Below are 57,671 nucleotides of genomic sequence, written 5' to 3' on the forward strand. Positions count from 1 at the left end.
TCGTGTTGCGGCCCACGTTCAAGGTGACCTGGGTAGGTTGATAGTTAAGCGTGGTCCCCAGGAACAGATAGTCAGGTTGTACGGTATCGAACTGACCCTGAACCCCAAGCTGTGCGCTTAAAATGGTGTATTGGTGACCCAGCAGACTGTGGACCTCATTTTGGCTAAGCAGGTTGCCACTGTGTTCGAGTGAGACCAGCACATCCGCACCGTTTAGTATGGCCATGCCTTGGCTTTGGATTTGGTCACTGCGGCCATCAGTGGCAATTTCTACCGCATAGCGAGCCCCCGGCTGGAAGGTGACATTATTGGCTACCTGCAAAGTGCCAATGGAATTACCGGGGGCGATAATGGCACCGGATTGTGCGGTTAATGTGCCAACCGTACCCGAACCACCCAGCAAAGTTCCATTATCAACCGTGACCGCAGAGTTCCCATAATAGCCATTGATGATCAGCGCACCACCTGCCACCGTCGTTGGGCCGGAGAAACTATTGTTACCGGTGAATTCAAGTACCCCTGAACCGTTTTTGACAAAGTTACCGTTACCGGCAATATCATTGGCCCAAACATCATAGGCGCTGAACCCGCCTTGGTTGGCATCCATATTCACCGTGATATTACCGTTAAAGGCACCGTAACCATCGGCGGCATCGTAGAGATTAATCCTGGCCCAACCGGAGCCATCATCAAGAGCATGACCGGATTCTATCTCGGTGGTGGCCAGCACATCGCGCCGCTGTTCAGCGGTGAGGTAAGGGAAACGGCTGGCAATTAGCACCTCAGCTCCCTCTGGTACCACTGGGGCAAGGTCGGTTGGGCCTATCACTGCCAAGCCGTAAGTCATACGGTAACGATAATCGGCTTTGTTTTGCGCAGCTACAGCCTGGCGTTGTGCTTGGTCTGCGGCGGAGCATTCGGCAAGGGTGCTCTGACAACCCTGTTCCAACAGGCTGCGTAAATCAGTTTGAGCTGCTTGCATCAACCCTTGGAAGTCATTGGTGGTGACCATCGGGGCCCCGAGAATGCTGGCAATATTTTGCCCCAAATAATCAGGGTTATTGTTCAGTATTTGTGCTAATGCGTAGGTGGTCATGATCCGTGCGCCAATCACATCTAATGCATAGTGGGCACCCAGTACCATACGGCTATTGCCATATTCCGAACCCCGTAACAGGAATTCCTGGAAGCGTTCTGGCACCATTTCAGCAAACAGCAACGTACTGGCAAAACCAAAGGCGGCGTGCCCACTCGGAAACGCCGCATTGCTTTTAAGCGTGGGGATGATGGCTACTGCCGAGTCGGTTTCAACGCCGAAGAAATCAGGCGCACTGAACGTGTCGATGCTATCGGGGGCGACCTGGACAGGGCGAGAGTTGCCAATGGTGTTACGGTCTGCCTCAGTAGGGTGGTAAGCCAAGTCATAAACATTATAGACCCCACCGGCGGGCAGACTAATGCCCGTGGCGAGCTGAGCGGGGTTACCATTGGCACTGCCATTGGCATAGTAGTTTTTGGCAAAGCTGGAATCGACCTGAATGAGCGCATTAACTTGTGAGAATAGCGCTTCGAAATTCTTCGAGAAGGTGGTAGCGGTATAATTAGTGGCATTGATGCTGTTAGCGGAAGCGAAAGTGCCATACATCTTTGGGCCAAGGGCATTTGCCACCAGTAAACCGTTGCTGATTGAGCCAATCAGTGCCGCAATAGTGTTATCGGCAATGGCTCTGGCTCGCACAGCATCAGAGGCGTTGTTATTGGTGGCGATTGACGTATTGAGGTTGTCATTTAATACCGTCTGCCCTGCCGTGCTGTTATTCAGCAGGCTGAACCCCGAGATCAACTCTGTTGCTTGTATAGTCCTGGCTTCAATGGCCCAAGCCGTGTTGAGCGAAAGCAGTATGGCGATAGACAGTGCAGATAGTGCTGTTTTTTTTGACATTATGGGTCATCCCTAATAGCCCGATAGATTATACTCTTCATCCTTCAAGCTGCTTGGGTGTTAGCTGCACTCTGTCACCCCAGTCACATAGTCAGCTATGCTCCTGGGGATTCCATCGCTGGCCGCCTACAAGCAACTCGAATTATTTTGGGTATGGCGGGCTCATTAATTAACAGCTTTTGATGACGTTTTTATGACGTGAGCAAGTCGGTGAAAGTGGCGTGATGGCGACAATTGCCCCTTAACACCGTTGAATCAAGAGGGGGAAATGGGCGGGTTCAGTGTTGTACCGCCATGGTTTTTGAGTAACAACCCTTAACAAAGGCGATGTGGGGAGAAACAATTCTCGGTAGCAGACGCTATTGGGCGCCAAAAAAGAGGGCAATTTACGCGAGTAATATTTCCCTCTTGCTACCAAGTGCACATATAATGCGCGTCCGGTCACATTTGATCGGAGACGACATATACTCGTTGTCTTTCAAGCTGCAGGGAAGCTGGCTTTCCTCTGTTATTTGGCTTATCCATCCCTCAATCGGGGGTACCGTTACCACGGTGACAAGGGTAGTATTCTGGCCTCAACTTGAAAGAACCCGTGTATAGACTTTTAATAGCTAACATGGCCACTACTCTAATTACGAAGATGAAAATGAGCATTCGCGCGTTATTAACCCTGTTTACTGCCCTGACTGTGTTCAGCCAGGCAGCATCCGCTGTTGTATACCCGTTACCCGCCAAGGGAAGCCGCCTGATCGGCGAGAATATTGAAATTACGATTCCTGCAGATAGCAAACTGCCGCTGGAGAGCTTCGCGGCTGAGTATCAGATGGGGTTTAGTAATATGCTGGAAGCGAACCCAGGGGTTGATCCCTTTTTGCCAAGGCCTGGTAGTCAGCTGGTGATTCCACAGCAATTGCTGCTACCGGATACCCCTAGAGAAGGCATTATTATCAACAGCGCGGAAATGCGCCTGTATTACTTTCCTAAAGGCAGCAATACCGTCGTAGTATTACCGATAGGTATTGGTCAGTTGGGTACAGATACCCCGAAGGATTGGGTGACCACGGTACAGCGCAAGAAAGCAGGGCCAACCTGGACGCCAACCGCGAAAATGCGCGCAGAGTATGCGGCTGAAGGTGAGATCCTGCCTGCTGTCGTCCCGGCGGGTCCAGACAACCCGATGGGCTTGCATGCACTGTATATTGGCCGTTTGTATGCCATCCACGGCACTAACGCCAACTTTGGTATTGGCTTACGCGTAAGCCACGGTTGTGTACGTTTGAGATCTGACGATATCAAATACTTATTTAACAAGGTGCCGGTAGGTACCCGCGTGCAGTTTATCAATGAACCGATAAAAGTGTCTGTGGAGCCAGATGGCTCACGCTACGTGGAGGTACATAACCCGTTATCTGCTAACGAAGAACAGATTAAGTCGAAAGATCCTGTCCCGCTGACGATTACAGCCCCAGTGGAGAAAGTATTGATGGATCCGGCTGTCAACCAAAGCGAAGTCGACACTGCGATGAAAGCGCGTTTGGGTATGCCAGTTAAAGTGAACTGATATTAAAGGGTGACCCTTTGGGCTGAGGGGATTAGACCTTGGTTCATCCGTGTTGCTGTTTGGTAGGGCAGACCTTTGTGTCTGCCCTGATTACACCAGCCAAAGGGCAGCTGTTTAATAAAATGGGAGATGGCAAATCATTAGAACAGCCATCCTGCTTTGGCTTATAGAGTAATGGTACGTATATTCAATTTTGGCACACCCAGCAATAAGAGAAGCCACGCTGTTAGCGCCCACGTTTTGCCACTAACGTAAATTTGTAATCATCACTCTTAAAGAAGTTGCGGCTGAATTCGAACACGGTGCCATCGTCAAGAAAGCCAGTAGATACTTTCTCCAGGATCGGTTTTTGTGGGTCAATGCCGAGGGCGTTAACCACATCTTCACTGGGCATCACGGGAATAATCTCCTGCTCACTACGCTCAATCACCCGCTTTTTCACCTGCTCAATGTAATGGTATTTTGATTTTTCCATCACTTCGTAACTGAGGTCGGGGAAGAGTGCCAGCGGCATCCAGGTTTCTTCCAGTGTGACTGGTTTTTGTTTGATATAGCGCACTCGCTTGACGTAATACACTTTGTCTTCGGTGGTTAAACGTAGCGCTTCGGCGATGGTTGGGCTGGCTTTTGCCACTTCAAAGGCGAGTACTTCGCTGTGAGTTTCCACATTACGGTCAGCCAACTTTTCATAAAAACTGGTGAGCTGGTAGATGTCGTAATTGACCTTTTCTTCTTTTACATACCAGCCACTACCCTGAATACTTTCAATTACTTGCTCTTCAGTGAGTAATTTCAACGCCTGGCGCACCGTGACTCGGCTAACCCCATATTGTTCACGCATCTGGGCTTCCGTCGGCAGTGCTGCACCGGGTTGCAGTTCACCATCAGCAACTTGTTTACGCAGGGTATCGGCAATCTGGCGATAGATGGGTTTTTTACTCACAGCGCGGGTATCCCTGGGGTTGTGTGACGATCTGCCTGCATTCTAGCTTTCGTGAGCGGATAAAAAAACAGATAACACCATAATTTGTGCAGTTGTTATCATTTCACTCCAAGTTATATGATACAAATATAATACAAAAATTGCGTTGATTTGAAATGGATCACAAAATGGTATTATAACAATGATTATCATAGAGCCATATTTTGCCGAGGGAACGGCCTCGGCACCTGAGTGAAGATAACCAATCTGAGGATAACGATGAACCTGAGCAGCCTGACCCATCCCAGTCTGATAAACCTGCAAACGGTATTTGCGGGACGTGATCAGGCTATCCAGCAACTTGCTGATCAATTGGCAGCACAAGGCAAGTTGTATGATAAAGACGCTTTCCTACAAGCGGTATTGGCGCGTGAAGCACAAGGCCCCACTGCACTGGGTGAAGGCTTGGCGGTACCGCACGGCAAAAGCAAGGCGGTAAAAGAAGCCGCATTTGCTGTTGCCACACTGAAAGAACCACTGCAATGGGAAGGGATTGATGGCCCGGAAAGCGTCAACCTGATCTTTCTGTTGGCGATCCCTGAAGATCAAGCCGGTTCCACTCATATGCAGTTATTGACCAGCCTGACGACCGCGCTGGTGGATGATGATGTGCGTGAAGCGGTGCTGCAAGCGACAACCCCAGAGCAGTTGCTGGCTTTGTTGGCGGGCGGTGCCCCGGAAGCAGAAGAGCAACCGCAAGATCAGTCTCGGCCAACCGTGGTGTGCGTCACTGCCTGCCCAGCGGGTATCGCCCACACCTATATGGCAGCGGAATATCTTGAGAAAGCCGGGCGTAAACTGGGCATCAATGTCTATGTTGAGAAACAAGGTGCCAATGGTATCGAAGGGCGGTTGACCGCTGAACAACTCAATCAGGCCACAGCCTGCGTATTTGCCGCCGAAGTGGCGATTAAAGAAGTAGAACGTTTTAACGGTATTCCGCGTATTGAAACGCCAGTGGCGGAACCGATTAAACATGCTGAACGTATTTTACAGCAGGCGTTGGCTGCTGGTGAACAGGCTAAAGATTCACCTCGGGTTCAGCAAAGCGCAGCACCAGTAAAGAAACCCAGCGTTAAGACTGAACTGAAACAGGCTTTGTTGAGCGGCATCTCCTTTGCGGTGCCGCTGATCGTTGCCGGGGGTACCGTGTTGGCGGTGTCAGTATTACTGGCACAAATGCTCGGCCTGCAACATCTGTTCGATCAAGAGAACTCCTGGCTGTGGATGTACCGCAAATTGGGCGGTGGCATGCTGGGGATCTTGATGGTGCCGGTGCTGTCAGCGTATACCGCCTATTCATTGGCGGATAAACCGGCATTAGGACCGGGTTTTGCCGCCGGGTTAGCCGCCAACATGATCGGTTCCGGTTTCCTCGGTGGTGTGGTGGGTGGCCTGATTGCCGGTTACTTGATGCGTTGGGTGAAGAACAATGTGCGCCTTAGCCCTAACTTTAATGGCTTCCTGACATTTTACCTGTATCCGGTAATCGGCACCTTAGTGGCAGGTAGCCTGATGCTGTTTGTGATTGGCCAACCGGTAGCTTGGCTGAACAACAGCCTGACCGCTTGGCTCAATAGCTTGTCGGGTGCCAATGCGTTGGTGCTTGGGGCTATTCTTGGCTTTATGTGTTCGTTTGATCTGGGTGGCCCAGTAAATAAAGCCGCCTATGCGTTCTGCCTGGGGGCAATGGCTAATGGTGTGTTCGGCCCCTATGCGATTTTTGGCGCAGTCAAGATGGTTTCCGCTTTCACTGTGACTGCTTCTACTCTGCTGGCCCCACGTCTGTTCCAACAGTTTGAAATTGAGACCGGGAAATCCACCTGGTTACTCGGCCTGGCCGGGATCACCGAGGGGGCGATCCCAATGGCGATTGAAGATCCACTGCGGGTGATTGGTTCCTTCCTGGTGGGTTCAATGGTGACGGGGGCGATTGTTGGTGGAATGGGCATTGGCTTATCAACGCCGGGCGCCGGGATCTTCTCGTTATTCTTATTGCATGACAATGGCCTGGGGGGCTTGCTGTCAGCAGCCATTTGGTTTGGGGCGGCACTGATTGGCACGGTGATCTCCACGCTGGTGCTGATCTTCTGGCGGCGCCATGCGCTGCAGCAAGGCAAATACACCATTGTTAAAGCTGAGTAATTTTTTTTAGCGCCGTAAAAGCGGCGCTTGCTTATTTAGGAATTGAACATGAAACCTGTATCACGCGTACATATTACACCGCATATGCATTGGGATCGTGAGTGGTATTTCACCACCGAGGAGTCACGTATCCTGCTGATTAACAACATGGAAGAGATCTTGGCCCGGCTGGAAAGTGACCCAGAGTATCGTTTCTATGTGCTGGATGGTCAAACGGCAGTGCTGGAGGATTATTTCGCCATCAAGCCAGAAAACCGTGAGCGGGTGAAAGCACTGGTGCAGGCAGGTAAACTGATTATCGGCCCGTGGTATAGCCAAACCGATACCATGGTGGTGTCGGGGGAATCCATTGTCCGTAACCTGATGTATGGCATGCGTGATTGCCTGGCGTTTGGTGAGCCGATGAAGATTGGCTATCTGCCAGATTCTTTCAGTATGTCTTCACAATTACCGCATATTTTCAATGGCTTTGGTATTACCCGCGCCATGTTCTGGCGGGGCTGTTCCGAACGCCATGGCACCGATAAGACTGAGTTTTTTTGGCAGAGCAACGATGGCAGTGAAGTGGCGGCACAAGTATTGCCATTAGGTTATGCCATTGGTAAATACCTGCCAGAAGATGAAGCCGGGTTGCGTAAACGGTTGGATAGCTATTTCAACGTATTGGAAAACGCCTCAGTCACCAAAGATATTCTGCTGCCTAACGGCCACGATCAGATGCCACTGCAGCAGAACATTTTCCAGGTAATGGCTAAATTGCGCGAGATTTACCCGCGGCGCGAGTTTGTGATGAGCCGTTTTGAGCAGGTATTCGAGCAGATTGAAGCTAGCCGTGAACGTTTGGCGACATTAAAAGGCGAGTTCAACGACGGCAAGTATATGCGTGTACACCGCACTATTTCGTCGACCCGTATGGATATCAAGATTGCTCATGCCGAGATTGAGAACAAAATCGTCAATATCCTCGAGCCATTGGCTGCTATCGCCTGGTCGTTGGGTTTTGAATACCATCACGGTCTGCTGGAAAAAATGTGGAAAGAGATCCTGAAAAACCATGCCCACGACAGTATTGGTTGTTGCTGTAGTGACAAGGTGCACCAGGAGATTATGACGCGGTTTATCTTGGCGGATGATATGGCCGAGAATCTGGTCCGCTTCTATATGCGCAAGATTGTCGACAATATGCCGGTACAGCATGGTGATGCACCCGGGTCGGTGGCAGATAAACTGACCTTCTTTAACTTGTTGCCTTATGCGCGTAGTGAGGTGATCAACACCACGATCCGCATTCGCGCCCAGCAATTCTCGCTGCTTGATGAGCAAGGGCAACCGGTGGAGTATTTTATCCGTGCAGCGCGGGAGATTGACCCGGGGTTGGTGGATCGCCAGATTGTGCACTACGGCAACTACGACCCGTTTATGGAGTACGACATCCAGTTGTATCAGCCACTGCCTGCGATGGGCTATTGCACCTTGCATATTCACGCTAACCAAGCGGGTAAACAGCGCCAGCCATCGGTAGCGGCAGCAGAATGCCTGGAAAACGCCTATTACCGTATTGGGCTCAATGCCAATGGCACCCTGGATATTGAAGATAAACAGACCGGTTGCCGTTATCAGCAGGTGCTACAACTGGAAGAAGGTTCTGACGATGGTGATGAGTATGACTATTCACCTTCCCGTCAGGAGTGGTTGATCTATTCAACTGAAAGCGCCGTCACCACCGCTATCAAGCATGAAGCCTGGCAGAGTAGCATTACACTGGCGCTACGTATGGCCTTACCGGTTAATTTGCAACAGCGGGCAGAACGCCGTTGTGACGGTTACCTTGATGTGCGCTGTGAAGTGACGTTGGCGCATAACAGCCGCCGGATCGACATCGAAATGTGGTTAGATAACCAAGCCGATGATCACCGTGTCCGTGTGCTGATCCCAACGCCATTTGCCAGCCAGACGGTACTGGCAGATAACCAATTTGGTACCATTACCCGCCCGGTGGACGATCCTGCGATGGCCCATTGGCAGCAAGAGGGCTGGAAGGAAGCGCCGATCCCGGTATGGCAATTGATGAACTTTGCGGCACTGCATGATAAGCAACACGGGCTAGCGCTGTTTACTGAAGGGCTGCGTGAGTTTGAAATTATCGGTGAACGCCGCGATACCTTTGCCTTAACCCTGTTCCGTTCGGTGGGAGTGTTGGGTAAGGAAGAGTTGTTGCTACGCCCTGGGCGTCCTTCCGGCATTAAACTGCCAACGCCAGACTCACAAATGCGTGGCAAATTGCATTGTCGCTTTAGCTTGTTTAGTTTTGCTGGCGACCCTCATCAGGCGGGCGTGATGCAACAGGCCCGGGCCTATGTGACGCCGGTTCGTTGTTACAACAAACTGCCGTTTGATGCGATGAAACTGAATCTGGCTAATGTCCGCACACCACTGCATTTTAGCCTGCTGTCGATGGCAGAATCTGGCCCGGTGTTGAGTGTGTTGAAGAAAGCTGAAGATGCTGAAGCTCTGATTATCCGCGTGTACAACCCGGCGGAACAAGGCACGCTCAGCGGGCAGTTAACCACCACACGGCCATTAACAGAGTGGGTGGAAACAGCGATGGACGAACAACCGCTATCGCAGCAGCATGCGGCTAAAGGGGAATTCACTCAACTAGCTCCGTGCCAGTCGAAGACCTTCCGTTTTAGTTGTCAGTGATCTGAGTCATCAAGAGATATCAGCAATGGGCACACCCGTGGTGTGCCCATGTTGGGTCAACTTATTTCAACCCTGGTTAGCTGCTAAATCTGCCACCAACTGATTAACCGGGTCGCTCATATTGGTAAACTTGCTCAATTCTGAACGGGTCACCACCACGAATACGCCGATATTTTTCTGCGGTATCATCGCCATATAGGTGATAAACCCACCGCCACCACCTGTTTTCTGAATGATCCCCGGCAGGCCTGCTTGAGGTGCCATATAAACCCAACCCAAACCCAGGGCCGATGCTTCACCGGGAACGTCCATACCCTTCACGGTAACCAAATTCTGGCGTTGGAAGTACATGGTTTGTTCACTGGCAGCGGTGGGCTTGCGTGGCCCGGTGACGTTAGAAGAAAGAAATTGCTGCATCCAGCGCTGCATATCACGCGGGGTGGAGTAAACGCCACCACTGCCAGCTGCGGCTCTGGTATCCCGGCAGGTGCTGGGATTGACCGCGGCCACCATCAAGCGTGAGCACTGTTCAGCGGTCGGGGTTAATGTGGTATCCACCATCCCCAAGGGGGTAGTGATTTTTTCACGCAGCAGGGCGTTGTAGGGCTTGCCTGCAGCACGAGAGAGCGCATCCGCCAGTAGGTCGTAAGCCAAGTTAGAATAGGCCGCGTGAGTCCCGGGTGGTGTGGTGATCTTGGCATGTGCCAGCCACTGCCAGCGCTGCGCTTTGGTCGGCCAGGTAAAGACCGGTGTCTTTGGCGGCTTTTTCCCCGGTTGTTCACGGGGCAATCCACTGGTATGGCTAGCTAAATTCAGCAGTGTTATCGGCTGAGAGGGGCTGTAAGCGGGAACATAAGCCCCTTTAGGCGCATATTTACGCAGTGGGTCGGTCAGTTTGACTTTACCTTCCGCCGCCATTTTAACCATCACTTCGCTGGTCATCAGCTTGGTGATGGAGGCAATGCGGATCAACGAGTCGGGCTGCGGGCGTTGATTGTTACCCGGTTTGGTGCTGCCAAAACTGCGGTTCACCACTTGATTATTGTCGATCACTACCAGCGACATACCGATTGCGCCGCTGTTGAAGAACATATGTTCAGCATATTTGTCGACAATCTGCGAGGTCAGTTGTGAGTTGCTGGCTTGGCTAACCCATGGGGTACATAACCCCAGCAACAGCGATAAGGTGGAGAGTGAAGTCTTCAACGATCATTGTCCATATAAAATAGTATTGGTAATTTTTGCGCTCGATGCGTCGCTTGTATACGGTCAACTCATCAAGTTAATGAGCTAAGTGTAATGCGCTATCGCCTTGATGGCATGTGCAAAACGCGACGAATAGTAAAAGTTTTTTATAGTTGAGGAAAAAATAGCCAAGCGCAGTTAAAAGTGGCAAATGCCATCAGAGCCAGTCAGCTTTTTTAATCGATTAAACCGGGAGGAACAACAAGAAGAGAACCCATCAAGTGGTGCGAAGAGAGGGACTTGAACCCTCACGTCCGTAAGAACACTAACACCTGAAGCTAGCGCGTCTACCAATTCCGCCACCTTCGCACAAAAGATGTGTTGCATTGATTGATTTATATCACCAGCTTGGTGCGAAGAGAGGGACTTGAACCCTCACGTCCGTAAGAACACTAACACCTGAAGCTAGCGCGTCTACCAATTCCGCCACCTTCGCATGAGTGCTGTGCAATATAAATCTGTGATATACCCGTCGCCATTCAACCCACAGGGGTGTTGGCTGCTCTCGTTCACCCGAATCACTTACTTGTGTAAGCTCACCGGGATTCTCTCTGTTGCCGCCTACCTGTAACTTGAATGAACTTGGGTCTAGTTTTTGGTGCGAAGAGAGGGACTTGAACCCTCACGTCCGTAAGGACACTAACACCTGAAGCTAGCGCGTCTACCAATTCCGCCACCTTCGCAGTACCAAAACGTTACCGGAGTAACACAACCACGGTGGCGAATTCTAGAGATTTTGCAGGTTTCGTCAACCGTTATTTCCCGGTTTAGCAGCGTTTGCTGTAAAAAACGCCATCTTCTTGTTGGTGCAGGGCTGGGCGATGGGACGCCAGTAATGCGCTGCTTTTGGTTCACGCAGTGTTATCGACATATCGCGGTTATTGATAAAGCAAAGGGGTGATCACGAACAAGGTAGAGCAGTGTAACTCCTTGCCGCTAGCGTTACAGCGTGCGTGTATGCTTGGCGAGAAATATAAGGTCATGAGCCTATTTTATGCATGATGAGGTATAGATAAAGTGCTTATACCCCCATGTTCATTCAAGTTGTAGCGTAAAAACGCGATGCGTTATTGAATCACGTTTGCATTCTTCCTAGTGGGGGAAAAACGCAAACGTCTGCTACAGCTTGAATGACACGGGTACCCTACGAGAGCAATACAGGCCGATTTTTTTGCTCTTTCGGTCATAAAGCAGAACCGATTAATTATCTTTTTTTTGCTTCCCGCGCTGGGCGGCCCACCGTCGCTTTATAGACTTTAAAACGGCCATTTTGCGCTAATACTTCATGGCTGCCGAACGTGGCATCCAGAATCTTCGGGTAAGGTAAAAAGGCATTGGCGACAATGCGTAATTCGCCACCAATCGGCAGGTGTTTTACCGCACCACGGATGAGCATTTCTGCGGCGGTTAGGTCGGTGGCTAAACCATCGTGGAACGGCGGGTTGGAAATAATCAGGTCAAAACGACCAGTGATATCCGAATAGACATTACTCACCAAAACTTCACCGGCTATGTCGTTAGCCGCCAGCGTGGCGCGGCTGGACTCAACCGCCGCTGCGTTCACATCGCTCAGGGTCAGTTTCAATTTCGGTGACAGCCGGGCCATTACGGCGGCGACCACGCCAGCACCGCAACCGACTTCCAGCACTTTGCCTTTCTGGTGTTTTTCCAGCGTTGACAGGAGCAGCGCGCTGCCAACATCCAGCCCATCGCGGCTAAATACACCCGGCAATGTTTTCACTTGCAGATCATGTATCGGGTAGCTTTGCCACCACTCCGCTAGCTCAAATTGAGTCTGCACATCTAGGCTGCCGTGGTATAACCCACAGCGGCGGGCACTGTCGATTTTGGTTAACTGAACATGGCCTGCCAACAGTTGTTCCGCGCTACGCACCCCACTGCGGTTTTCACCCACCACAAAGACTTCTATCCCCACCGGCAGTAGAGCCAGAATATTGCACAGTTGGAATTGCGCTTCCGGTTTGTTCTTCGGCCAGTAATAGATAAGCGTGTCGCATTCGGCGATAAACTCGGGTTCCACCGTCAAGCCGAACTGTGCATTGTCACCCATGCTGCGGTTGAGTAACTGCCAATGATGATATTGCTGAGTATGAACCCGCACATCTGCAGCGTCGAATTGGGCGGGCAGGCTATCCTGCAGGTCACCAGCGAACAGTACGCGGCGTTTAATAAACTCATCACTGTGGCGCAGTATCACTTCACTGGCGGGGGTCATGGCAGACATCAGTTTTAGCTCCTCAAAATTGAACCGGGATTATATACCTAAAAGGGGGGCAGTTGCAGAGTAGAACTAAAGCAAGCATGGCGCAGAGCTTGAGGGTTTGTTAGCATGACGCGGCAGAAAATAGCTAACGCACTTAACTCACGGGGAGCAGCATGGCAGCAAAACGCGACTGGCTGTTACAACAATTAGGCATTACGCAATGGGTATTGCGTCGTCCTGGTGTGTTACAGGGGGAAGTGGCGGTCAGCGTGCCACCGGAGGTGCGTTTGCTGGTGGTGGCGCAGGTTTTGCCGCAACCGCATGATGAGCTGTTTTGTGATGTGCTGCGCAGCCTGGGGTTAACAGCGGCACAAACCTATGGTTTGACACCGGACCAGGTGGCCATGTTACCGGAAGATATTAAGTGCAACAGTTGGCGGCTGGGCATTGAGGAGCCGCTTGCGGTACCCGGTGCTCAGTTATTTAGCCCGGCATTGGCCGAGCTTTCTCAAGATGCCGGTGCCAAACGGGCACTGTGGCAGCAGATTTGTCATCATGAACACGATTTCTACCCTGACCACGGCCGACCTGGCCACCGCGTTTAAAATTGAACAAGCCAGCCATGCATTTCCCTGGACAGCAGCGACCTTCGCCAGTAATCAAGGTGAGCGTTACCTTAACCTGAAACTGGAAGCGGATGGGCAGATGGCCGGTTTCGCTATAACCCAGATAGTGCTTGATGAAGCGACGTTGTTTAATATCGCCATTCACCCCACCTGGCAACGCCAAGGGCGAGGGCGCACCCTGTTGACAGCGGTGATCGAACAGTTAACTGCACGCGGCATTGCCACTCTGTGGTTGGAAGTGCGCGCCTCTAATCTGGCTGCCATTGCGCTTTACGAAGAGTTTGGTTTTAACCAGGTGACGGTGCGCCATAACTATTACCCGGCAGTGAAGGGGCGTGAAGACGCAATAGTGATGGCGCTGCCTTTGGGTTAACAAGCAGTGGGGTTTGACCTGGCAACCATTGATTGTCAGCGGTGGGTAAATCGGCGAAAATAGCCGCCAATACTCTTTTTATAGTCAGCGCTAAGAGCGGTTTTACTTGCTGACCACTTTCTTAATAAACGCTTCACGCACCGGATCGGTGATATCGCTGTTCCAAAGTAGCCCAATTTCCCACTCGGAGTGTTTGCCTGTTAGCGGAATAAAGCGAATATGCGGCTGGCTGATCCGCGCTACGCTTGCAGGAATGATGGTGTAACCCAAACGGGCTGAAACCAGTGCTAACGCCGTAACAATGTCGTTGGCTTCTTCAAACACCGCTGGGCGCTGCTTTGCTTCCCACAAATAATTGGTGATGTGCTTATTAAGGGTCGGGTTTTTATCACGACTCAAGCCTAGATAGTTGTAGTGACTAAGCGAGCCCCACAGATTATCAAAGTTTAACATCTCTTCATTATGAATCGCGATGGCCAGGCGGTCCGAGTATAGCGGGATAGCTTTAAGTGGCGGATCGACTGATAAACGGTCAAAACCCAGTTGCAGGTTACCTAATTGCAGCTCTTCAACCAGTTGGTGAGAAGGGTAGTCATTAAGCGTGACGTGAACATCGGGGCAATCTTGCTTGAACTTAGCAATATAGTTTGGCGCTTCGTGGAAAGAAGAGATACCAAAGCCGATATTAAGATGACCGGAGGTACCTTCAGCAACGAAGGTTGCTAAGCGTTGAAATGATTCAAAGCCTTTAAGAACCCGCTTTGCCTCTGGCAGGAGAACCTTACCCATTGGGGTTAATTCTGCGCCATGTCGACCGCGTTCAAATAATGAAACTTTTAGCTGTTCTTCGAGGCGCTGAATCTTCTTAGTTAGCGCGGATTGAGTGATATAGAGGTGTTGCGAGGCAACACGGAAGTTCTTGTCATCGGCAAGTTGGCAAAAAGTGCGAAGTAAATCTGTATCCATTCTGGTTTGGAATCGAAAGCTGAATTTTATTCATTATAACTAATCGAATATGTAATTTATAGTCAATCCGCGTAAGAAAAACGACAAACCCTTGCAATCATAAGCTCTTGAACTTTATATAGATTTTTTTGCCAAGAATTGTATTGAGCGAAATTGAAAACAAAAGTTGAGCGTAGAAAATTAGATGAATGAGACACTGGTTCAAGCATTGGGATTTGTGGCATTAGGTTTAAACCTATTTGCATCATTTACAACTAATGACAATCGCATGCGAGCTGTTATCTGCCTCTCTTGTTTGACGTTCTCAATTCACTATACCTTGCTTGGCGCTGTCGTGGCTGGGTTGAATTTATTAATAAACTCGTTCCGTGCGCTAGTTTCAGTGAAATATAAAGGACTTAAAGTCTTTTACCTGTTCCTTGCGGTGCAGATAGCGATGAGTGTTTATTTCTACTCAGAGCCACGTGATGTGTTACCGGCGATTGCATCAATCATTAGTTGCTACGCACTGTTTATTTCCGAAGGCATGCGAATGCGAATTGCATTCCTGATTTGCACCTTAACTTGGATGGTCAATGCGGTCTTGGTTGGATCTTATGGTGGCTTACTAAACGATATGTTTAACGCGACTATGCTCTCAATCACCATTTTTAGGTTAAAAAAACAACAAAAAATACAAATACAGACAAATTAATTCTCAATTAGTCCCACGGCTCTTTGCCCTAATAAATGAGCCGCACCAATAATGAGTAAGGAAACAACATGAAGAAAACACTACTGGGCCTTGCCACTGCATCTCTTCTTGCGGCTGGTGCTGCAAACGCAGCGGATTACAAACTAACTATTCCACACGTAACGACAGCAGATAGCTACAACCACCAATCGCTACTTGTATTGAAGAATTATGTAGAGTCTCGTTCTAACGGTAAAATTCAAGTTGATATCTACCCCGCAGGTCAGCTGTGTGCCAACGCAAAAGAGTGTATCGCTGGGGTACAAGCGGGTATGTTCGATTACTTCCAAACAACGATTCCTGAGCTAGGCGGTTTCTGGCAACCAGTTGGTGCATTCGACCTGCCATACCTACTACCAAATGACCGCGTAGCAGAGTGTGTGTACGACAACGAACAACTCATTGCGGACGTGCGTAAAGAGCTCATGCAACGTGCACCAAACGTGCGTCTAATGGCAGTATCGAACTCTGGTGGTTGGCGTAACATCGCAACAACCAAGAAAGAAGTAAAAGTACCGGGTGACGTAAAAGGTCTAAAACTTCGTACGGTACCGGCAAAAACTCAGCAAGACCTTGTTAAAGCACTTGGCGGTGCACCAACACCAATCGCATGGCCAGAAGTGTACACAGCACTTTCAACGGGTATGGTTGACGGTACTAAAAACGGTATCGTAGATATCATCATGAACAAGTTCCATGAAAGTATCCATTACATGATCCTTGATGGTCACGGTTACATGGGCGGCGCTTGGGTATTCAACGACATGAAATTTAAGTCGCTCCCGGATGAGCTAAAACAAGTGGTAATCGATGGTATCGCGGCACAAAACCAATACCTACGTTCATACCCTAAACACCGCGAATACACAGCGTATGAAGAATTCAAGAAAGCTGGCGGTAAAGTTTACAGCCCAACAGAAGCTGAAAAACAAGCATTTGTTACGGCTGCGGCACCTGTTAGAGAAGAATTTTTGAAAGAGACAGGCCCGGAAGGTAAGAAATGGCTAGAACGTTTTGAGAATGAAATCAAAATGTGTGAAGCGAAGATCAAAGCAGAATACGACATCCAATTTAAGTAATCAGTACCTAATCTAACTCGATTGACGCTGTAGCGGTGTTCACTAGCAATCTTATTGCAGCGTCAATTCGTTAAGAGCAACAAATTTCATCTATACGCTAGCTAGGCGCAGCACACCGAAGGCTTTTTCCTTGGGTGAACACCCAGGTTGCGCCAAAATTTTATCTCTATTGCAGAAGACTTTCGAATGAAACTTACCCAAACGCCATCAGGTTTTACTATTAGCCACAAAAACAGAACTGTATTTGAACACTCACAAGTTAGCCCCTCTTTGTACCTAGGTATTGGGCAAGGCACTTTTGATATGTACCGCGGTAACTTTGATATTTCTGATTATGTGTCAGAGCGTTTACCGCTGAAGAAATTCGCAATCACAGAAAACTCAGATGACGTCGTCGTTACCTTTAGTCTTGATGGTGAGGCTGTATTGCAAGCTAGGATATTTGAAACGGCAGAGGCACGCCTTAAAGTTGAATTCACCGCATTTGATGAAAAGTACAACCGTTTTTGGGTTCGTATTGCAGCAAGTGAATCAGAATCGGTGTACGGCTGTGGCGAACAACTAAGCTACCTCAATCTTCGTGGCAAAAGCTTCCCACTATGGAGTTCTGAACCAGGGGTTGGTCGTAACAAAAATACTTACACAACTTGGCAAGCAGATGTTAAAGATAAGGCGGGCGGTGATTATTACACCACAAACTACCCACAACCAACGTTTGTTTCTGATAAAAAATACTTCTGCCATCTAGAAACGTGCGCTTACGCTGATTTCGATTTTACTCACGCTGACTATCATGAGTTGCAATGTTGGAATATTCCGGAGTATCTACTGTTTGATGCCGAAGAGTCATTCCCTGCACTGATGACCAATATTACTGGCGTATTTGGACGTCAACCAGCACTGCCTGAGTGGGTTTACAATGGTGTGATCCTTGGTATTCAGGGGGGGACCGACATCACAATTGCAAAAGTTGAAGCAGCCAAAGCGGCTGGGATTGAAGTTGCCGGTGTTTGGTGTCAAGACTGGCAAGGCATCAAAATGACTTCATTTGGTAAGCGTCTGCAGTGGGATTGGCAGTGGAACAAGGTTCTTTATCCTGGTCTAGATACTAAGATTCACCAGTTAAAAGAGCAGGGTATTCGCTTCCTAGGCTACATCAACCCTTACGTATTGGAAGATTTCCCGCTGTACAAGGAAGGGTTTGAGAAAGGCTACCTAGCAACAAAAGAAGACGGTTCAAAATACGTTGTAGACTTTGGTGAGTTTGAGTGTGGCGTGGTTGACTTTACGAACCCTGAAGCGTGTGAATGGTACAAGGGTGTTATCAAGCAGAACATGATCGATTTCGGTCTTGACGGTTGGATGGGGGACTTTGGTGAATATCTACCAACAGACTGCTCGCTCTATAACGGTGTTAGTGCTGAAATTGAGCACAACAAATGGCCGTACCGTTGGGCAAAAATACAGCATGAAGCGATTGAAGAAGCCGGCAAAACTGACGACATTCTGTTCTTCATGCGTGCTGGAGGTACTGGTATCCAAGGTTACTGTCACACTCTCTGGGCAGGTGATCAATCAGTAATTTGGGAAAAAGATGACGGTTTAGCATCGGTCATTCCAGCTGCGCTCTCTGCTGGTCTAATGGGTAATGGTATTAGCCACAGTGATATCGGTGGCTACACAACGTTGCATGGTAACACGCGTTCTAAAGAGTTGTTTCAACGTTGGGCGGAAATGGCAGCATTTACGCCAATAATGCGCACTCATGAAGGCAATCGACCAGATGATAATCACCAATTTGATACGGATACAGATACGCTAGCCCACTTTGCGCGTATGACTAAGATTTACAAGCACCTTATGCCGTACATCAAAGCAGCGGTAGAAGAGAATGCAACTAAAGGTATGCCAGTTCAACGCCCACTGTTTATGCACTACGAGCAAGACTCTGAAGCGTATCAAATTCAATACCAATATCTGTTTGGTCGCGATTTGATGGTGGCTCCGGTTTACAACCAAGGCGAAACAGTGAAAGAGCTTTACCTACCCAAAGATGAATGGGTACATATATGGACTGGTGAAACGTTCACTGGTGGCTGGATTAAGGTTGATGCACCTATTGGACAACCACCAGTATTCTTCCGCAAACAAGCCCAAGATGCTGAGCTGCTAGCCGCTATCAAGCAATTCTAATTAATTGGGGAGTGTTAGAAATCCTGTGTCATTCCAGTAATATACCCGTCGCCAATGAAGCTGCAGAGTTGTTGACTACGCTCATTCGCCCTAGTCACATAGTTATCTATGCTCCTAGGGTCTCGCTCACTTGTCGCCTACCTGCAACTTCATGGAACTTGGGTATATATCCAAAAAAGGAATGACACATTTCCCAACCCTTCGATTTCGATAAAGCCCTGAAAGCACTGCAGGATGGCCAAGCCTTAACGGGAAAAGATAGCATTTTAACGCCGTTAATCAAACAGTTGACGGAAGCTGCTTTGGCTGCTGAACTTGATTCACATCTGGCTCAAGACATTGAAGCCAACCGGAAAAATGGCTCAACCAAAAAACAGTCAAAACACCCACTGGCGCTTTTGAATGAGCCGCATCGAGTGCCACCTTGGCTTTAAATTCAGGAGAGTTGTTTCTACGTTTTCTAGTCATACTCTGTCCCTGTATTGTTGGGTACTATCAAAACAGATCAATCACTTAAAGTTATGTCCGAAAATTGGGGGCCACTTCGGTGACATGCCCATACCACAATTTTAAGCATCACCAAACAACACTAAAAGCGAGATTCCCGCATGCGCAAGAATGACAATATTCGAGCTTAGTGATGATTACCGCATAGTTGAAGGTTAGTGTTCAACACCTGAGAACTTGAATCTAGCGATGAAACCTATTGAGCTAGCAACCACATAACAAAAAAAACGACACTCAACAGGAGTGCCGTTTTACCAAGAACTGATCAAATCACCAAAATGTCTAAAAACTTACATTTTTGAACACCAGCATCAAGCCCATCATTAACAAGAAACTGTGCACGATTTTGTGGTAATTGATTTTGTACTTCTGTAGGAAGTGGTAGCCAATCATACCGCCAGTTAAACCAAGCACGAACGCTGGTATTGCCGACAGAACGTGTGAGATAACTTGCTCAGTAAATAACCCTTCATTCCAGAAACTAACGTTGGCACCGATCATTTGCAGCATAAAGAAGAACGCTAGTGTCGACTTAGTTTGGTCTGCTGTCCAAGGCTGCATTGATGTGTATGCAATTACTGGTGGACCTGACTCACCCACGCTCGCCCCAAGCACGCCTGAAGTAAAGCCCACACCAACAGTTAATGGCACAGAAGCCTTTTTAAACAAAGGCTTAGTCGCACGTAGCGAGTGGATACTAGAAATAATTAATACTGCCCCCATCGTCAATAGAATGTACTGAGATGGCATGCTTGCCAGCAGTTTTGCGCCGACAAAAGAAGCCGGTACTGAGCCTGCAAACAAGATCAAACCTGTTTGGCGTTGAATAGAATGTCGCATTTTCCACACGATTGGTAGCGTCACCAACCAGCCGAAAATACCCGCAATAGGAACTGCCGTTTGAGCACCAACAATGAGTGACAGCAAAGGTACGGAAACGAGTGCTGAGCCAAAGCCAGTCAAGCCTTGAGTAAAGCCTGCTAGTGCTATGATCAGCGAAATAAGAATTATCGTGGTGTCCATAAATCCATGTTTAGAGCTTAGTGAATGTAGGATTACTATAGATTTATTATAATTAATTACCATTATTTGTGTCACATTTTGTTGTTTTTTGTCTGCATCGTTTCGCTTTGTGACCATCCTCCCATACAACGTCTACCTCTTTCGTATAATAAACCTCAGTAGTTTCGGGTATTGCGTGCAGTCAAAATGCCAATGTTTAAATAGTGACTTTGAACCGCCTAGTTGGTTCAAAGAGTTGAGCATTGGCATTTTGATTCTTTATTTTATGAGGTTATCTATGGAAAACTTCCAAGCAGACAAAGAGACGTTATTTGAACTAAAAACAACCGCTCGCACTGATGCAATAGGTACAGAGGCATTTGATAAGGTTTATGGTTTGGGTTACGAAGTGGGGCATGCGGATTGGTCTCCGTTCCCACGCGTAAATCGTCTGCGCCAAACTTTTTTAGATCGCCCATACGACATTGATGTTGAAAGATTGCGTTTAGTAACAGAAGCGTATCGTGACAATGAAACCATGCCGCGTATCGTTCAATGTGCATTGGCGTTTCAAAATATCCTGCTTAACAGTACGTTGCACATCTACGAAGAAGATTTGATTCTTGGTGAGATTGCAGCGCCTGCCAAAGCATCACCAATTTACCCTGAGTTCTCGGTAGACTGGATCATTGATGAAATTCTTAACTCGCCATTTGAAGAGCGCCCAAACGATCAGTTCTATATTCGTAATGAGCAAGAGCGTGCTGAGATTCTTGAGTTGTGCGCTTACTGGAAAGGGAAGAGTGCCAATGAGTTCATCACGGCGAACTTAGATGATGATCAGAAAAAAGGTTCTCACATGGGTGAGAAAGTGTTCCAAACCAACAACTATCACTTCGCTGGTATTGGTCACTTCGCAATGGATTTCAACAAGCTGATGACGCTTGGCTACAGCGGCGTATTGCAGCAGGCAAAACAAGCTTTTGCAGAGTTGTCAAAACAAGATCCAGATTATGGTGATAAACGTGATTACTACACCGCAACGATCATTGCGCTAGAAGCAGCAATTAAATACATCACACGTTACGCACTGCTAGCTGAAGATATGGCGTTTGCCGCGACTGATGAAGCTCGTAAGCAAGAGTTGCAAGGGATGTCGGCGAACTGTTACCAAATTGCTGGTGGCGTACCGCAAACATTTTGGCAAGCGGCTCAGTTGTTTAACTTTGCCGTGACGATGACGCAAATCGAAGGTAATGGCCACTCAATTTCTTACGGTCGTATGGACCAGTGGATGCTGCCGTTCTATGCCAAAGATCGCGCTGAAAATGGCGTGGCAAAAGAGTTTGTTTTAGAAGTGCTGGAAGTGCTTTACGTTAAGATGAACAACCCAACCAAGCTGAAAGACAAAGGCACGGTGAAAGTGCGCAATGGTCGCGGCTTTGGTGGTGAAAGTCTGACCATTGGCGGCGTTGATCTGCAAGGCAATGATGCAACCAACGATCTGACAATGCTGATGCTTGAAGCGTCAGTGCATACTCGCATGATGAACCCATGGGTGTGTGTGCGTTTGCACGACAAAACGCCCTATGAGCTTAAAGTCAAAACCATTGAATGTATTCGCGCAGGCTACGGTCATCCGAAGTTGTTCAATGATGGTCCAGCAATTAAAGCGATGTTAGGTAAAGGTGTTACGCTTGAAGAAGCGCGTGATTATGCGGTTGTTGGCTGTGTTGAACCGACGATTCCTGGTAAAGAGCACGGTTGGCTTGATGCGGGCTACGTTAACACCGTAAAAATGATGGAAATGGTGATCAACGGCGGTCGTATTTTGTCTGGTCCTAATGCTGGGATGCAGCTTGGCCCTGATACTGGCAGCCTTGAAACTTATCAATCGTTTGAGGAAGTGTTAGAGAGTGTGGACAAGCAGTTTGCTTATTGGTGTGACCAACTGTGTAGTTGCCTCAATATTACCGACAAGATGCATCGCATGATAAAACCAACGCCTTACATTTCAGCGTTTTTTGAAGGGTGTATCGAGTCAGGTAAAGACATGACTTATGGCGGCGTTAAATACAATGGCACAGCACCACAAGCTGCGGGTATTGCAAGCTGTGCAGACTCATTGGCAAGCATCAAAAAGCTAATGTTTGATGATAAGAAATACACAGGTAAAGAGCTGTTAGACGCGGTAAAAGATAACTGGGATGGTCACCAAAAACTGTATGCGTTGGTCAATAGCTCAAAGATCCCACACTATGGCAATGATATCGACGAAGCGGATGAGCTATTTAACTACATGTTCGAATGTTACTGTCGTCATATTAAAGGTCGCCAAAATCCACGTGGTGGTAAGTTCAGCCCAGGTGTTTACACTGTAAACGCTAACGTAGGGATGGGGCTATACACTAACGCGTCATTGGATGGACGCAAAAACGGTGAGCCTATCTCTGACAATATGGGACCTGTGCACACCGCAGGTGGCTCACACGATATTAGCGGCCCAACGGCAGTGATCAACTCAGTAACCAAAGTCGACCATAGCTTGGCGACAAACGGTACGCTGCTAAATTTGCGTTTCCCTGAAGATGCGGTTTCCGGCGTTGAAGGACGCGATATTCTGTTGAGCTTTGTTGATGAGTACATGGGTAAGCAGGGTATGCACGTGCAATTCAACATCATGAGTTCGGAAAAAATGCGCGCAGCGCAAAAGAATCCAGAACTTTTCCGCGATATGTTGGTGCGAGTAGCTGGTTATAGCGCTTACTTTGTCGAGCTTGGTAGACCGCTGCAGGACGATTTGATCCAACGTACAGAACTACGATTCTAATTAACCCATAGTGATACCCAAACCATTGCCCAATAGTATGCAGGCTAAAAAGTGGTTTGGGTTTTCACGTTTTAACACAAGGTTGAGGTGAATTGTGTCAAATCAGGCGATAGTGCTAAATATCCAAAGGTTCACGCTGCATGATGGGCCAGGTATTCGTACTGAAATATTTCTTAAAGGTTGCCCTTTGCGCTGTGATTGGTGTGGTAACCCTGAAAGCTTTAAACGTGATATTGAAGTAGGCGTATACCACAACAAATGTATTTCCACTGAGCATTGTGGCTCGTGTTTTGATGTCTGTCCTGATAACAAAATGCTGATCTATTCAGACGCGATGTTGCAGCAAATCGATAGACACCAATGCACCAGTTGCTTGCACTGTGTCGAAGAGTGCCCTTCGGAAGCAATAAAACAGTGGGGCGAGTCGATGTCTGTCGATGAGTGCATGGAGCTGATACGCAAAGACCGCGGATTTTATGACCGCTCAGGCGGTGGTGTGACGGTTTCTGGCGGAGAACCTCTGCTGCAAAGTGATTTTGTGGTTGAGTTGTTCAAAGCCTGTAAGCAAGAGGGCATCCATACTTGTCTTGAGTCGAGCTTCCATGTCAATTGGAACCGGATTGAAAAGGTTCTGCCCTATACGGACCTGTTTATTTCTGATCTCAAGTTAATGGACAGTGCCAAGCATAAGAAATACACCGGTGTTGATAATCGTAAGATTTTTAATAACTTAAAAGCGCTTAGTAAACTCGATAAAGAGCTGATTTTAAGAATTCCTGTGATACCAAGTATCAATGACGATGATGCCAATATTTCAGCCACCGCTGATTTTATCGAGCAGGAACTCAATGGTCGAGTAAACATCTTGCAACTGCTCAGTTTTATGCGCTTGGGTGAAGAAAAGTATCAGTCGTTGGGTTTGCCTTACAAAATGAAATCGCTGCTATTCGACCGTCATGAATTTCAGGCTCGAGTGAGTGACATTGCCAACTACTTTAATCAACGCGGTATTCGCTGCTCAGTGGGAACGAAAGAGCAAACTGAAGCGGTTTAGATAGAACAAATAGAAATGCTAAGTGATAGCGATGGTATCACTTGGCTAACAGATAAAGTGGTAAATGAGGTAACTACGTGGAACTGAAGATTGAAAATTGGGGACAAGTTGAAGGTCAAACTGCACCGGTAAAGCTGATTACGCTTACCAATAGCCAAGGTATCTCACTGCAGTTGACCAACTATGGCTGTATTGTGACTTCAATTAAAGTGCCAGATCGCAATGGTGTCGCAGCGGATGTCGTGCTTGGTTACGAAAGTCTAGAAAAATACCTAGGAGGTCATCCTTTCTTTGGTGCTGTAGCGGGTCGGTATGCGAACCGTATTGCGCAGGGGCGTTATGAGCTAGATGGTGAAGTGTTTCAATTAGAAACCAACGAAGCACCAACTGGGCAACACCTTCACGGTGGCGCTAAAGGTTTTGATAAGTACGTATGGGATTTCGAGATTGAGGAACAAGAAGAGGCAACATACGTTCATCTAACGCGAGTATCGCTCGATGGTGAAGGTGGTTACGGTGGCACTTTGAATGTTACTCACACCATCGGTTTGGATGAATTGAATCAAGTTCACTATAACTTCCAAGCTGTTACTAATAAGCCTACCGTAATTAATTTAGTTAACCATAGTTACTACAACTTAGCTGGCCATGATTCCGGCACAGTTGATCAACATGAATTGAAGCTTTATTCCCAGTTTTACACCCCGGTTTATGATAATTGCATTCCAACCGGTGAAATTCTATCGGTTAAGGGAACCGGCCTCGATTTCACCGAGACCAAGCAGATTGCTTTGAATAAAACGATGATGCCGTTAGGCGGTTTTGACCACAACTGTATTCTCGATGGTTCGAAAAAAGAAGGGGAGTACAACTATGCGGCGGAGCTTTATGAACCGCAAAGTGGACGTATGATGACGGTTCTGACAACTCAACCAGCCGTGCAGTTTTATAATGGATTCAAGCTGTCAAACAAGTGTTGGGTAGGGCGTCATGGTGAGCGTTATGAGTCATGCCATGGTATGTGTTTGGAAACCCAACACTATCCAGATAGCCCGAATAACGTGCATTTCCCATCGACTCGATTAAACCCAGGCGAAGTGTATCAAGAGAAAACAATTCATCGCTTTGCGCAAAAATGATCAACTGAGTACAAATAATGCTCTATTTATCGAAAAAAAGGTAGATAGAGCGTTTGAGTACAGCACCAAAACAAAAACGGCTCCACGAGGAGCAGTTTCTCTTGAGAATATGCTTACGAGCAAATCACTAATTTGGTATCACCTTGTTTCGCCACAGCTTCAATTGAAGGGCTGGGTTTGGAGTCAGTGAAGAAGTAGGTCACATCTTTAATGTTCGCTAAGGTAATAGACCCTTTAGGAATGAACTTGCTTGAATCCATCGCGACTAAAACGTGACGAGCCGATTTCATGACCGTCTGAGTGATCATTGTTTCATTCAGGTCATACTCAAGTAAGGTACCATCAACATCCAATGATGCTGCACTGGTAATGAGATAATCAAAGCGGAAGTTAGAGATGAAATCCATAGCTTCAGTTCCAACAATACCCCCGTTGAACGCTTTCACCTTACCACTAGGTATCAATACATCTATAGACTTATTCGTATGCAAAACACTTGCTACGCGAAGGCTATTGGTAATGACCTGCAAATTATTTTTCTTGGCTAAATGACTGGCTATGACTTCCACAGTTGTTCCTATAGTGATGAACACTGTTGAATTATCAGGGATCAAATCGGCAATTGCTTTGGCTATTGCATGCTTTTGCTCGGTGTCTGACACCTGACGCACTTCATAATCAAGGTTAGTTTTGGTTGCCGGTGAGCTTGCACCACCATGGTGACGAATCACCAAACGATCATTGCTGAGCTTCTTTATATCGCGGCGAATCGTTTGTGTAGAAACGTCTAGCATTTCTGCTAGTTCTTCTACACTGTAATAACCTTTGTCATTAACTAGCTGAATTAACTTATCTTGTCTGGGATTAGTCACGTCAGTCCTTCATTTTGTTTACTTTTGTAGTTTTTGGTCCACTTCTGATCTAGCCGGGATCCCATCTCGACCGCCTCTTTTAGTACATTTTAACGCTGCCACTAGGTTTGAGAAAGCAATCGCCTCACGGCTTTGTTTCGATTCTGCGACCGCAACCGCTAAAGCACCATGAAAAACATCGCCTGCACCAGTAGTGTCCACAACATCTACTTTGATTACTGGCTCATGATAAATTTCGTCACCTTCTAGCCAGTAGCAGCCCTGTGAACCTACTGTAACATAAACTTTACCATCTGTTTGTTTTTTAGCAACTTTTAGACCTTCAATTGGGTCACTGCAACCAGTGAATTTTTCAAGGCCAGGCTCAGAGAACGCCACATGATCGGCTAGTTTCACAAGCTCGTAAATTGGATCTGGTGCTAGGTCAGCGTCAAGAACAGAAGGGATGTTGAACTTTTTCGCTTGTTCTAAAGCGTACTTCGCACCTTCTGGCCAACGTACGTCAGTCAGAATAGTTTCATATTGTGAAAAGTCGATATGTTCAATTTGCTTTGGATCGCGGCTGAGTGATTGATCTTGGTAATTTATGATCATTCGCTCACCTTCATCATCCACAAGAACTGTGGAGAAAGCAGAAGAAGCGCCGGTCACATGAACTGCTTTATCGACGTTAACACCGTAACTGGCAAGCTCTGATAACATGGTATCTGCCACGCCATCTTGACCAACACGCCCGATGAAATCTACTTGGTGCCCCATCTTGGCAACCGCGATAGCCGCTGTCGCAGCAGGTCCGCCACCCACTTCAAAGTAGTCTTTTGCTACGTATTTACCGCCTGTTGTTGGCAAAGTGGCGACACGTTGAATACGGTCAAGTACCGCAATACCTAAACATGCAATTGTCATAACTCTAATCTCTATGTGTTTACTTTTTGGAGTGCGATTTCGCAAATTGATGTCTGCAGTATATTCACATCTGTAGTTTTAACTAGGACTACAATCACAAAACGACCAAAGTAAACAAAAAACAACAAAATGTGACATTGATTATGGTTGCAATGTCATTTTATGTTTATATTTGTCTCAAGTTAATCGCTAACGTGAAGGAAAGAACAATGTCTACTATTGGATTTATTGGTTTGGGTCAAATGGGTACGCCCATGGCGCTCAATTTAATCAAGGGCGGCCACTCAGTAAAAGTTTTTGACATCAACCAAGATGCAGTCCAGCAGCTAGTTGAACAAGGCGCTACAGCAGCGACATCACCTGCTAATGCGGCATTAGATTCAGAATTCGTTATCACTATGCTGCCAAACGGCACGCTGGTTAAAAATGTAATCTTAGGTGAGAACGGTGTTACCACGGCACTAGACAAAAATTCGCTACTTATCGACATGTCGACCATCCACCCGCTTGAAACGGATAGCTTAATCAAACAGATGTCAGAGCTTGGTTTCTCAATGATGGAAGCTCCGGTTGGCCGTACTTCTGAGCATGCTGTACGCGGTGAGCTTCTTATCATGGCAGGTGGTACGAAAGAGCAGATAGAGCGCGCTAAGCCACTGTTCGATTGTATGGGCAATGAAACCGTTGACTGTGGCGGAGCAGGTAAAGGCATTCGCGTTAAGATCATCAACAACTACATGAGTATTGCTCTAAACGCTTTGTCTGCAGAAGCGGCAACCTTGTCTGAGGCAATTGGTCTAGATTGGGAAACGTCAATGAAAGTGATGAGCGGTACACCTGCAGGTAAAGGACACTTTACAACCACGTGGCCAGGTAAGGTGCTAGCGGGCGATTTATCCCCAGTATTTATGGTAGACCTAGCGCATAAAGATTTAGGCATTGCACTGGATCTTGCTAACCAAGTTAAGGTTCCAATGCCTTGTGGCGCAGCGGCTCGAGAAATGTACAACCTAACTCGTGCGGCGGGTCGTGGTCGTCAAGACTGGACTGCTGTACTAGAACAACTTCGCGTCAGTTCAGGTCTTGAGCCAAAAGTGAAATAAAAACTGATCGTTAATTGGTTTATCTGAGGTGAAGGTTAAGCAACATTTTCTGACATTTTGGTATGGAATTTGTTGATTATTGTTCCTTCTAACTATCAATTTCTCATTGCTTTAAATGTATGGTTTTTCGGTTCTTTTGACTAAGAAGGGCCATAAGTACGCAAGGTATCTTCACGGTCAAAATGAAGAGCTACGTTGTCGAAATCATGAATGTTGATAAGTGGTCGATTGCTGTTTGGCCTCTAACTCAAAAGGAGTGGGCGTTATTTTGCGGTTGTTGATTTCACCTAAAATATCTCATTTAAACAGTGAGTTATATGTAGGTGGCAAACGACAAGATGACAATAGATTGAGTTCTAGCAGAAATTTATGCTTATTGAGTGTTTTGTGACTCCGTGTACATTTATGGTAATGAATGTCATTAAAGTGACAGAAAGTGTTATCCATCTAACAGAAATTGACAACTTGAATTGGTAACTTCTGTCTTAACAAAATCAAAGTCGATGAGACTAAAAAATATTACGAGGAAATAAAATGGCTTACGTATCTGGTAACACAATGATTAACGAAGCGTGGAAAAATGGTTATGCAATCGGTGCTTTCACAGCTCACAACCTAGAAACGATCAAAGCAATACTATTAGCGGCCCAAGAAGAGCAAGCGCCAATCATAATTCAAATTGGTCAAAAAGCAATTAACGAAATGGGCATGAAGCCACTTCGTACTGCGATTGACTCATTAATCGAATACCACCAAATCACTGTTCCAGTGTGTGTTCACTTAGACCACAGCCGTAAGTTTGAGCAATGCATGCAAGCTGCGACATGTAACTTCCAATCTCTTATGTTCGATGGTTCAGCGCTAGATTTCGAAGAGAACGTACGTATTACGAAAGCAGTTGTCGGCGTAGCTAACGCGCTAGGTCTAGGTGCTGAAGGTGAGATCGGTAAGATCGGTGGCACAGAAGATGACATCACAGTTGATGAAAAAGACGCGATGATCACCACAGTTGCTGAAGCTCTGGATTTCTCCGAGCGCACGGGCGTTCACTATCTTGCAGTTTCAATCGGTACTGCACACGGTCTTTACAGAACAACCCCACAACTGAAATTTGACCGTCTATCAGAAATCAAAGAAGCAGTTCAAAAACCAGTCGTTCTTCACGGTGGTTCAGGTGTGCCAGATGAGCAAGTTATCGAAGCGGTGAAACGCGGTGTAGCGAAGATCAACGTTGATACCGAACTACGCCAAGGCTTCATTGAGGGATTACAAGCTCACTGGAAAGCAAACGCAAAAGACTACGTACTTGCAGACGCAATGAATACTGGTATTGCATCAATGAAAGAAGTGGTTCGCCACAAAATCCGCCTGTTTGGTTCAAACGGCAAAGCGTAATTTAACAATAAATATAATAAAACAGGGTGCTATTTACCTCTGCACCCATTTTTCCGAAAGGCCTATACCCAAAATACTTTGAATTGCTTGAAGACGGCAAGCGATGGAATCCCTAGAAGCATAGCCAACTATGTGACTAGGGTCACAGAGCACAGCTAACACCCAAGCGGTTTGAAGAAACAGGAAGGGTATATAAAAATAATGGTGATTCTATGTTACGTACATTAGAAAAAGCATTGAATACGGTAACGACCCCTGTGGCAAAAGTACTGCGCGCAGTCGCTGGTATTTTATTGCTAGTAATGACAGTGGCGGTTGTTTTCCAAGTACTCTGTCGTTACGTATTTAATGAGCCTTTAAGCTGGACAGACGAAGCTGCACGATTCTTGATGATCTACATGACTTATCTATGCCTGCCGTTCGTGTACTTGGCCGACAAAAACATCGCAATGACTTTCGTCACTGAAATTGTTGAGAAGAAGTCTCCTCGTATGTTTGCATTGTTAGGTTTAGTTGCTCATATTTCGGCGATTCTTGTTTTTTCGGTTTGGATTAAATTTGGCTGGAACTTCTTTAACACAGGTTCGGTAATGGCCGACAGCTTGCCAATTCCAATGTATGTAATCTACATCATTCCGCCAGTAATGATGGCAGTCACCATGGTCTATGCACTGCAGAAAATTATTCAATGTCTTCGTGGCATATTAGGCGACTTTACTGATGTCTCTCTAACTCAAGCAACGGTTGCACTATACGAGCCATCAGCAATTAAAGACACAAGTTCTGAAGCGGAAAAGAAAGACGAAAAAGTCGAACCTGCAGTAGCATCTTAAGAGGGCGTTAAAAATGGTTTCTCCAATTTTTATAATTTATTTCTTAGTACTGCTTATTGTCGGTGTACCAGTACTATTTACATTGGGTTTATCTCCAATGATTACGCTGTTCCAAAACGACCAAATGTTGTTTGCGAACATGCTCTACCAGCGTCTTTATTCTGGTTTAGATAGCTTCCTACTACTTGCTTTGCCATTTTTCATGCTAGCGGGTGAGTGTATGACCGCTGGTGGTATCACACCACGTATCGTCGCGTTTGCTCAAACCATGGTTCAGCATCTACGTGGTGGTTTAGGTCATGTAGTTATCCTTGCTGCAACAATATTTGGCGCACTTACCGGCTCTGCGGTAGCGGCGACGTCAGCGATCGGCGGCATGCTTATCCCGGAGATGCAAAAGTATAAATACGATACGGGTTACGCTGCAGCGCTAACGGCTGCGGCTACAGTTCTGGGCAATATCATTCCTCCATCAGGAATAATGCTAATTTACGCATTCGTAATGAATACTTCTGTAGCTGCAATGTTTTTAGCGGGTGTGGCGCCAGGCCTTATTCTCTGCATCGGTTTGATGATCGTAAATCGATTCCAAATTACAAAATATCCCGACGTACAGCCTATGGAACGTGCGCCTGCTATGGAACGCCGTCAAGCATTACGTCTTGCTATCGTACCACTAATGACACCAGTCATTATTCTTGGTGGTATCTACGGCGGTATCTTTACTCCTACGGAAGCAGCCGCAGTAGCAGTGGCATACGCAATCGTAGTATCGCTATACATCATCAAAGCAACCAACGTTAAGGCTACATACGCTATATTTGCAAAAGTTGCAGTAAACGCAGCATCGATTCTGATTATCGTAGCAGCAGCAAGTGGTTTTGCGTCACTCATCAGTCTATCTGGTGTGTCGACTATGGTTGCTAACTTTATGAATGGTATTACTGAGAACCCTTACTTACTGTTTGCAATTATCAACGTACTGCTTTTCATCATTGGTATGTTCTTAGATGCGGGTCCTGCAATCCTAATCTTTGCTCCGATTTTTGCACCAATTATGACAGCAGCGGGTATCGACCCAGTTCACTTCGGTGTGGTTATGTGTGCAAACCTTTCAATCGGTTTGGCAACACCGCCAATGGGTCTAGTATTGTTCGTAGCATCAGGTGTATCGAAAGTATCTGTATCTGAAATCTCTAAGAAAATCATTCCATTCCTAATCGTAGAAATGGCAATTATCTTCCTGATTTCATTCTTCCCATCATTGGTAATCGGTCTACCTCAACTGGCTGGCATCATGTAGTCAATTGAGTAAACGCGGCACGTAAAAGGTGCGGCTTCTAGACAACAAATGTAGCTACACACTATTTCACTAAGCATCAAAGAGTCTTTGGTTCTTCGTTATAAGAGAGAAAGTCGATGATTAACGATAAAGGCAACTTACAGGCTAAGGCGCAAAAAATCCTTAAAGCAATGGGCGGTATTGAGAACATCGTTGCTGGCAGAATCGACAACTGCGCAACACGCCTACGTATTCAGGTTAAAGATTTAGAAATTATCAACGAAGGTTTACTGCGTCGCCAAGGTGCACTCGGGTTTATCCGTTTACCGGACAACAAGATTCAAGTGGTGTTCTTTGATGTGCACAACCTGGCTGAAGAAATTCGAACTCAAGTCGCGAACGGATAATTCAAAACAAGCAAATCGCCGCTTAAGTTAAATACCCAAATTAAATGGATATAAGAAATAATAGGAAACAAATATGAAGTGGATTAACACCAAATCTCACACCTCTTGGTTAGATACTGAAACAGATCGTATCTTTGAATTCGGCCGTCGTTCAGTTGTTCCTAACGGATTTGGTTGGGTGGGTAACAACGGTAACATTCGTGAAGAGATGGGCACTCGTCTTTGGATCACTGCACGCATGCTACACTGTTACGCACTTGCTGCACACATGGGGCGTCCAGGCGCGTATGACCTAGTAGAGCACGGGATTGCTGCTCTTGAAGGTCCACTAAAAGACCACACTTATGGTGGTTGGTACGCGACAATCGATAACTCAGGCGATGGTATCGTTGACTCATCTAAACAAGGCTATCAACACGCATTCGTACTATTAGGTGCGGCAAGTGCGGTTACAACGGGGCACCCACGTGCTCACGCTCTACTTGATGAAGCGATTACCGTGTACGAAAAACACTTCTGGGTTGAAGAGAAGCAGATGTGTTACGAGTCGTGGGATCAAACGTGGACTGAAACGGAAGATTACCGTGGTGGTAACATGGCAATGCACTCTGTGGAGGCATTCCTAATCGTTTACGATGTAACCAAAGATAAGAAGTGGCTAGATCGCGCTCTAAACATCACTGAGTTCATGATCAACAAAACAGCGAAGAGCCTAAGCTACCGTGTAAACGAACACTTTGATGCTAACTGGAATCCACTTCCAGACTACAACAAAGAAACCCCAGCAAGTCACTTCCGCGCCTACGGCGGTACACCGGGTCACTGGATTGAGTGGGGCCGTTTAATCTGTCACCTACGTGCAACGCTATTAGAAATCGGTGCAGATTGCCCAGAATGGTTGCTAGAAGATGCAATTGGTCTGTTTGATGCCACTGTACGTGATGCATGGCACGTAGATGGCGCACCGGGCTTCGTTTACTCAGTTGACTGGGACGGTAAGCCAGTTGTACGTCAGCGTATTCGTTGGGCTCCTGTTGAAGCGATTGGTACTGCTTACGCACTATACGCAGTGACAGGCGAGAAGAAATACGAAGATTGGTACCGCACATGGTGGGACTACTGCCGTACTTACCTAATCGACTACGAAGGTTGTTCATGGTGGCAAGAGCTTGATGTAAATAACCAAGCAGGTACAAGCGTAGTATGGGATGGTAAACAAGATATTTACCACTTAATGCACTGTCTAGTCATTCCTCGCTTGCCACTAACTCCGGGCTTAGCGCCTGCGCTTGCTTCTGGTCTACTAGACGTAAACCTTAAGTAATCATGGTTAGTTAAAAAATGCCTCGTGCAGTTCTAATGTATGTTGGAGCTGCACGTTTTTATTATATTCATAAGCTTTATACCCAATCAGTCGACATTCCACGGTAACAGTGCTTCTATCTTGTCCACCGTATCCGCTTCACCAATGCGTTCCAGCACATGTTGGATATAGGCCGCAGGTTCCAGCTTGTTGGCTTCCGCTGTTTCTATCAGTGAATAGCAGCAGGCAATGGCTCGGGCCCCTTGCGAACTGTCGGCAAACAACCACGCTTTTCTGCCCACCGCAAACGGCCGTATCGCATTTTCAGCCAGTGCATTGCTCATATTCAGGTAACCGTGTTCACAATAGCCGACCAGCGATGTCCAGTGATTCAACGTGTACTCCATCGCCTGGCGTGTCAGCGAACCTTTCATCAGTGAGCCAACATTCTGCTCCAGCCAAGTCTTGAATAGATTGAGTACTGGCGCACGCTGAGACTAAATGGTAACCGATTAGACAACCATTGATTGTTTATAAAGTCATGATCAGCGAAAATAGCCGCCAATTACGATTAACACGACGGATTTGACAAGCGAAGAACTGAAAAGAGAGTACTTCCAAAAGTGTGTACAAATCCGTGTACAAACTAAAAGAATTTATATATGGCAAACCAAGATTTTCTTAATGAAATCAACAAAAGAAGAACCTTCGCCATCATTTCGCACCCTGATGCCGGTAAAACCACCATTACTGAAAAAGTACTGTTATTCGGGCAGGCTATCCAGACCGCCGGTACGGTAAAAGGCCGTGGTTCCAATCAGCATGCCAAATCAGACTGGATGGAGATGGAAAAGCAGCGTGGTATTTCGATTACCACCTCGGTGATGCAGTTTCCTTACCAGGATTGCCTGGTTAACCTGCTGGATACCCCAGGGCACGAAGACTTCTCCGAAGATACTTACCGCACGCTGACCGCCGTGGACTGCTGCCTGATGGTGATCGACTCGGCAAAAGGGGTGGAAGACCGGACGCGTAAACTGATGGAAGTAACCCGTCTGCGTGATACGCCGATCCTCACCTTTATGAACAAACTGGACCGTGATATTCGTGATCCGATGGAAGTGATGGATGAAGTGGAGCGCGAGTTGAAAATCGCTTGCTCACCCATTACTTGGCCCATCGGCTGCGGTAAGTTGTTTAAAGGGGTTTATCATCTGTATAAAGATGAAACTTATCTCTATCAGAGTGGTAAAGGCCATACCATTCAGGAAGTGCGCATTGTGAAAGGGTTGAATAACCCGGATCTGGATGCAGCGGTGGGTGAAGACCTGGCCGCCCAGTTGCGTGACGAACTGGAACTGGTACAAGGGGCGTCCCACGAGTTTGATCAGCAAGCCTTCCTGGCAGGTGAACTGACCCCAGTATTTTTTGGTACTGCGCTGGGTAACTTTGGTGTTGACCATATGCTTGATGGGTTGGTGGCTTGGGCGCCCGCACCGATGCCACGTAAAACTGACACCCGCGAAGTGGTGGCCGCAGAAGAGAAATTCACCGGGTTTGTGTTCAAAATCCAGGCCAATATGGACCCTAAACACCGTGACCGTGTGGCATTTATGCGCGTGGTATCAGGCCGTTATGAGAAGGGCATGAAACTACGCCAGGTACGTATTGGCAAAGACGTGGTGATCTCTGATGCTCTGACGTTTATGGCAGGTGACCGCTCCCACGTTGAAGAAGCCTACCCTGGCGATATTATTGGCCTGCATAACCACGGTACCATTCAGATTGGCGACACCTTTACCCAAGGTGAAGATATGAAGTTCACCGGCATTCCGAACTTTGCCCCTGAACTGTTCCGCCGTATCCGTTTGCGTGACCCACTGAAGCAGAAACAACTGCTGAAAGGGTTGGTGCAACTCTCGGAAGAGGGGGCAGTCCAGGTGTTCCGCCCCATTGCCAACAACGATTTGATCGTGGGGGCGGTTGGGGTGTTGCAGTTTGATGTGGTGGTTGCCCGCCTGAAAAGCGAATACAACGTGGAAGCGCTGTATGAGTCGGTGAACGTCTCCACGGCCCGTTGGGTAGAGTGTGATGACGTGAAGAAATTTGAAGAGTTCAAGCGTAAGAGTGAGCTGAACCTAGCGTTGGATGGCGGTGAAAATCTGGCCTATATTGCCCCCACCATGGTAAACCTCAACCTAACGCAGGAGCGTTATCCCGAAGTGCTGTTCCGCAAAACGCGGGAACACTAAGTCGTTCTCAGTGCCCGTCGCCATAGATTAAAGGCGGCGGGGTAAAGATCTTACTCTAATAGAGGGTGTGCTGTGAGCTACATTTTTACAGATACCCATTGTCACTTTGACTTTCCCCCTTTTAGTGGTGATGAACCCGCTAGTCTGCTTCGGGCTGCTCAAGCGGGCGTGCGGCAGATTATTGTGCCAGCGGTCACCGCTGAAAATTTTGCCCGTGTTCTACAGTTAGCCGCTGACCATACCCCGTTATTTGCTGCATTGGGCCTACACCCGTTGTATATCGCCGAGCATCAGGATCAACAGCTGGAGCAACTGGCGGGTTTACTGGCCACCAAGCCCGCCAAATTGGTGGCGGTGGGGGAGGCGGGTTTGGATCTGTTTATGGCCAACCCACAGTTTATGCGGCAACAAGCGTTGTTCAAGGCGCAACTTAAGTTAGCCAAACAGTACGATCTGCCGATGATTTTGCATTCCCGCCGTAGCCATGATCAACTGGCAGCGGCCCTACGCCGGTGCGATGTTCCCCGTGGTGGGGTGGTGCATGGTTTTGCTGGTAGTTTGGCGCAGGCCGAGGCGTTTGTTGGCTTGGGTTATTACATCGGTGTTGGGGGCACCATCAGCTACCCGCGCGCGCAGAAAACCCGTAGCGTGGTGGCTCAGTTGCCACTGAGTTGTCTACTGCTGGAAACGGACGCACCAGATATGCCATTAGCTGGTTACCAAGGGCAAGCAAACCGGCCAGAGCGGGTGCTGGAGGTGTTTCAGGCTCTTTGCCAACTTCGGCCAGAACCGCCAGATGAAATAGCTGAACATCTCCAGCAGAACGCCTGTTCCCTGTTTGCATTGAATTAACGGCGCTTCTTGCGATTGAGGTTGACTCATATGGCAGTCAATCCCCAGCAGGCGACATGTTTACCGCTAAAAACGTGCTATCCATCACATTATGTGGCATTGGTTTACCTCAAGTTGTATATGTTTGTGACATAAATCGAGTCTTGCGGTGGTTGGCCCAGTATAATTGCGCAGGTTATCACCCTTAGGCTATTCGTTATATTGAACGGTACTGAGGGTTTCTTTTTCGCAACAGGGGTATTTTCCATGCAACTCATCATGAGCCTGGTCGGTATGATGGTACTGATCGCCATTGCTGTGCTGCTTTCCAGCAACAGACGCGCCATCAATCTGCGTACTGTGCTCGGTGCTTTTATTATTCAAGTCGCTATTGGGGCGCTGGTTCTTTATGTCCCGGTGGGGCAGCAAATTCTTGGCGGTATGTCGTCAGGGGTGGCCAATGTCATCGCCTACGGTAATCAAGGGGTCAATTTTATCTTTGGCGGCCTGGTTTCCGACAAAATGTTTGAAGTCTTTGGTGGTGGCGGTTTTGTCTTTGCATTACGTGTGCTGCCAGTGATTGTGTTTTTCTCTTCGCTGATTGCGGTGCTCTATTATCTGGGGATTATGCAGTTGGTGATTAAGGTCCTCGGTGGTGGTTTGCAGAAATTGCTGGGCACTTCGCGTACTGAATCATTGTCAGCCACTGCCAATATCTTTGTGGGTCAGACCGAAGCCCCATTGGTGGTGCGCCCCTATATTGCCACCATGACCCAGTCTGAGCTGTTTGCCGTGATGTGCGGTGGTTTGGCTTCGGTAGCGGGTTCGGTATTGGCAGGATACGCCCAAATGGGGGTACCGCTGGAGTATCTGATTGCGGCTTCGTTTATGGCAGCACCGGGTGGATTACTGTTTGCCAAGCTGATGGTGCCGGAAACGGAAAAAACCCGTGATCAAGATGATGCCATGAAGTTGATCGCTGCTGAGGATCGCCCAGCCAACGTGATTGATGCCGCCGCTTCAGGGGCTGCATCCGGTATGCAACTGGCGCTCAATGTTGGGGCGATGTTGTTGGCCTTTGTTGCGTTGATCGCATTACTCAACGGTATCTTGGGGGGCGTTGGTGGTTGGTTTAACTATCCACAGCTCTCGTTGGAGTTGATCCTGGGTTGGATTTTCTCCCCACTGGCTTACCTGATTGGTGTGCCGTGGCATGAAGCGATGACGGCGGGTTCATTTATTGGTCAAAAAGTCGTGGTTAACGAATTCGTAGCCTTTATGAACTTTGGTGCTTACCTGCGTCCAGATGACGTGGTGGCAGCAGCAGGGTTACAGGTATTGTCACCTCATACCAAGGCGATTATCTCGTTTGCCTTGTGTGGTTTTGCCAACCTCTCTTCCGTTGCCATTCTGCTCGGTGGTCTGGGTAGCATGGCCCCTAACCGCCGCCATGATATTGCCCGTTTCGGCTTGAAAGCCGTGGCAGCGGGGACGCTTTCCAACCTGATGAGTGCCACTATTGCCGGGTTCTTCTTGGCTTTGTAACGACGAACAGCAAGGCATCAGGTTATCGATAAGGGCAGGCCTGCGGGTCTGCCCTTATGTTTCAGAAGGTCTGGGTGTTTAATGATGATATCTGATGCGACCTAGTTACAACGTGAATTCCCAGAGCGGATAACATCATTTTACGTGATAAAAGTCACAAAAATTTATGTTATATTGCAATTCGTTTTACTGTGTTGTGATGTTAATCACTAATGGCCTGGCGTTATCATGTTCAAATAGTACGACAGGCTATTCAATATTGAAGGGCTATACCCAAGCTTATTCAAGTTTGCAGGTAGGCGGCAATCGAATGAATCCCTAGGAGCATAGCTAACTATGTGACTAGGGTGATTGAGAGCAGCCAACAACCCTGCAGTTTGAAGGGCGCCGGGTATATACGCGGTGAGAAGGATCTCAGTTGCCGCCGTGGGACACTCATCTCATGCGCTATCTTCAAGGAACCAAGTCCGCTCGCCAACACCAAAGTGATAAGTTGGAGAGTTTTATGACTGAATTAACCACCTCAGTGCTATCTGCGCTGAATTTACTCGCGTGCAACCAAGATGACACCAACAGCAACGTGTTGGCCTGTTGTCGCCAAATGGGCAGCCAGGCAGGTTACCCTGCAGCAATCGGCATTTCCCCCGTGTTTCCCTCAGTCAGCTTGAATAGCCCTGAATAAATGCCTTTTTAATAGGAGGATGCCTTGTTCCTGGCACAAGAAATAATCCGTAAAAAACGTGATGGTCAGCCACTGAGCGAAGCGGAGATCCGCTTTTTCATTAATGGGATCCGTGACAATGTGGTTTCCGAAGGGCAGATTGCCGCACTGGCAATGACTATCTACTTTCACGATATGACTATGGCAGAGCGTGTGGCGCTAACCATGGCAATGCGTGATTCCGGCACCGTGCTGGACTGGCAAGATTTATCCCTCAATGGCCCGGTTATAGATAAGCACTCCACTGGTGGGGTGGGGGATGTGACCTCATTGATGCTTGGCCCAATGGTGGCTGCCTGTGGCGGTTATGTACCGATGATCTCCGGCCGTGGTCTGGGGCATACTGGCGGTACACTGGATAAACTGGAATCCATCCCGGGTTTTAATATTTTCCCTGATGACCCGCAATTCCGCAAAATCATCAAGCAAGTGGGGGTGGCGATTATCGGCCAGACCAGTTCGTTGGCTCCGGCGGACAAACGTTTCTATGCCACCCGCGATATCACTGCCACCGTTGACTCAATTCCGCTGATTACTGCCTCTATTCTGGCGAAAAAACTGGCGGAAGGGCTCGACGCTTTGGTGATGGATGTTAAGGTGGGTTCCGGGGCCTTTATGCCGACCTATCAACTTTCAGCCGATTTGGCGCAGGCGATTGTTGCCGTGGCCAATGGTGCCGGTTGCAAAACCAGCGCATTGTTGACGGATATGAGCCAGGTGTTGGCCTCCAGTGCCGGTAATGCCTTGGAAGTGCGGGAAGCGGTGCGTTTCCTGACTGGGGAATACCGTAATCCACGCTTGTTGGACGTTACCATGGCGCTGTGCGTGGAAATGCTGCTCTCTGGTGGCCTGGCGCGCGATGAGGCAGATGCCCGGGATAAATTGCAGACGGTGTTGGATAATGGTCAGGCTGCGGAACGCTTTGGCCGTATGGTGGCCGCGCAGCAAGGGCCGGTCGATTTTGTTGAGCGCTACCAACACTATCTGCCGGAGGCGACACTCAGTAAGCCGGTTTATGCTGAACAGCCAGGAATCATTACCGCTATGGATACCCGGGCGTTAGGTATGGCGGTGGTTGCTCTGGGGGGCGGTCGCACTCGCGCGGCTGACAGTATTGACTATAGTGTTGGCTTGACGGATATGGTTCGCTTAGGAATGTGTGTGGATAACCAGCAGCCGTTAGCGGTGATCCACGCCAACGATGAACAGAGCTGGCAACAGGCCGCAGATGCGCTACGTAATGCGATAGTCTTGGGTGATCAAGCCCCAGAGGTGACACCGGTGGTGTACCAGCGCATCGCTCAATAATTTATATCAGTTGCAGCCAATACTGTTGCAGCCGAAATAACCAAGTGTGAAAGCACGCAGGAGAGATAATGAAGCGTACATTTATAATGGTATTAGACTCATTCGGCATTGGTGCCAGCGAAGATGCCGAGCGTTTTGGCGATCAAGGCTCTGATACTTTGGGCCATATTGCTGCTGCTTGTGCGCGTGGTGAAGCCAATGTGGGTCGTAGTGGCCCGTTGACGTTGCCAAATTTGAGCCGTTTGGGGCTAGGTAAGGCGGCAGAAGAGTCTAGCGGCCACTTCCCTGTGGGGTTGGATAACCATGCCGAGATTATTGGCGCCTATGGTTATGCCAGTGAGCTCTCATCGGGCAAGGATACGCCTTCTGGGCATTGGGAGATCGCCGGTGTGCCGGTACTGTTCGAGTGGGGATACTTTTCTGATCACCAGAATAGCTTCCCGCAGGCCCTGCTGGATAAGCTGGTTGCCCGGGCTAATCTGCCGGGTTACCTCGGCAACTGTCACTCTTCCGGTACGGTGATCCTTGATCAACTGGGTGAAGAACATATGAAGACCGGCAAGCCGATTTTCTACACTTCTGCAGACTCGGTATTTCAAATCGCCTGTCATGAACAGACCTTTGGCCTGGAGCGTCTCTACCAACTGTGTGAAATCGCCCGCGAAGAGCTGACGCAAGGGGGTTATAACATCGGTCGGGTGATTGCGCGGCCATTTGTCGGTGACCAACCGGGTCACTTCCAGCGTACCGGTAACCGCCATGATCTGGCTGTTGAACCCCCAGCACCGACGGTGCTGCAAAAACTGGTGGAAGAGAAGGGCGGAGAAGTGGTGTCTATTGGCAAGATTGCCGATATCTATGCCAACGTGGGGATCACCCAGAAAGTAAAAGCGACCGGCATTGACGAGTTGCTGGATGCCACCTTGGTCGAGATGGAAAAGGCCGGTGATAACACCATTGTCTTCACCAACTTTGTGGATTTTGACTCTTCTTATGGGCATCGCCGTGATGTGGCCGGTTATGCAGCAGCACTGGAACAGTTTGATCGTCGTCTGCCAGAATTACTCCAGCGGGTGACCGGGGATGACATCATTATTTTCACCGCCGACCATGGTTGTGATCCTACCTGGCCAGGTTCAGACCACACCCGTGAGAATATTCCGGTGTTGGTTTATGGCCCGCAAGTCAAACCCGGTTCATTAGGCCACCGGAAAACCTTTGCTGATATCGGCCAGACTGTTGCCGTTTATTTTGGTCTGTCGCCGATGGATTATGGTCAATCGATGCTGTAATAACGCCAACATCCGTCGTCTGGCTACCCTCTGAATGACGACGGAAATCTAACAATTTGACGTGGAAGGAAAAGAAAATGGCTACACCACATATTAATGCCGAAATGGGCGATTTTGCTGATGTTGTCCTAATGCCGGGTGACCCGTTACGGGCTAAATATATTGCAGAAAACTTTTTGGACAATGCGGTAGAAGTTAACCAGGTGCGTGGCATGCTGGGATTTACTGGCACTTATAAAGGCCGCAGAATTTCTGTTATGGGCCATGGTATGGGCATCCCTTCCTGCTCTATTTATGCCCGTGAGCTGATTGCCGAATTCGGCGTGAAGAAGATCATCCGCGTGGGTTCCTGCGGTGCGGTACGTGACGATGTTAAACTGCGTGATGTGGTGATCGGTATGGGGGCTTGTACTGACTCTAAAGTGAACCGTATGCGCTTTAAAGATCATGACTATGCGGCTATCGCCGATTTCGACATGGTGCGCAATGCCGTTGATGCCGCAGCAGCGCAGGGAATACCGGCGCGGGTAGGTAATATTTTCTCCGCTGATCTGTTTTACACCCCAGACCCAGAGATGTTCCAGGTGATGAAGAAGTACGGCATTTTGGGGGTGGAAATGGAGGCGGCAGGTATTTATGGCGTCGCAGCAGAACTCTATGAAGAGTTTGGCTGTAAAGCGCTGACTATCTGTACCGTATCCGACCATATCCTGCGTCACGAAGCGACCACCGCCGAGGAGCGCCAGACCACGTTTAACGAAATGATTGTGATTGCGTTGGAGTCGGTGTTGTTGGGGGATCAGGAATAAGATACCCACGAGTAGGGGCACACCTGCGAGTGTGCCTCATAAATTTAGGGTAGAGGTTACTTGTGGGGCTCACCCGCATTATCTTCTACCGCAGGCTCAACTGTGGCCTGTTCTTCTGCCAGCGGTGTATTGGCAGTCAGCAAGTAGGGTGACTGCTGCCAGTTGCTACGGCGCCCTTGGAGTAGTGTGTGCGCCAGAATAATGCCGATAGCCAGCGCCATCAGGATCATCAGGCGCAGCAGGTTAGTGGTGTTATCCACCTGCTTGGATTCTGTTGCCAGCGTATGGGTATCCAGCGTAACGCGAATAAAACCCAGCGGCCCCTCTTTACTCTCAATCGGTTCCACTAACTGATGGGTGAAATAGCTGCCCGCACGTTTACCATCCAGTGACAGGCGGTCACGAACATTAATCAGCTCTCCTGCTCGGACAACAAGTGAACCATCCAACTGATAGACACTGGCATCCAGAATTCGACTATGTGCGGTCAACTGCTTGAGAATGGCGTCAATATTCTGGCTATCAATATTGCTGTTATCCATTAATGGCACCAGGCTGAAAGCGACTTGCTTGGTTAGCGTTTGTGCCAATTCTTCCACCTGTTCAGATCGCGCCATTTGATTACTCAGGCTAAAATAGGAGGCGCCCTGCATTAACAACACCAGTAATACTAGGCAAATCAAGATAATAGCAGTGCGATGCAGGCGGAATTTCAGTTTAGCTTTAGCCATAAGGCTTCCTTCAACGATTGGACGCTTTATGTTGCCAGAACTGCCAACGATAGGATAGTTTTACCCACTCTCTTTCAAGTTGCTTTTTTGTGGTTTGAAGTGACGTATTGATGCGCGTTTTTTCAGGAGTAAATGATGCCAAATAGTCTGACCTATTGTGATCTTCCCGCTGAGATCTCTCAATGGCCGGGGCTACCCCTTTCGCTAAGCGGTGACGAAGTGATGCCGCTGGATTATCGTGCCGGTAATACCGGTTGGCTATTATATGGCAGAAAACTGGATAAAGCGTGTATCACGCAGTTCCAGCGCAAACTGGCCGTCCCGATGGTGATTGTCACCGCCTGGTGTGTGGAGGACTATCAGATTGTCCGTCTGGCGGGGACATTATCGACACGCGCCAAATTGCTGGCGGCGGAGAGTGGGTTAGATGTGGCACCGTTGAGCCATATTCCCCATTTGCGCACCCCGGGTTTGCTGGTGATGGATATGGATTCAACGGCCATTCAGATTGAATGCATTGATGAAATTGCCAAGCTGGCGGGGGTGGGTGAGCAGGTAGCCGAGGTGACTGAGCGTGCGATGCGGGGTGAGCTCGATTTTGCCGCCAGTTTGCGCCAGCGAGTGGGCACACTAAAAGGTGCTGATGCCAATATTCTCAAGCAGGTACGGGATGAACTGCCATTGATGCCAGGGTTGACCAGTCTGGTCCATAAACTGCAGGCGCTGGGTTGGCATGTCGCCATTGCCTCTGGCGGGTTTACCTACTATGCCGAGTACCTGCGTGACAAGTTGAAGCTGGTTGAAGTCGCGGCCAATGAGTTGGAGGTTCGTGACGGTAAATTAACCGGTGAAGTGTTAGGGACGGTGGTGGATGCGCAATATAAAGCCAATACCCTACAGGCACTGGCTGAAAAGCTGCAGATCCCGCCACAACAAACGGTGGCAATTGGTGATGGTGCCAACGACCTGAAGATGATGCAGGTTGCCGGGTTGGGCATTGCCTACCATGCCAAACCCAAGGTTTATGAGCAAGCGCAGGTGTCGATTCGCCATGCTGACCTGATGGGCGTATTTTGTGTACTCAGCGGCAGTTTGAAATTTGATTTGAGGTAACTTGTGGCAAAAGCAGCCAAACGAGCGTTTGTGTGTAATGAATGCGGCGCAGATTATCCGCGTTGGCAGGGGCAATGCAGCGCCTGTCATGCCTGGAACAGCATTACTGAGGTGCGTCTGGCTGCTGTCTCTTCTTCGGCTGCTCGCAATGATCGCTTCAGTGGTTATGCCGGGGAGACCGGGATCAGCAAAGTACAGAAGCTTTCGGACATCAGTCTGGAAGAGCTGCCGCGCTTTTCCAGTGGTTTTGTCGAGTTCGACCGCGTGTTGGGTGGGGGCGTAGTACCAGGCAGTGCGATCCTTATCGGCGGTAACCCCGGGGCCGGGAAAAGTACCTTGCTGTTGCAAGTACTGTGCAAACTTTCCCAACAGATGAAAACCCTGTATGTCACCGGTGAAGAGTCTTTGCAGCAGGTCGCGATGCGCGCTCACCGCCTTGGCCTGCCTACCGGTGGTTTGAATATGTTGTCGGAGACCAGCATTGAGCAGATCTGCCTGATTGCCGAGCAGGAACAACCCAGGCTGATGGTGATCGACTCGATTCAGGTGATGCATATGGCGGATATCCAATCATCACCGGGGAGTGTGGCGCAGGTGCGTGAAACGGCGGCTTATCTTACTCGTTTTGCCAAAACACGCGGTGTCGCCATTGTGATGGTGGGCCATGTGACCAAAGATGGTTCACTGGCTGGCCCGAAGGTGTTAGAGCACTGCATCGATTGTTCGGTACTGCTTGATGGTGACGCCGATTCCCGTTTCCGTACCTTGCGCAGCCATAAAAATCGCTTTGGTGCGGTCAATGAGCTGGGGGTGTTTGCCATGACCGAGCAGGGGCTGCGTGAAGTGAGCAATCCTTCTGCCATCTTCCTGAGCCGGGGGGATGAAGTGACCTCGGGGAGTTCGGTGATGGTGGTATGGGAAGGAACCCGACCATTGCTGGTGGAGATACAAGCGCTGGTGGACCATTCAATGATGTCTAACCCGCGCCGTGTTGCGGTGGGGCTGGAGCAGAATCGTCTGGCGATTTTGCTGGCGGTATTGCACCGCCACGGTGGTTTGCAAATGTCCGATCAGGATGTGTTCGTCAACGTGGTCGGCGGTGTCAAAGTGAGTGAAACCAGTGCTGACTTGGCGTTGTTATTGGCGTTGGTTTCCAGCTTTCGTGATCGCCCATTGCCAAATGATTTAGTGGTCTTCGGGGAAGTGGGGTTGGCAGGGGAGATCCGGCCGGTGCCAAGTGGTCAGGAACGTATTTCTGAAGCAGCCAAACATGGTTTCAAACGAGCAATAGTCCCGCACGCCAATGTACCGAAAAAACCACTGGCTAATATGCAAGTATTTGGGGTCAAGAAACTGGCGGATGCCTTGAGTATTCTGGATGAGTTTTAATAGGCCGTAATCATACCCTGTTTAGTATATTATACACGTCAGGTTTCAAGTTATTGCCATCACTCCGGCAGCTTGCAGGGTGACGGGTATATACCCAAGTTCAATGAAGTTGCAGGTAGGCGACAAGTGAGCGAGTCCCTAGGAGCATAGATAACTATGTGACTAGGGCGATCGAGTGTAGTCAACAACCCTGCAGCTTGATTGGTGACGGGGATACATGGAGAGGGAATGATGCGGCAGTTCGATTACCTGAAAGCAGCGATTAAGCAAAAGGGCTGTACCTTACAACAGGTGGCTGAAGTCAGTAATATGACCAAAGGTTATCTCAGCCAACTGTTGAACGATAAAATCAAAAGCCCGAGTGCGCAGAAACTGGAAGCGTTGCACCGTTTTCTGGGGTTGGAATTCCCGCATAGCGAAAAGAAAGTGGGGGTGGTGTTTGGTAAATTTTACCCACTGCATACCGGGCATATCTACCTGATCCAACGTGCTTGCAGCCAGGTTGATGAGCTGCATGTGATCCTGTGCCATGATGAACCCCGTGACCGAACGTTGTTTGAAAACAGTTCCATGTCACAGCAGCCGACCGTCAGTGACCGCTTACGTTGGTTATTGCAAACCTTTAAATATCAGAAAAATATCCGTATTCACTCTTTTGATGAGCAGGGGATTGAGCCTTATCCCCATGGCTGGGATGTCTGGAGCAACGGCGTAAAGCGTTTTATGGAGCAGAAGGGGATTGTGCCCGGTTTTGTCTACTCCAGTGAAGAGTTGGATGCTCCCCGTTACCGTGAATACCTGGGTATTGAAACCATCCTGGTGGACCCTGAACGTTCCTTTATGAATATCAGCGGCAGACAGATCCGTCAGGATCCGTTCCGTTATTGGGATTATATCCCCACAGAGGTCAAACCGTTCTTTGTGCGTACCGTGGCGGTACTCGGAGGAGAATCGAGCGGTAAGTCAACGCTGGTTAACAAGTTGGCGAATATCTTCAACACCACCAGTGCCTGGGAATATGGCCGCGATTATGTGTTTTCGCACCTGGGTGGTGACGAGATGGCGCTGCAGTACTCCGATTACGACAAAATAGCCCTTGGGCAAGCCCAGTATGTGGATTTTGCGGTGAAATATGCCAATAAAGTGGCGTTTATCGATACCGACTTTGTCACGACTCAGGCGTTTTGCCGGAAATATGAGGGGCGCGACCATCCCTTTGTGCAGGCGTTGATCGACGAATACCGTTTTGATCTGGTGATCCTGCTGGAAAACAACACCCCTTGGGTGGCGGATGGCTTGCGTAGCTTAGGTAACCCGGTTGACCGCAAAGAGTTTCAACATCTGCTGGAAGAGATGTTGCAAGCAAACAATATTGAATATGTTCATGTTGAATCCAGCGACTATGAAGAGCGTTTTTTGCGCTGTGTTGAACTGGTGCAGCAACTGTTAGCGGCGGATGCCAGCCGTTTGAGTGGCTCCCCTGCAATCGCACGCTAAGCATAAACCATCGGCGCAGCATGCTGCGCCTGAATGGTATGCTCGCCTCCCTAGGAGCATAGGCCACTATGTGACTAGGGTGAGAGACAAATCCGCCGGGAGCGGATTTGAACGCTGCTTGCAGCGGCCCCGATAGGGGCGAGCCTCAGGGATGAGGCGAGTAACCGCAGCCAACAACCCTGCGGTTTGATTGACGACGGGATATTAGTAAGTAATCACCAACTTGCCCAACATATGCCCCGCCAGCAATTTATGGTGCGCGGCAGTGAGTGTTTCCACCGTCAACCCAGTCACTGTTTCAGTCAGGGTGGTGGTCAATTTGCCCTCATCGAGTAACTGCGCCATCTGTTTGAGGATCTCCCCTTGTTGGGCGATATCCGGCGTGGTGAACATGCTGCGGGTAAACATAAACTCCCAATGTAACGCTGCACTTTTTGTTTTTAATGCACTCTGGTCCAGAGGCTGGCGGTTTTCCACAATGCTACAGATATGGCCTAAAGGCGCGATCAAGTTGCTGATGCTTTGCCAATGGGCATCGGTATCGTTCAGGCACAGAATATAATCCACCCGTTCAATACCGGCTTGTGCCAGATTGTTTTGCAGGTCACGATAATCCACCACCAGGTCGGCACCACGCGCTTGGCACCAGGCGATTGATTCCGGGCGTGAGGCAGTAGCAATCACCTTCACTTGGCTACGCAATGCCGCCAGGGAGATAGCCAAAGAACCAACACCACCGGCACCGCCGATAATTAACAGCGTTTTGCCTGCCTCAGCATGCTGAATATTCAGGTGTTCAAACAGCGCTTCCCAGGCGGTTAGCGCGGTGAGGGGGATAGCCGCCGCTTCTGCCCAGCTCAATTTACTCGGCTTATGGGCAGCAATGCGCGCATCAATCAATTGATAGGTGCTGTTACTACCTGGGCGGGTAATATCCCCGGCGTACCAGACTTCATCACCCGGTTTGAACCCCTCGACACCATTGCCAACGGCCACCACCACACCACTGGCATCCCAGCCGAGAATGCGTGGTTGTTGCAAACCATTTTTTTGCAGACCCGCATGGACCTTGGTATCCACCGGGTTAACAGAAACCGCTTTTACCTCTACCAGCAGGTCATACTGCCCAGGGGTAGGTTGATCGGTAGTGATCTCAATAAAGTGGGCTGGGTTGTTTGGGTCGACGGCGATAGCTTTGATTAACATAGTGCGCTCCTTCAATAAATGCCGACAGTATATACCTAGGATTTACGTCATACACTGGGCACATAGGCAGAGATATTGGGGGAAGAAACAAAAAGCCCGTGGAGTACACGGGCTGGTCATAGGCAGTGGGGCAAGATAATCGCCCCAGCAGGGGTTATTTGGTGATTTTTTTATACTTGATGCGGTGAGGCTCCAACGCATCGGCACCCAACGTACGCTTTTTATACTCTTCGTATTCGGTAAAGTTACCTTCGAAAAACTCCACCTTACCCTCATCCTGATAATCCAGAATATGAGTAGCAATACGGTCAAGGAACCAGCGGTCGTGGGAGATCACCATGGCGCAACCCGGGAATTCCAATAAGGCGTTTTCCAGTGCGCGCAGGGTTTCGATATCCAGATCGTTGGTAGGTTCGTCAAGTAGCAATACGTTACCGCCAACTTGCAACAGTTTGGCCAGATGCAGACGGCCACGCTCACCACCGGACAGCTCACCCACACGCTTGCCTTGGTCAACCCCTTTGAAGTTGAAACGGCCAACATAGGCGCGGCTTGGCATTTCAGTCGTGCCAATGCGCATAATGTCCTGCCCGCCAGAAACTTCTTCCCAAACGGTTTTGGCGTTATCCATGCTGTCACGGAACTGATCGACGGAAGCCAACTTAACGGTATCTCCCAGCACAATGGTGCCAGAATCCGGTTGTTCTTGACCGGACATCATGCGGAACAGCGTAGACTTACCGGCGCCGTTCGGGCCGATAATCCCGACGATGGCCCCTTTGGGTACCGAGAAGGAGAGGTCGTCGATCAATACGCGGTCACCGTAGGATTTACGCAACTGACTAACTTCAACCACTTTATCCCCCAGACGTGCGCCTGGTGGAATAAACAGTTCGTTAGTTTCGTTACGTTTCTGGTATTCGGTATTGTTCAGTTCTTCAAAGCGAGCCAGACGCGCTTTACCTTTAGACTGGCGGCCTTTAGCACCTTGACGCACCCACTCCAGCTCTTTCTCGATGGACTTGCGGCGTGCGGCTTCGGTAGAGGCTTCCTGCGCCAGACGCGCATCTTTCTGCTCCAGCCAGGAAGAGTAGTTGCCTTCCCATGGAATACCTTCGCCACGATCCAGCTCCAGTATCCAACCCGCCACGTTATCCAGGAAGTAGCGGTCGTGGGTAATAGCGACCACGGTCCCTTCAAAGTCGTGCAGGAAACGCTCTAGCCAAGCAACGGACTCGGCATCAAGGTGGTTGGTGGGTTCGTCCAGCAACAGCATGTCTGGCTTTTCCAGCAACAGACGGCACAAGGCGACACGACGGCGTTCACCACCGGAAAGGTTGGCGATTTTGGCATCCCACTCCGGCAGGCGTAGTGCATCGGCAGCGCGCTCAAGCTGGGCATTGAGGTTATGGCCATCATGGGCTTGAATGATCTCTTCCAGGCGACCTTGTTCGGCGGCCAGTTTATCGAAATCAGCCCCTTCCTCAGCATAAAGTGCGTACACCTCATCAAGGCGTTTTAGCGCCCCCACCACTTCTGCCAGCGCTTCTTCTACCGACTCACGAACGGTGTGCGCCATATTGAGTTGCGGCTCTTGCGGCAGATAGCCGATCTTGATACCCGGTTGTGGGCGCGCTTCCCCTTCGATATCGGTATCGATGCCCGCCATAATGCGCAGCAGGGTTGATTTACCGGAGCCGTTCAGGCCCAGCACACCAATTTTGGCCCCAGGGAAGAAACTCAAGGAAATATTTTTCAAAATATGACGCTTCGGCGGCACGACTTTGCCGACGCGGTGCATGGTATAGACGTATTGAGCCACGTTGCTCTAGCCTCTCTATCAAGTTTTTATACCCGTCACCTATGAAGCTGCAGCGGTGTTGGCTACGCTCTTTCACCCTAGTCACATAGTTATCTATGCTCCTAGGGCTTCACTCGCTTGCCGCCTACCTGCAACTCCATTGAATTTGGGTATATAGGGTGTCTTTCTGCAAGAGTGTAGCCCGTTTCATAATCAGATCCCAGACCCGACACCACGATAGGCAAATGTATATCCGTCATCAAGCAAGTTGCCGGGGCTGCAGTGGCTCGCCTTACCCATAAGGCTATCCGTTTTTGTTCACCTCAAACATCATAATATCGCTGGTAAACGAGCCATCGTCCTGGATGGCGAAATGCTGCTGTACCTCTGCGGTTACCCCTTGCTGTAGCGCCCGAATCGCCGTAACGAAATGCTCCGGGGTACGCATTCGCGCCACCCAACTGGTGAACTCCAATGGCAGGCGGTCTGAAGTGACCTGCTGCACCACCAGCCCGGCGTCAGTGAACATGCTCAGCCATTCGCCTGGTGAATAGTCGCGGACATGTGAGGTATCACGCAACACTTCTACTGTTTGCAGATAAACATCTAACAGCGGGTGCCCAGGAGAAACCACATCCATCAGGATGGCACGACCACCGGGTTTCAACACGCGCTTCACTTCACGCAGTGCCTGGCCGACATCATGCCAGTGATGCGCTGAATAACGGCTAATCACAATATCGAAGCTGGCATCGTCAAACGGCAATGATTCTGCCACCCCTTGTTGCACGCGAACGTTTGCCACCCCTTTTTCTGCGGCAGCGGTACTCACCACCGTTAACATCTGTGCCGACAAATCATAGGCCACCACTTGCGCCACTTTTTCCGCCGCAGTGAAACTGGCATGCCCAGCGCCACAGCCCAAGTCCAGCAATTGAGCGGTGTTACAGTTTTCCAGCAGGTTCGACAAACGTTGCAGATCTTTTCCTTGAGCATGTACGGCACTGTTTAAGTAGGCTTGCGCCTGTTCGCCGAATTGACGTTCCACAGCGTTCTGGTGGCTATTATTGTTGTTCATGTTGATTCCCGTTATTAGTTTGCCGTTATTCACATGGTTTTATCTTGCATGGCCTTGGTCATACGATGATGGGGGCCAAGTACCTGATGGTGATCATGACTATAATTAATTCACTATACGGGTACAATATGAGCAGTTATCCTAGTATAAGAGGTACCCGTTTATGGAATCAGATGATTTATCCGGCCCTAAAGCCCTAGGGGCTTTTCTGCGCGCCTGCCGGGAACGGGTAACGCCAGAAATGTTAGGCTTACCCACCGCTCCACGCCGCCGTACCAGCGGTTTACGTCGTGAAGAACTGGCACAAATCAGTGGCATCAGTACCACTTGGTACACCTGGATTGAGCAAGGGCGCGAGGTGGCTATCGCTCCAGGAACGTTGGCTCGCATTGCCAAAGCGTTGCAACTTGACCATGCTGAACGCCATTATTTATTTACTTTGGCGCGTATCGCTGATCCCGAGTTGGAACTGCATCAGGACACCATTAACCCCGTCGTGCTGCAAAGCGTGCATCAAATGACGGTGCCTTGTTATCTGCTCGATTTTACCTGGCATATGGTGGCCTGGAATCAACAGGCTGAAGCCTTATTTGGCGATTGGCTGCAACAAGCCAATACACCCAATCTGCTACATTTTATGTTCTTCCACCCCCAAGCAAAGAAATTGGTCACCCATTGGGAGGAGCGCGCCCAGCGTGTGGTCGCTGAATTTCGTGCTGAAACTAGTCACCATCAGGGAACCGAAGAAATACGCGCCTTTGTACGCCACATGACACAACACAGCGAATTTTTTGACCGTTGGTGGCGGCAGCAGGATGTGCTGGCCCGTGAAGGGGGCGAGCGAACGTTTACTCATCCGCAGCAAGGCATCCTGCATTATCAGCAAGTGACTTTTTATCCCGCTGAACATCATGGGTTGAAGCTGGTGATGCTGATCCCATTGCCCAGCCACCCCAGTTAACAAACAACCTCCGTTAGCCTGGCGTGAGCGAGTGAAAGAGGTTATGGCTAGGGGATTTTTAGCGATTCAGTGATGCTCACTGTTGATTATCTGCAAACCAGCATCGCGATTGGTAGGGTATAATGATCATCATATTTTGTGGGCAGGTCGGGCGGTGCAGGTGCTAGGGCCAGTTGGCAGCCGCAGTAAAAACCGCGATAAAAATAGTTAACCATGAGGTTAGGGTAAATGAAGACAAAACGTGTTGAGTTGGTTTCGGTTGTCCCCCCTGCCACTTTTCCGCAGGTGGCCCCCGTCATGCTGACGGCGGAAACGATGGCTGCGCGCCGTGATAAAGTGCTGGCGAGGATGAGAGCTGAAAATTTTGATGCGTTGCTGATTTACGCTGATAAAGAGCATGGCGGTAACTTCGAATATTTGACCGGTTTTGTACCGCGCTTTGAAGAGGCCCTGTTGCTATTGGAAGCTGACGGTAAAGCGACCATTATTTTAGGGAATGAAAACCTGAAAATGGCACAACATGCGCGTTTACCGGTGCAACAGCTGCTTTGTCCTTATTTCTCTTTGCCGAACCAGCCGATGGATCACGAAAAGCCGCTCGATGAGCTCTTTGTGGCCGCCGGTTTGGGAAATAAACAGAAAGTCGGTTTAGTAGGTTGGAAAATGTTTACCGGCAAAATAGGCAACCAGGAAACACTGTTTGATCTCCCTTATTTTATCGTTGAATCCGTTAAAAAGAGCCTGGCTACGGGGGCCACATTGGTCAATGCCATCCCCCTGTTTATTGGTGGACAAGCGGGAGCGCGAACCACCAATAATGCCAATGAACTCGCACACTACGAGTACGGTGCCAACCTCTCTTCCACTTGCATTATGGCGGCGATGAATAGCGTTGCGGTGGGCGTTAAAGAGAGCGATTTAGGGCAGCAACTCACTGCCGAGGGGCAATATAATACGGTGGTCACCATTGCTGCCACCGGGCGTCGTTTTGAACATGCCAACTTTTATCCCACTCACAAAGTGATCCAGCAAGGTGACCCGCTGTCGTTGACCACGGCGTATAAAGGGGGGTTATCCAGTCGAACCGGCTTTGCTATCGCTGATGAAAGTGAATTGCCCGCCAACCAAAGTGACTATCTGGCAAGGGTAGCCAAGCCTTACTACCGTGCAGTGGCGACCTGGTTGGAGAATATTCATATCGGTATGAAAGGCGGTGAACTTTATTCCCTGATTGAGCAGGTGTTGCCTAAGAAGGATTATGGTTGGCATCTAAACCCAGGGCACTTGGTGGCGGATGAGGAGTGGATGTCTTCCCCTGTCTATCCATTATCGGAAGAGCAAATCCGTAGTGGCATGATGTTACAGATTGATATTATTCCATCCGTCGCGGGGTATACCGGTGTCAGCGCTGAGGAGTGTGTGGCGGTAGCCGATGCTGAACTCCAGGCCAACATCAGGCAGGAATACCCGCAGCTTTGGGCGCGTATCACCCAGCGGCGTGAATATCTCAAGACAGTGTTGAATATTAACTTAAGCGATGATGTTATCCCGCTATCCAATACCGTTGCCTATCTCAGGCCGTTTCTCCTGGCTAAAGATAAGGCCTTGGCGATGCGTGATTGAAGCTAGCCCGGTTTTAGTGAGTAGGGTAGTCAAGCACTATCCTGATTTCTTCAAATTACCGGTAAACAGTAACCTTACGAGCTCTAAGGACGGAGCTCGTTGTCGAGCCTCTTTCAAGCGCCTCAGTATAACCATGATAAATATGTAGGGTGTTATATATAAAACCATGGTTATAACAGACATTCTTGTGTCGAATAAAATTCGATATTCATATTCTATTACACAAATAAAGTATCTTTTATTATTCAACTTAAACAGACTCAGAGCTTGAACCTGATAAAGTGATTGTGTAAAGTTCGCGCGGGAACTTTGGTGTGGCAAGGGATACGGCCTGTCTCGATGGTCTTGTGAACCGTTATTTTCAGTGAAATAGCCTCAACTTAACCAATTCTTAACATTGTTCTTAACCCATCATTTTCAGATGCTCAGATTAATATCTTGATTGCATTGAGGTTGGGCTCAAATAATCAAAAATGGAGATTGTATTATGGGAAAATTCTTAAAATGGTGTGTCGCTCTCACTGTAATAGTTACTCTGGCAGGTTGTGCACGGACCGCGCCAGTAGTTCAAGTTCACAGTACGGTAACTGCGGGCCATACTGAAACTCAGGTAAGAGATGCTATTCTAAAAGCGGGGCAGCAACGTCAGTGGATCATGACGCAAGTCAGTCCAGGTGTCATTAATGGCCGCCAGCAAGCACGTGACCACGTTGCAGAAATTCGCATTAATTATACGGCAACCAGCTATTCCATTAACTATGTCAGTAGCCTCAATTTGCAATCCTCCGGTGGTAAGATTCATAAGAGTTATAATCGTTGGGTACTCAATCTCGATAAAGATATTCAGTTGAACCTGTCAGCAGGCGCTGGATTATAATTATTAGTGTTGATTAACATTGGGTCGGTCGTGGTCCAATGAAACTATTTTTTATATCCAGACTCATTCAAGTTGCAGTCAACATCGCTGCGGCTTGAATGGTGATGGGGATAGACTCCAAATCATGTCAATTGCTGTAAGTTAATGAGTCACCAAGGGGATAAATGACCTGGTGGCAGGTTGAGTACCGCTAACGCACAGGCAATTTGAAAGATAGCGAGACCAGCTTAAGGGATTGCGTGAAAAATGTATGAGCATGATAAGCTCAGTGCCCTCGATGCCATTACCGAGGCACAACGAATTGCTTTTGCACCTATGCTGTTTCAAACGGCACTTTGTTTACGCAATACAGGTGTACTGGATTATCTCGATAAACAAGGAAGGCGTGGAGCCACTCTGCGAGATATCACCAATAACAGTAATATTAATGAATATGCAGTCAGCGTGTTACTGGATATGGGGCTCAGTGGGCGTATTGTGACCTGTAAAGAGGAGCATTACTATATTGCCAAGGTTGGCCATTTTCTGCTTCACGATACCATGACCCGTGTGAATATGGATTTCACCCAAGATGTTTGCTATCAGGGGTTATTCTCTTTAGAAGAAGCACTTAAAGCAGGAAAGCCAACAGGCTTGAAAGTATTTGGTGAGTGGCCAACCATTTATCCGGCCTTATCACAATTACCTCATGCGGCGCGTGAAAGCTGGTTCGCTTTTGATCATTACTATTCAGACGGCGCGTTTGACGCAGTATTGCCACATATATTTGCCTATCAACCGGGCTCTTTATACGACGTGGGGGGCAATACAGGTAAGTGGGCGCTCCGTTGCTGCCAGCATGATAATGATGTCTCCGTGACATTATTAGATTTACCACAGCAAATTGCCTTGGCTCGCGAGAATATTGAAGCGGCGGGATTATCTCATCGCATCGGTTTCCATGCGGTAGATATGCTGGGTGATGCCCCATTACCTGGCGAAGCCGATATCTGGTGGATGAGTCAGTTCCTTGACTGTTTCTCACCAGAACAAATTATTGCCATTCTGAACCGCGTTGCGGGTGTGATGAAACCCGGCGCTCGGTTGTGTATTATGGAACTCTTCTGGGATGCACAAAAATTTGAGGCCGCAGCATTCAGCTTGAATGCGTCATCGCTCTATTTCACTTGTATGGCTAACGGGAATAGCCGTTTTTATAGTGTAGAGAAGTTTTGTCATTACCTCGAAATGGCGGGTTTTCGGCTAGAGAAACGCGTTGATAACCTCGGAATTGGGCATACTTTACTGATATGTCAAAAATTTTAATAAAATGGCAGCATTTTTGTTGCACTGACTCCCTGTCACTCTCTCAGAGTCACCCATTGATTGCGGATGCGCTTACTTAGATGAAATTGGCTTTAAATATTATTGACTGGCAGGCCAGGGCACCTGGTTTGAGCGAGGCAGCACAGTGGTATCAGTGGTCGCAGCAGCCCCATGCTATTGTGCCCTCAGAACCACAGGCGAAGCTAAGCGAGCTTTCAATGATGACGGCACGTCGCTTGGCATCAGGTAGTCGATTGGCGGTGGAGTGTGGCTTGGCGATGTTACGCCGACATCAAATTGATGCTGTGCTGTACACCAGCCGTCATGGTGAACTGGAACGCAATTATCGCATCTTGTCAGCCCTGGCGGAGCAGTTGCCGGTCTCTCCCAGTGACTTCACCACCTCGGTGCATAATTCGGCAGTAGGGCATTTGACTATTGCGGCTCAACAACCATTGGTTTCATCCTCATTGGCTGCCGGTATCGATACTTTTCAGCAAGGGTTGTGTGAAGTGACTTGTTTATTACAGGCAGGCTATCAACGGGTATTAATGGTGGATTTTGACGGTATGTTACCCGAGTTTTACCATGACAGCCTGCCTGAACAGATGCCGACCTGGGCTTATGCAGTGGCCATGGTATTTGAGCGTGGAGAAACGTTGCAATGTACCAGTCAGGCGGTGGAGTACGGGGAAGAACCTGCATTGCCACAAAGCTTGCAGTTTTTGCAACATTACTTAAGTGCTGTGCCGCTGTTTTCGATCCCAGGGGAGAGATTGATGTGGCACTGGAGCCGGGCATGAATCCCCTGTACGCGCGCATAAACCGGCTTTGGCGGCTGGTTATGACCGGGTGGTGTTTTGTGCTGTTTGGTATTGGCGGGCTATTGCTGTCGCTGGTTTGGTTTAATCTGCTGCTGGTGTTGTATCGCAATGAGGCCAAGCGGCGTAGCCTGGCTCGCTACAGTATTGCTACCAGCTTTCGCTTTTTTCTGTCGACGGCCAAAGTGCTGGGGGTACTTGACTATCGCATTGATGGTCTTGAGCTGCTGCGCAAGGAACGTGGTTGTCTGATAGTCGCCAACCACCCGACCTTGATAGACTATGTGCTGTTGGCGTCGGTGATGCCGGAAACAGACTGCCTGGTAAAAAGTTCATTATTGCGCAATCCGTTTATTGGTGGCGTGATCCGTGCGGCAGGTTATCTGATTAATAGTCAGGCGGATGAGTTACTCCCAGCCAGCCAGCAGCGCCTTGCCCAGGGGGATACTATCCTGATTTTCCCCGAGGGGACACGCACACGTCAGGGGGAGCAGATGGTGTTGCAGCGAGGTGCCGCCAATATCGCTGTGCGCTGCGGTTGTGATTTACGTGTGGTGGTGATCCGCTGCAGTGAGCATCTGCTTGATAAGCAAAGCAGGTGGTATGACATCCCCCCCAGAAAACCCCTGTTTCAGGTGGCAGTGGGTGAGCGGGTACCGATTAAACAATTTATTGATGCAAAATCACCACAGCCAGCACTGGCTGCCAGGCGGCTCAACCAGCATATTTTGCATCTACTATCACCAGGACTATACCCAAGCTCAATCAAGCTGCAGGTAGAGGGTATCCGAGGGAATTCCGATGAGCTGGCACCAGTCAGTGATACGGGTAAACGCGGGTAACCCCAATCTCTGCGGTGTGATTGGTGATGGGAATAATTTCGTTGCAAGGAAAAATAATAATGCAAGCTCTCTATCTTGAAATAAAAAACCTGATTATCAATACATTGAATCTGGATGAGCTGTCGCCTGATGATATCGATACTGACGCGGCACTGTTTGGTGAAGGTCTGGGGTTGGACTCCATCGATGCTCTGGAGTTGGGGCTGATGGTGAAAAACCAATACGGCATCGTGTTGTCCGCAGAGAGTGAAGAGATGCGTCAGC

46 protein-coding genes, 3 tRNA genes and 2 pseudogenes (2 of these 51 running past the window's edge) are annotated in these 57,671 nt (G+C 48.7%); 35 read left to right on the forward strand and 16 right to left on the reverse strand.

Translation table 11 applies throughout. The features are described from left to right. Positions 1-1,942 carry the 5' portion of an autotransporter outer membrane beta-barrel domain-containing protein gene (locus ACX9GV_RS01830; RefSeq protein ID WP_473196837.1) on the reverse strand. It extends 1,079 nt beyond the left edge of the window, so the window shows 1,942 of its 3,021 coding nt (coding positions 1-1,942); it begins with the start codon at positions 1,940-1,942; the stop codon falls past the left edge of the window. Between the two features lie 640 nt (positions 1,943-2,582). Here ACX9GV_RS01830 and ACX9GV_RS01835 point away from each other — a divergent pair. Beyond that, complete coding sequence (locus ACX9GV_RS01835) at positions 2,583-3,503, forward strand: L,D-transpeptidase family protein (protein WP_473196838.1); 921 nt, start codon at positions 2,583-2,585, stop codon at positions 3,501-3,503. Positions 3,504-3,729: 226 nt separating this feature from the next. Here the strand turns inward: ACX9GV_RS01835 and ACX9GV_RS01840 are convergent, their stop codons facing one another. After that, positions 3,730-4,446 (reverse strand): GntR family transcriptional regulator, encoded by a 717-nt coding sequence (locus ACX9GV_RS01840; RefSeq protein ID WP_023490346.1) that lies wholly within the window; start codon positions 4,444-4,446, stop codon positions 3,730-3,732. 258 nt (positions 4,447-4,704) lie between these two features. On the opposite strand from ACX9GV_RS01840, the gene mngA reads away from it, so the two are divergent. Next, positions 4,705-6,630, forward strand: coding sequence for a PTS 2-O-a-mannosyl-D-glycerate transporter subunit IIABC (mngA, locus tag ACX9GV_RS01845; protein ID WP_473196839.1), 1,926 nt, complete (start codon positions 4,705-4,707; stop codon positions 6,628-6,630). A 48-nt stretch (positions 6,631-6,678) separates the two neighbouring features. Then, positions 6,679-9,333, forward strand: coding sequence for a mannosylglycerate hydrolase (mngB, locus tag ACX9GV_RS01850; protein WP_473196840.1), 2,655 nt, complete (start codon positions 6,679-6,681; stop codon positions 9,331-9,333). Positions 9,334-9,399: 66 nt separating this feature from the next. Here mngB and ampH read toward each other — a convergent pair whose 3' ends face one another. The 5 genes from ampH to rsmC form a co-directional block, all read right to left on the reverse strand. Next, the gene (ampH, locus tag ACX9GV_RS01855) at positions 9,400-10,512 is read right to left on the reverse strand and encodes a D-alanyl-D-alanine-carboxypeptidase/endopeptidase AmpH (RefSeq protein WP_235186792.1); all 1,113 of its coding nucleotides are present in this window, start codon (positions 10,510-10,512) and stop codon (positions 9,400-9,402) included. 288 nt (positions 10,513-10,800) lie between these two features. Beyond that, positions 10,801-10,887: transfer RNA gene (locus ACX9GV_RS01860), tRNA-Leu, on the reverse strand. Between the two features lie 40 nt (positions 10,888-10,927). Further along, positions 10,928-11,014, reverse strand: a tRNA-Leu gene (locus ACX9GV_RS01865). A gap of 160 nt (positions 11,015-11,174) precedes the next feature. Then, positions 11,175-11,261 (reverse strand) — tRNA-Leu (locus ACX9GV_RS01870). 521 nt (positions 11,262-11,782) lie between these two features. Further along, positions 11,783-12,823: a 16S rRNA (guanine(1207)-N(2))-methyltransferase RsmC gene (rsmC, locus tag ACX9GV_RS01875; protein ID WP_473196841.1), complete on the reverse strand. Its 1,041-nt coding sequence runs from the start codon at positions 12,821-12,823 to the stop codon at positions 11,783-11,785. A gap of 152 nt (positions 12,824-12,975) precedes the next feature. Here rsmC and ACX9GV_RS01880 point away from each other — a divergent pair, with 152 nt between their 5' ends. Both ACX9GV_RS01880 and rimI read left to right on the forward strand, forming a co-directional pair. After that, a complete protein-coding gene (locus ACX9GV_RS01880; RefSeq protein ID WP_023492688.1) occupies positions 12,976-13,407 on the forward strand; it encodes a DNA polymerase III subunit psi in 432 nt (143 codons plus the stop codon). After that, positions 13,358-13,801: a ribosomal protein S18-alanine N-acetyltransferase gene (rimI, locus tag ACX9GV_RS01885; RefSeq protein WP_023492689.1), complete on the forward strand. Its 444-nt coding sequence runs from the start codon at positions 13,358-13,360 to the stop codon at positions 13,799-13,801. The genes ACX9GV_RS01880 and rimI overlap by 50 nt, the downstream gene beginning before the upstream one ends. A 102-nt stretch (positions 13,802-13,903) precedes the next feature. Here rimI and ACX9GV_RS01890 read toward each other — a convergent pair whose 3' ends face one another. Beyond that, positions 13,904-14,767 carry a LysR family transcriptional regulator gene (locus tag ACX9GV_RS01890; protein WP_473196842.1) on the reverse strand — a complete coding sequence of 288 codons (864 nt, stop codon included), beginning with the start codon at positions 14,765-14,767 and terminating at the stop codon, positions 13,904-13,906. 184 nt (positions 14,768-14,951) lie between these two features. On the opposite strand from ACX9GV_RS01890, the gene ACX9GV_RS01895 reads away from it, so the two are divergent. The 4 genes and pseudogenes from ACX9GV_RS01895 to ACX9GV_RS01910 form a co-directional block, all read left to right on the forward strand. Continuing rightward, on the forward strand, positions 14,952-15,461 hold the full coding sequence (locus tag ACX9GV_RS01895) for a YgjV family protein (RefSeq protein WP_473196843.1): 510 nt from the start codon (positions 14,952-14,954) through the stop codon (positions 15,459-15,461). A gap of 68 nt (positions 15,462-15,529) precedes the next feature. Next, complete coding sequence (locus ACX9GV_RS01900; RefSeq protein ID WP_473196844.1) at positions 15,530-16,579, forward strand: TRAP transporter substrate-binding protein; 1,050 nt, start codon at positions 15,530-15,532, stop codon at positions 16,577-16,579. Between the two features lie 186 nt (positions 16,580-16,765). Further along, complete coding sequence (locus tag ACX9GV_RS01905; RefSeq protein WP_473196845.1) at positions 16,766-18,772, forward strand: alpha-glucosidase; 2,007 nt, start codon at positions 16,766-16,768, stop codon at positions 18,770-18,772. A gap of 188 nt (positions 18,773-18,960) precedes the next feature. Beyond that, positions 18,961-19,158, forward strand: a pseudogene (locus ACX9GV_RS01910) (IS256 family transposase); the annotation flags it as partial. A gap of 403 nt (positions 19,159-19,561) precedes the next feature. Here the strand turns inward: ACX9GV_RS01910 and ACX9GV_RS01915 are convergent. Beyond that, the gene (locus ACX9GV_RS01915; protein ID WP_037385820.1) at positions 19,562-20,302 is read right to left on the reverse strand and encodes a sulfite exporter TauE/SafE family protein; all 741 of its coding nucleotides are present in this window, start codon (positions 20,300-20,302) and stop codon (positions 19,562-19,564) included. Positions 20,303-20,579: 277 nt separating this feature from the next. On the opposite strand from ACX9GV_RS01915, the gene hpfG reads away from it, so the two are divergent. From hpfG to ACX9GV_RS01930, 3 genes are all read left to right on the forward strand, one after another. Continuing rightward, the gene (gene hpfG / locus ACX9GV_RS01920; protein ID WP_473196846.1) at positions 20,580-23,111 is read left to right on the forward strand and encodes a (2S)-3-sulfopropanediol dehydratase; all 2,532 of its coding nucleotides are present in this window, start codon (positions 20,580-20,582) and stop codon (positions 23,109-23,111) included. A gap of 112 nt (positions 23,112-23,223) precedes the next feature. After that, the gene (gene hpfH, locus ACX9GV_RS01925; protein ID WP_235186773.1) at positions 23,224-24,165 is read left to right on the forward strand and encodes a (2S)-3-sulfopropanediol dehydratase activating enzyme; all 942 of its coding nucleotides are present in this window, start codon (positions 23,224-23,226) and stop codon (positions 24,163-24,165) included. A gap of 77 nt (positions 24,166-24,242) precedes the next feature. Continuing rightward, the gene (locus tag ACX9GV_RS01930) at positions 24,243-25,304 is read left to right on the forward strand and encodes an aldose epimerase family protein (protein WP_473196847.1); all 1,062 of its coding nucleotides are present in this window, start codon (positions 24,243-24,245) and stop codon (positions 25,302-25,304) included. Positions 25,305-25,417: 113 nt separating this feature from the next. Here ACX9GV_RS01930 and ACX9GV_RS01935 read toward each other — a convergent pair whose 3' ends face one another. Both ACX9GV_RS01935 and ACX9GV_RS01940 read right to left on the reverse strand, forming a co-directional pair. Then, positions 25,418-26,176, reverse strand: coding sequence for a DeoR/GlpR family DNA-binding transcription regulator (locus ACX9GV_RS01935; protein WP_473196848.1), 759 nt, complete (start codon positions 26,174-26,176; stop codon positions 25,418-25,420). Between the two features lie 18 nt (positions 26,177-26,194). After that, complete coding sequence (locus ACX9GV_RS01940; RefSeq protein WP_473196849.1) at positions 26,195-27,082, reverse strand: PfkB family carbohydrate kinase; 888 nt, start codon at positions 27,080-27,082, stop codon at positions 26,195-26,197. 209 nt (positions 27,083-27,291) lie between these two features. Here ACX9GV_RS01940 and yihU point away from each other — a divergent pair, with 209 nt between their 5' ends. The 6 genes from yihU (at position 27,292) to ACX9GV_RS01970 (ending at position 33,426) form a co-directional block, all read left to right on the forward strand. Next, positions 27,292-28,185 carry a sulfolactaldehyde 3-reductase gene (gene yihU, locus ACX9GV_RS01945; protein ID WP_473196850.1) on the forward strand — a complete coding sequence of 298 codons (894 nt, stop codon included), beginning with the start codon at positions 27,292-27,294 and terminating at the stop codon, positions 28,183-28,185. A gap of 534 nt (positions 28,186-28,719) precedes the next feature. Then, the gene (locus ACX9GV_RS01950; protein ID WP_473196851.1) at positions 28,720-29,580 is read left to right on the forward strand and encodes a class II fructose-bisphosphate aldolase; all 861 of its coding nucleotides are present in this window, start codon (positions 28,720-28,722) and stop codon (positions 29,578-29,580) included. 212 nt (positions 29,581-29,792) lie between these two features. Then, positions 29,793-30,413: a TRAP transporter small permease gene (locus ACX9GV_RS01955; RefSeq protein ID WP_473196852.1), complete on the forward strand. Its 621-nt coding sequence runs from the start codon at positions 29,793-29,795 to the stop codon at positions 30,411-30,413. Between the two features lie 13 nt (positions 30,414-30,426). Continuing rightward, positions 30,427-31,716 (forward strand): TRAP transporter large permease, encoded by a 1,290-nt coding sequence (locus tag ACX9GV_RS01960; protein WP_473196853.1) that lies wholly within the window; start codon positions 30,427-30,429, stop codon positions 31,714-31,716. Positions 31,717-31,832: 116 nt separating this feature from the next. Next, positions 31,833-32,102 (forward strand): PTS sugar transporter subunit IIB, encoded by a 270-nt coding sequence (locus ACX9GV_RS01965; RefSeq protein WP_023492867.1) that lies wholly within the window; start codon positions 31,833-31,835, stop codon positions 32,100-32,102. Between the two features lie 73 nt (positions 32,103-32,175). Beyond that, positions 32,176-33,426: an AGE family epimerase/isomerase gene (locus ACX9GV_RS01970; RefSeq protein ID WP_473196854.1), complete on the forward strand. Its 1,251-nt coding sequence runs from the start codon at positions 32,176-32,178 to the stop codon at positions 33,424-33,426. An 86-nt stretch (positions 33,427-33,512) separates the two neighbouring features. On the opposite strand, the pseudogene ACX9GV_RS01975 reads toward ACX9GV_RS01970, so the two are convergent. Further along, positions 33,513-33,890 (reverse strand): annotated as a pseudogene (locus tag ACX9GV_RS01975) (IS66 family transposase); the annotation flags it as partial. A gap of 177 nt (positions 33,891-34,067) precedes the next feature. Between ACX9GV_RS01975 and prfC the strand changes: the two are divergent. The 7 genes from prfC to deoD all read left to right on the forward strand — a co-directional run bounded on the left by prfC (position 34,068) and on the right by deoD (position 42,163). After that, on the forward strand, positions 34,068-35,657 hold the full coding sequence (gene prfC, locus ACX9GV_RS01980) for a peptide chain release factor 3 (RefSeq protein ID WP_473196855.1): 1,590 nt from the start codon (positions 34,068-34,070) through the stop codon (positions 35,655-35,657). A 72-nt stretch (positions 35,658-35,729) separates the two neighbouring features. After that, positions 35,730-36,509: a TatD family hydrolase gene (locus tag ACX9GV_RS01985; RefSeq protein WP_473196856.1), complete on the forward strand. Its 780-nt coding sequence runs from the start codon at positions 35,730-35,732 to the stop codon at positions 36,507-36,509. Between the two features lie 258 nt (positions 36,510-36,767). Beyond that, positions 36,768-38,033 carry a NupC/NupG family nucleoside CNT transporter gene (locus tag ACX9GV_RS01990; RefSeq protein WP_473197953.1) on the forward strand — a complete coding sequence of 422 codons (1,266 nt, stop codon included), beginning with the start codon at positions 36,768-36,770 and terminating at the stop codon, positions 38,031-38,033. A 505-nt stretch (positions 38,034-38,538) separates the two neighbouring features. Then, positions 38,539-38,715: a hypothetical protein gene (locus ACX9GV_RS01995; RefSeq protein ID WP_473196857.1), complete on the forward strand. Its 177-nt coding sequence runs from the start codon at positions 38,539-38,541 to the stop codon at positions 38,713-38,715. 24 nt (positions 38,716-38,739) lie between these two features. Continuing rightward, positions 38,740-40,062 carry a thymidine phosphorylase gene (gene deoA, locus ACX9GV_RS02000; protein ID WP_473196858.1) on the forward strand — a complete coding sequence of 441 codons (1,323 nt, stop codon included), beginning with the start codon at positions 38,740-38,742 and terminating at the stop codon, positions 40,060-40,062. A gap of 68 nt (positions 40,063-40,130) precedes the next feature. Further along, entirely contained in the window at positions 40,131-41,354 is a 1,224-nt protein-coding gene (gene deoB, locus ACX9GV_RS02005; protein ID WP_473196859.1) for a phosphopentomutase, read from the forward strand. Between the two features lie 77 nt (positions 41,355-41,431). Further along, positions 41,432-42,163 carry a purine-nucleoside phosphorylase gene (deoD, locus tag ACX9GV_RS02010; RefSeq protein ID WP_473196860.1) on the forward strand — a complete coding sequence of 244 codons (732 nt, stop codon included), beginning with the start codon at positions 41,432-41,434 and terminating at the stop codon, positions 42,161-42,163. A gap of 56 nt (positions 42,164-42,219) precedes the next feature. On the opposite strand, the gene ACX9GV_RS02015 is transcribed toward deoD, so the two are convergent. Beyond that, positions 42,220-42,894, reverse strand: coding sequence for a YtjB family periplasmic protein (locus ACX9GV_RS02015; RefSeq protein ID WP_473196861.1), 675 nt, complete (start codon positions 42,892-42,894; stop codon positions 42,220-42,222). 135 nt (positions 42,895-43,029) lie between these two features. Between ACX9GV_RS02015 and serB the strand changes: the two genes are divergently transcribed. The 3 genes from serB (at position 43,030) to nadR (ending at position 46,893) form a co-directional block, all read left to right on the forward strand. Beyond that, complete coding sequence (serB, locus tag ACX9GV_RS02020; RefSeq protein ID WP_473197954.1) at positions 43,030-44,007, forward strand: phosphoserine phosphatase; 978 nt, start codon at positions 43,030-43,032, stop codon at positions 44,005-44,007. Positions 44,008-44,010: 3 nt separating this feature from the next. Next, the gene (radA, locus tag ACX9GV_RS02025) at positions 44,011-45,396 is read left to right on the forward strand and encodes a DNA repair protein RadA (RefSeq protein ID WP_473196862.1); all 1,386 of its coding nucleotides are present in this window, start codon (positions 44,011-44,013) and stop codon (positions 45,394-45,396) included. A gap of 231 nt (positions 45,397-45,627) precedes the next feature. Beyond that, positions 45,628-46,893, forward strand: coding sequence for a multifunctional transcriptional regulator/nicotinamide-nucleotide adenylyltransferase/ribosylnicotinamide kinase NadR (gene nadR / locus ACX9GV_RS02030; protein WP_473197955.1), 1,266 nt, complete (start codon positions 45,628-45,630; stop codon positions 46,891-46,893). Positions 46,894-47,097: 204 nt separating this feature from the next. Here nadR and ACX9GV_RS02035 read toward each other — a convergent pair whose 3' ends face one another. The 3 genes from ACX9GV_RS02035 to ACX9GV_RS02045 form a co-directional block, all read right to left on the reverse strand. Then, entirely contained in the window at positions 47,098-48,099 is a 1,002-nt protein-coding gene (locus ACX9GV_RS02035) for a zinc-binding alcohol dehydrogenase family protein (RefSeq protein WP_473196863.1), read from the reverse strand. Positions 48,100-48,253: 154 nt separating this feature from the next. Continuing rightward, entirely contained in the window at positions 48,254-49,921 is a 1,668-nt protein-coding gene (gene ettA / locus ACX9GV_RS02040; RefSeq protein ID WP_023489430.1) for an energy-dependent translational throttle protein EttA, read from the reverse strand. A gap of 283 nt (positions 49,922-50,204) precedes the next feature. Then, complete coding sequence (locus ACX9GV_RS02045) at positions 50,205-50,978, reverse strand: class I SAM-dependent methyltransferase (RefSeq protein WP_473196864.1); 774 nt, start codon at positions 50,976-50,978, stop codon at positions 50,205-50,207. Between the two features lie 163 nt (positions 50,979-51,141). Between ACX9GV_RS02045 and ACX9GV_RS02050 the strand changes: the two genes are divergently transcribed. From ACX9GV_RS02050 to ACX9GV_RS02080, 7 genes are all read left to right on the forward strand, one after another. Then, positions 51,142-51,939: a helix-turn-helix transcriptional regulator gene (locus tag ACX9GV_RS02050; RefSeq protein ID WP_473196865.1), complete on the forward strand. Its 798-nt coding sequence runs from the start codon at positions 51,142-51,144 to the stop codon at positions 51,937-51,939. Positions 51,940-52,167: 228 nt separating this feature from the next. Then, entirely contained in the window at positions 52,168-53,562 is a 1,395-nt protein-coding gene (locus tag ACX9GV_RS02055) for a M24 family metallopeptidase (protein WP_473196866.1), read from the forward strand. Between the two features lie 487 nt (positions 53,563-54,049). Continuing rightward, complete coding sequence (locus tag ACX9GV_RS02060) at positions 54,050-54,439, forward strand: hypothetical protein (RefSeq protein WP_473196867.1); 390 nt, start codon at positions 54,050-54,052, stop codon at positions 54,437-54,439. 246 nt (positions 54,440-54,685) lie between these two features. Next, complete coding sequence (locus ACX9GV_RS02065; RefSeq protein ID WP_473196868.1) at positions 54,686-55,744, forward strand: methyltransferase; 1,059 nt, start codon at positions 54,686-54,688, stop codon at positions 55,742-55,744. A gap of 80 nt (positions 55,745-55,824) precedes the next feature. Next, positions 55,825-56,547: a beta-ketoacyl synthase chain length factor gene (locus ACX9GV_RS02070; RefSeq protein WP_023488900.1), complete on the forward strand. Its 723-nt coding sequence runs from the start codon at positions 55,825-55,827 to the stop codon at positions 56,545-56,547. Further along, the gene (locus ACX9GV_RS02075) at positions 56,526-57,407 is read left to right on the forward strand and encodes a lysophospholipid acyltransferase family protein (RefSeq protein WP_473196869.1); all 882 of its coding nucleotides are present in this window, start codon (positions 56,526-56,528) and stop codon (positions 57,405-57,407) included. The genes ACX9GV_RS02070 and ACX9GV_RS02075 overlap by 22 nt, the downstream gene beginning before the upstream one ends. A 59-nt stretch (positions 57,408-57,466) precedes the next feature. Next, a protein-coding gene (locus tag ACX9GV_RS02080) for a phosphopantetheine-binding protein (RefSeq protein ID WP_473196870.1) crosses the window boundary here: on the forward strand, positions 57,467-57,671 show its 5' portion. 53 nt of this gene lie beyond the right edge of the window; only the first 205 of its 258 coding nucleotides appear in the window; the start codon lies at positions 57,467-57,469; the stop codon falls past the right edge of the window.

The organism is Serratia sp. 25CWL12 (assembly GCF_055790885.1).

Bases quoted from the DNA above. Each gene is read 5' to 3' on its own strand.
- ACX9GV_RS01835 (WP_473196838.1), top strand. From the start codon at position 2,583: ATGAAAATGAGCATTCGCGCGTTATTAACCCTGTTTACTGCCCTGACT.
- mngA (WP_473196839.1), top strand. From the start codon at position 4,705: ATGAACCTGAGCAGCCTGACCCATCCCAGTCTGATAAACCTGCAAACG.
- mngB (WP_473196840.1), top strand. From the start codon at position 6,679: ATGAAACCTGTATCACGCGTACATATTACACCGCATATGCATTGGGAT.
- rsmC (WP_473196841.1), bottom strand. From the start codon at position 12,823: ATGTCTGCCATGACCCCCGCCAGTGAAGTGATACTGCGCCACAGTGAT.
- ACX9GV_RS01880 (WP_023492688.1), top strand. From the start codon at position 12,976: ATGGCAGCAAAACGCGACTGGCTGTTACAACAATTAGGCATTACGCAA.
- rimI (WP_023492689.1), top strand. From the start codon at position 13,358: ATGAACACGATTTCTACCCTGACCACGGCCGACCTGGCCACCGCGTTT.
- ACX9GV_RS01890 (WP_473196842.1), bottom strand. From the start codon at position 14,767: ATGGATACAGATTTACTTCGCACTTTTTGCCAACTTGCCGATGACAAG.
- ACX9GV_RS01895 (WP_473196843.1), top strand. From the start codon at position 14,952: ATGAATGAGACACTGGTTCAAGCATTGGGATTTGTGGCATTAGGTTTA.
- ACX9GV_RS01900 (WP_473196844.1), top strand. From the start codon at position 15,530: ATGAAGAAAACACTACTGGGCCTTGCCACTGCATCTCTTCTTGCGGCT.
- ACX9GV_RS01905 (WP_473196845.1), top strand. From the start codon at position 16,766: ATGAAACTTACCCAAACGCCATCAGGTTTTACTATTAGCCACAAAAAC.
- ACX9GV_RS01915 (WP_037385820.1), bottom strand. From the start codon at position 20,302: ATGGACACCACGATAATTCTTATTTCGCTGATCATAGCACTAGCAGGC.
- hpfG (WP_473196846.1), top strand. From the start codon at position 20,580: ATGGAAAACTTCCAAGCAGACAAAGAGACGTTATTTGAACTAAAAACA.
- ACX9GV_RS01940 (WP_473196849.1), bottom strand. From the start codon at position 27,082: ATGACAATTGCATGTTTAGGTATTGCGGTACTTGACCGTATTCAACGT.
- yihU (WP_473196850.1), top strand. From the start codon at position 27,292: ATGTCTACTATTGGATTTATTGGTTTGGGTCAAATGGGTACGCCCATG.
- ACX9GV_RS01950 (WP_473196851.1), top strand. From the start codon at position 28,720: ATGGCTTACGTATCTGGTAACACAATGATTAACGAAGCGTGGAAAAAT.
- ACX9GV_RS01955 (WP_473196852.1), top strand. From the start codon at position 29,793: ATGTTACGTACATTAGAAAAAGCATTGAATACGGTAACGACCCCTGTG.
- ACX9GV_RS01960 (WP_473196853.1), top strand. From the start codon at position 30,427: ATGGTTTCTCCAATTTTTATAATTTATTTCTTAGTACTGCTTATTGTC.
- ACX9GV_RS01965 (WP_023492867.1), top strand. From the start codon at position 31,833: ATGATTAACGATAAAGGCAACTTACAGGCTAAGGCGCAAAAAATCCTT.
- ACX9GV_RS01970 (WP_473196854.1), top strand. From the start codon at position 32,176: ATGAAGTGGATTAACACCAAATCTCACACCTCTTGGTTAGATACTGAA.
- prfC (WP_473196855.1), top strand. From the start codon at position 34,068: ATGGCAAACCAAGATTTTCTTAATGAAATCAACAAAAGAAGAACCTTC.
- ACX9GV_RS01990 (WP_473197953.1), top strand. From the start codon at position 36,768: ATGAGCCTGGTCGGTATGATGGTACTGATCGCCATTGCTGTGCTGCTT.
- ACX9GV_RS01995 (WP_473196857.1), top strand. From the start codon at position 38,539: ATGACTGAATTAACCACCTCAGTGCTATCTGCGCTGAATTTACTCGCG.
- deoB (WP_473196859.1), top strand. From the start codon at position 40,131: ATGAAGCGTACATTTATAATGGTATTAGACTCATTCGGCATTGGTGCC.
- deoD (WP_473196860.1), top strand. From the start codon at position 41,432: ATGGCTACACCACATATTAATGCCGAAATGGGCGATTTTGCTGATGTT.
- ACX9GV_RS02015 (WP_473196861.1), bottom strand. From the start codon at position 42,894: ATGGCTAAAGCTAAACTGAAATTCCGCCTGCATCGCACTGCTATTATC.
- serB (WP_473197954.1), top strand. From the start codon at position 43,030: ATGCCAAATAGTCTGACCTATTGTGATCTTCCCGCTGAGATCTCTCAA.
- nadR (WP_473197955.1), top strand. From the start codon at position 45,628: ATGCGGCAGTTCGATTACCTGAAAGCAGCGATTAAGCAAAAGGGCTGT.
- ACX9GV_RS02035 (WP_473196863.1), bottom strand. From the start codon at position 48,099: ATGTTAATCAAAGCTATCGCCGTCGACCCAAACAACCCAGCCCACTTT.
- ACX9GV_RS02045 (WP_473196864.1), bottom strand. From the start codon at position 50,978: ATGAACAACAATAATAGCCACCAGAACGCTGTGGAACGTCAATTCGGC.
- ACX9GV_RS02050 (WP_473196865.1), top strand. From the start codon at position 51,142: ATGGAATCAGATGATTTATCCGGCCCTAAAGCCCTAGGGGCTTTTCTG.
- ACX9GV_RS02055 (WP_473196866.1), top strand. From the start codon at position 52,168: ATGAAGACAAAACGTGTTGAGTTGGTTTCGGTTGTCCCCCCTGCCACT.
- ACX9GV_RS02060 (WP_473196867.1), top strand. From the start codon at position 54,050: ATGGGAAAATTCTTAAAATGGTGTGTCGCTCTCACTGTAATAGTTACT.
- ACX9GV_RS02065 (WP_473196868.1), top strand. From the start codon at position 54,686: ATGTATGAGCATGATAAGCTCAGTGCCCTCGATGCCATTACCGAGGCA.
- ACX9GV_RS02070 (WP_023488900.1), top strand. From the start codon at position 55,825: ATGAAATTGGCTTTAAATATTATTGACTGGCAGGCCAGGGCACCTGGT.